Origin of the sequence: Lederbergia citri, assembly GCF_018343625.1 — a bacterium.
Taxonomy (GTDB): Bacteria; Bacillota; Bacilli; order Bacillales; family Bacillaceae_C; genus Lederbergia; species Lederbergia citri.
In genome coordinates this window covers 1-57,671 of the sequence record NZ_JAGYPG010000002.1, presented here as the reverse complement: position 1 = coordinate 57,671, position 57,671 = coordinate 1, and the positions used below count along the sequence as shown (strand labels likewise).

Sequence of the window (57,671 nt, the reverse complement as noted above, 5' to 3'; positions counted from 1 at the left end):
AAGAATAAGAGAATATAAAAAATTAATTTTCTTATAGAGAGAAATCCAACAAAAGGAGAACATTAATGGAAGAGTATTATTGGGATACCAAAATGGAATACCTAAAAACAACTAGAGACTTATATTATAATGATGACTATTTAGAGTTTTTAGTAAAGTACGTTTGGAGGCTATCTCAACCTGTACATATTATTGATTTTGGTTGTGGATATGGATATTTGGGACTTAAATTATTACCTCTATTACCAACCGGTTCGAAATATACAGGAATAGATAAAGGACAACAACTTATTAATCAGGGGAGAGAGCTTTTTCACAATCTAAAATATGAAGCTGAACTCTTTGTAGCTGATTTATATGAGATAGATATAGAGCGTAAGTATGACATTGCAGTATGCCACGCTTTTCTTTTACATATGTCAGATCCCAAAAGAATGCTTCAAAAAATGATTGATTCTGTTGTGAACGAAGGCAAAATAATTTGTTTTGAACCACACTGGATTTCAAATATGTCATCATACTATGTTAATAGGTATGAACAAACTCATATTATTAAACTTGGCATTCTTCAAAAACTATTTGAAGATGATGGAAAACAGAATGGAAAAGATGGGAATATAGGAGCTAAAATACCATTATATCTAACAGAATTGGGTGTGGAGAACATTGAGTGCAGAATTAGTGACAAAGTAAATTTCCTCAATCCGAATATGGATCAAATCGATAAACAAAAACTGTATTTTTCTTTAAAAGAAGAAGGTTTAGGTGAAGAACCCGCTAATAAAGAAGCGTTTATTGAAGGTTTAAAAAACCGAGGGGTAACATCGAAGGATGCACAGGCACAGTATGAAGCAGAGCTACTTTTTTCACAAGTATTTAACATTGATTCCTCTTTAGTATACGCTCCTAGTATGAAAGTTACCTTTGGAGAGATAAAAAATTGTAATCAATCTTAAATTCTAAGCTTATTCAACTCTTAGAAGGTGCGATAACGAAGTACAGTCGCTTTTTGTAAATATTAGAAACGTACAAGGAGTGTGTTTAATGAAAAGAGTAGATGTAGTATATTCACTTATTTATGATGAAACACAAGAAAAAGTTTTAATGGTTAAAAATACTAAATATGATAATTGGTCTTTACCAGGTGGAGCTGTTGAATCAGGAGAAACTCTATCACAAGCAGCAATACGCGAAGCTAAAGAAGAAACTGGTTTAACTATTGAGATTGATCATATCATTAGCGTAAATGAAGCTTTTATGATGAATGATGACAATCATGCCCTTTTTATAACATTCAAAGCAAGGATACTAAGTGGTGAAATTTCAATACAAGATACTGAAACAATTTCAGAAGTAAGATGGGTAAGTTTAAAAACAGCTGATGAAATGATGCCATATCATAAAAATGGTATTAAATATTTGCTAGATAAATCAGTCCCGTATGCATTCCAAGGAGTGGTAGGTTAATAAATCTTTATTTGTATAACTATTTATAAATGAGTGTCAGGGCTCTGTGATTATGTGAAGGGAACTTCCGGCCAATTGTGAAAAATGAACTTAAAGTAACGTGCAGGATAGTTGAAGAAGAATTTACCATAATACTAATAAAAAAGGGGAAAAGAGAATGAAAGCTTTAAAAAGATTAAGAGATGATTACGTTATTTGGCATGCCAATAATATTAATTTTCCCGAATTTGATTCAAGCAATGTAGTAAGAAAAAAAGTTATCTTTTCCGGGAGAGTTCAAAAAGTAGGATTCCGTTTGGAATTATTTACCCTTGCTCAAAGATTGGAATTCATGGGATGGGTGAAAAATTTAGAAGATGGAAGTGTAGAAGCAGAACTGCAAGGGGAAGAATCGAAAGTAGATTTTCTAATAAAATCCATGAAGTCTTTGAAACGTGCAACTGTAAAGAAATGTGAAGTCATAAACATTCCTATTAGTAGGAATAGGGAAGATTTTATAATAGTAGGATAAGAGATTTCCTTAGGGTCTGTCCTATTAAACTAATCATGAAATCGTAACCATATGACCACATATATAAAAAGTTCAACCAGAAAAATCTGGCTAAACTTATATTACAAAAAGGGTGTAAAAGTTATTTCGATGAATAAGTAACTATTGTGGTTTAATTAATACTTCCAAAAACTTGCAGTGGATTTTCCGTGAAAGGGGAAAGTCCACTGATATTTTTATATTAAATAAAAGAAATACATAAACAATAAAAAATTAATTTCCATTTTTTCTTAATTGCTTAGATGTATCGCAATTACAAATCGTCTTTTTCTAGAAGGAATGGCATGATGGCTCCAATCGCTGCTTGTTTTCTTGATGTGTTTCTTTAAAAAAGCTTGATAGGCAACTGTTTCAAACCACGAATGATAAGACTTTGTCGCCATTCTAATTCATTCAGTTCAGCTGCAAGGCTAAGACTTGGGTATTCTTCCAGCAAAACACGTATGGCTATTTCGCCTTCAAGCCGGGCAAGTGGGGCGCCTAGGCAATAGTGGATGCCTTTTCCAAACGCAAGATGAGGACTTTTTTCCCTTGTAATGTTGAAGGTACTGGGATCCGCAAACGCCGCTGGATCATGATCCGCCGATGCAAGAGAAACAATGACATGGTCCCCTTTCTCAACCTGCTGCCCCATAAACGTAAAGGACTCTTTCGCCCAACGGTCTGTACTGAACTCAACTGGACCATTAAAACGTAGCAATTCTTCAATGGCTTGTGCCACAAGGGAATGGTCTTCTTTTAGCAACGCAAGTTGGTCTTGATGTGTAAGCAGCGCCAGTAAACCATTGGCAATTAGATTCACAGTCGTTTCATGTCCGGCCACTATGAGAAGCATAACGACTCCATACAATTCGCTTACAGTTAAACGGTCCCCTCCTTCCTCTGCCTGAATTAAATCAGACAGCAAATCTTCTTTAGGAGACACACGCTTTTTTTCAATCACTTTCTCCAGATAAGCCATAAATTCCATCATAGCCTCATCATATCTAGGATTATCGCTTATCTCCACTATTACATTGGACCAGCGCTGGAAATCAAGACGATCTTCAGACGGGATGCCAAGCAATTCACAGATGACTCTAATTGGAATCGGAAACGCGTATTCTTCAATAAAGTCAACCGTTTCTTTGTTTCTCATAAGCCATGCTTGTTCTCTTGCAATTTCCTCAATACGCCCTCTTAACCTCGCAATCCTTTTAGGCGTAAAGCCACTTTGTACAAGGCTGCGCAGGCGGCGATGGTCAGGAGGGTCAACAAAAAGCATGCTTTGACTTATTGGCGGAAGATTTTCGTCTGTCACTTCGTCAGGGAAGACTGTCCGCATATCTTTTATAAACCTCTGATCTTTTAACACGGCTACCGCTGCTTCATACGTAAAAGCCATCCATGTATGATGTTGTCCTTCGTTAAACAGCTTCACTTTTGCAAAAGGTTGGTGTGGTCGGATTTTATTATAATAATCATAAGGATTTTGGTGAAACTCCTGCGAAAACAAATCAAGCGATTTAATATCCATGCGTGTTGTTCTCCCTTTCTATCCTAAGTCTTTTTAATCATATATTCGCGTTTAAACATCCTTTTCCTGCAACCATGGCAGCAAATACTAGTGTTAATTGTATTCCTTGTTTAAAAACTAATTCCTGGGAATCTGTTAATGTCTTAGACTGAATACAAACGCTCACATACCTCGTTGCTTGCCTCGCCTGACAACAGGCTGTTTAAAGGTTGCTTTATTTCCGAGTGATCCCTTTTTAACTTTTCGATAAAGGACCTTCAATACTTGAAACGCACTTTTGCATCATTTATATTAATCTTTACTCTTACGGGGCTCAATTTTTTGAAAGTATCATTAATTGAATAATTGTTTTCAAGTTTTTTGTACGGTTTCCGTTAGTTCGGCATATCCTTATTTTGCTAAAGGGGGCTTTACTCCAATATGGAATAAAGCATTTTTTTGCTGAAATTCTTATTGAACGAACGGGCAGTTAATTTAATAAGCAGGTATTTATTTAAAAGAGAAGAATAATTGTATATAACAAATTTCCTATAATTTATGATTTTTCTGGTAGATATTTCTATCGGATCCAGTGGAGTGATAATCGTGAAAAACAACCAAATAACAAAGGCAGCTACTGAGCAAATAGTATCCGCTATAAAAACACGGCTGAAAGGACGAACCAATCCTTTGGTGGTGTCCCTAGATGGAGGGAGTGGTGCAGGAAAATCTACGTTGGCTGCTGAAGTTGCTTCACACTTAGGAGCAACTGTCATTCAGTGTGATGATTTCTTCGCAGCAACTATCACTGACGATGAATGGGACACCTATACATCAGAGCTGAAGTGTCGCAGGTGTATCGACTGGCAGCGTATGCGTACTGAGGCGTTGTTACCACTTATAGCAGGTGAGAACGCTCAATATCACCCTTTCTCCTTTTCTTCTGAAAATGGCTTGTCATTGTCCTTTGTAACGAAAGAGCCCTCAATGGTAATTATTCTTGACGGAATTTATAGCTCGCTACCTGAACTATCTGATGTAGTCGATTTTAAGGTACTAGTGGATGTGTTACCCGATGTTCGCCGTTATAGACATAATGTAAGAGAAGGTAATGACGATATGGATTGGCATCTGCGATGGGACTCTGCAGAGGATTACTATTTCTCAGTCTTGTGTCCACCAACATCATTTGATTTAATAGTGGTCAACGAGTAGTGCATAGTTTGGTAACATCGATTGTTGTATCAAATCCTTATAATGAAACTTTTGACGATTATAAAGTTTAATCCTTATTGAAGTATCGGAGCGTTAATCGAAGATGAAGTAAGTTCAAAAGAGACACAGCGAACATGTTGGATAATATGAAAAAAACTATTTAATGTAATGTTAAGTATAAGTTTCGTGTTTTACTTATTTTTATTAATTGTTCTATTATTCTTGGGTTTTAGAAGTTATATCTGGACTGATTTGTCATTAATAGAATATATCAAAAGGTCTTCAAATTTAGTCCCATTTAAAACAATAATTATATATGTTAAACCGATTTCGGAAGGTAGTATGAATATGGATATACGAATTAAAAACCTGTTTGGAAATGCTTTTATGTTTTTACCAATGGGTATCTATCTGCCTTACTTTATAAGTAAAATAAACAAAATAAGTGTATTTTCATTCACAATGGTAATATTGTTATTTGTTATTGAAGGAATACAATTAGTTACGAGAAGAGGAAGTTTTGATATTGATGACTTCATTCTTAATTTGTTTGGGGCTTTGATTGGTTTTTCAATTTGGAAGATGAATTCTAATCAAAAGTTAATAATTAGGGATTCAGTTCAATCCTGTTAGTTTGTGAAGAATTGTGCTTAGACAAACGAGTGCTAGAGTAAAATAAAAGCATAGTAGTATTAGTAACGCTTGGATTTAAGCCCAAGCGCTGATAGGTGTGGTATTAGTTTGTTATTTGCTTTTTCAAATGTTTGAACAATAAACATACTGTTAAAGATTATCTGTATTAATTCTTGGGGTTTCTGGTTCAAGAGCCGCTGCTGCCCTAGCGTTATCATTATGCCGATCGTTTTTGTATCTATCTAATTTACTGTATCTTTCCATGTATTTTGAAGTTTTCTTTTTGTCAGCCACCTTATCACCTCCTATGGATAATATGTCCAACTTTACCTTGAAAATAAAAATGGTTGAAGGAAATTAATATTTCTTAACTATTATCAAATCAAACCTTGAACGACGATAGAAGAATATATCTTGATGGTAGCTCCCTCGCTTATTGAGTAAATGTCAGGTAGGTTGAAGAAGGAATTTGTTTGTTATTTCTTGAATTTCTAACTTAATCGAAAAAATTAAAGAAATTAGAGAAGGGAGCATGTTTATTATGATGATAAAAGGTTTCGGAGGAATATTCTGGAGAACTAAGAATCTTGATGTTATAAAAAAATGGTACAGTGAAGTGTTGAAGATTGAACTTGAAAATTGGAATGGGACTATTATTAAACCCCATTCAGGAAATGAAACTATCTTTTCTTTCTTTACTGAAGATGACCCTTACTTCCCAACAGAACAGCAAGTGATGTTAAATTTCCAAGTTGATAATCTAAACGAGACTATTACGCACCTTGAACAAATTGGTGTACCTCTAGTAAAGGAAAAAGAGATTAGTGAATTTGGTAAGTTTATTTGGATTAAAGATCCTGAAGGTAGACTGGTTGAGCTATGGGAGAAATAAAGGGTTGAAATATTCATATTTTGTTGAATAAACAGGTGCTTAAGCGAAACAAGGAGTTGTAGCTGCGGCTCCTTTTCTTGTTCCACTAACGGACGGTAAGGTAAATAAGACGGGAGGGAAATGTTTGGAGAAGAAAGAAAGTGTTTATGTTGCTAATCAAGGTAACAAGTTGTTTTCCGCCTTTACTGACTACTCATTAGGATTTTTTATAAGTTTTGTTCTTGGGTTTATGTGGTCGAAGGTTTATCAAACATGGGCCATTGTTTATAGAGATAGTCAATATGACAATAATCAAACAACTTCATGGATGACAGATTCTCCACCTACTTGGATAACTGCAACTGAAAGTCCTAATTCTTTTTCAACGTCTGTAATAATTTTTTTTATCATAGTAGGTATCATATTTACCTTTTGTCTCAGAAAAAGATTTAATTGTACAACCAGATAAGTATTTACTCTTCCATTGCAGATGATGCTATGGAGGCAACCATAACTTGGAATGGAGAATCAGAAACCTTCAATTTGAAAAATAAATAGATATATTCGACTAATGGAGCGTTAATTGAAGAAGGATTAACGCTTTTTTTGTTAAAGTTATTAAGCTCAGCAGGTTAGCTGAGCAAGCTTTCTCTATATGCGATTATAAGTCAATAGGGGGTGTAAAGGATGCGTGAACCTAAACCATACTGGAGAGAAGTTCCACAAGAGCTTCGTGAACAAATTGTTGAAATAGTTGGAAGTCCAATACGCAGGGCAACTCGAGTATTTGGAGGCTATGGACCCAGTGCAACCTTTAGAATCTTTTTAGAAGACGGTAAAACCATCTTTGCCAAAGGTGCTGGGAAAGGGTCTATTTCGGGAAACTGGGACGCTATACCGAATGAAGAATTTGTGTATCAGAATATAAATGCTATACAGTCTATATCGCCAAGTTACTTCGGGTCAGTAAGCGTTGACGGTTGGCACTTATTATTACTCGAAGATTTGGGAGGAACAAAGAAGGTCCCGCCTTGGTCTGAAAAGCTTGGGATGCAAGCAGTTAGAGATATAGCTTCCTTTCACCTACGTGGTATTTCTGAGGGTACGAAGGTTGAGATATTAGACGGCGATGGTATAGCAGACAATTGGAACACTATTAAAAACAATCATGACGAATGGAATTGTTTTCTTGAATTGTTTCAAGAGGATCGAGTGGAAGCTGAGTCATGGCTTGATTCAGTCATTGATGTTCTAATGATGGCGGAAAAAGAACTTCTGCTTCGTGACCAACCTTGGGGCTTAATCCATACAGATATAAGGTCAGATAACTTGCGTTTCAGAAACGGCAATTTGGTCTTGTTTGATTGGGCGCTAGTCCGCAGAGGACCATTGATGTTTGATGTGGGGTTTTTCTTCCCGAGTGTTGAGGGCGAGGGTGGACCATTAGCCGAAAGTCTCCTTTCTGAGTATCTGAAGGTAATGAAGGATGGGGGGATATCGTTTCCTTCATATTCCGCAAAGTGTGTGGCTGCTTCGACAGCAGGTTTTTTCGCATCCCGAGCTGGTAAGCCGGTGATACCTCCACTTCCAAGACTTCGGCAGGTTCAGCGCCTTCAACTGGGACCAGCACTACGTTGGGCATGTTCTGTCCTAGAATTACCCACACCTCCAAAATTGAATTTCAATTTGTAATAGGGGTATTGATCTTATTTGAATGGGGAGGTATTAAATTATGTCCTTGAATTTAGAAACTGAACGTTTTCGTTAAATCCTTAGGATATTCATTTAATAAAGGAATTATAGAATTATTCAACGAATGGGCAGTTTAATTAAGATATTTTGCATATAAGGTGGGAGTACATATGAAGGAGGACTATCAATTTATAAAGGAAAACCAATAATTGAGCGTAGTTCTTCTTCAGTTGTAAGCATTTAAACGATCGGGGTTATGGGAAACTAATTTTTGGATGGATAAAGCATCCTTACCTTCCGCGTCTAAAATATTATTTGAACACACTAAACCCTAATACAAGTATTGATTCTATTCAGGAAAGATTGGAAGAAAGTTACTCTAAAAGACTATATTAAGCTAAGGAGATGAATACGGAAGCAGTAGTTCTTGATCCCAATGGAACTTTATTAAATTCATATAAAAAATTAGTATTTTAGATATAAAATGAATTGAATCAATGTTTAATCTCTTATTCTAGTAATTATAGCCTCCATGAGCTGTCAAATATTTACTGTCCGAAGAGATCTGATCTAGGGCAAAAAAGGTTTATTATAATGGAGCTTTTATGAATAACGCAGGAAATATGACACTGGTACCGAATTATTCATTATACTCAGAACAATAAGTGCAGAAAGGATTATTTTGATACTTGTTGGTATCAATTTCACTTGATCAGTTTATGAATAGTTCCTTTACAGACAATCCGGAGGTGCATAGTGAAAGAATCAGTGATTAAGTTTTATGATGACCTTTCAGAAGATTACCACCTTATTTATTCCGATTGGGACTGTGCCATCGATCGTCAAAGTACGATTTTGAACCAGTTGATAAAAGATAATTTACCTCATTTAAATAACAGGCCAATCTCACTTCTAGACTGCTCTTGTGGTATAGGTACACAAGCGATAGGATTAGCAAAAAAGGGGTATATAGTTACAGCAACGGACTTAAGCCCTGCTTCAATTAAGAGGGCCGAACGAGAGTCTGAGTCACGTGGGGTCAAAATTACCTTTGGCGTTGCTGATTTTCGTTCCTTGAAGGAGGATGTATCCGGAGAATTTGATGTTGTTATATCAGTTGATAATGCCATTCCCCACCTTCAATCAGACGAAGATCTACAATTAGCAGGCAAGAATATGTATTCAAAATTACTTCAAGATGGCTTATTGGTCATTTCGATAAGGGACTACGACGCGATCTTACACGATAAACCTCGCGCCACTCATCCAAGTGTCTTTGATAACGGGAAACGGATAACTTTTCAAGTGTGGGATTGGCCTGATGACTCAAAAACATATACTGTAAATCAATTTATGATTCAAGACATTAACAATCGGTGGGAGACAAAACATTTTTTAGCAAATTATCGTGCTCTTAAACGACAAGAGCTTAGCACAATTCTAATTTCCTGTGGATTCACTGATGTCATGTGGCACATGCCTGAAGAATCAGGCTTTTATCAGCCGATTGTTACTGCGCGTAAACTGTGAATATAAAAAAACTTGCAATCCCTTATTTATAAAGGTTTTGCAAGTTTTTTTGTATGGAGAATAGCGGGTTCGAACCGCTGACCTCTACACTGCCAGTACAAAGAAATGGGGAAATCTAAGTAAATTTAATACAATTCAGTAAAATAAGTATTGGTAAATCAATGTTTTAGTAATTTCCGTACTTTTATATTCAAAACAATAAATTATCTATGTGGTCAAAATGAGGTCAATTAAAAAAGTAAAAAAATTGATTTAGTCAGATAAGTGTGAAGTAATTAATGTATATCCAAGTTGAAAAAAAGAGGCTTGAGTTTTAAGGTTCTAATTTATAGAAAACCTAATAAAAAGGTTTGATCTAAGTTCTATTTGTTAAGGTATTCTTTTAATGCAATCCTGTCAGATTGTTGAGTAGCTCTTTTTTATATCAATTTATATTTTAGAAGAGGAAGTGAAAGAATGTACTTAAACTAGAAGGCTTCGGTCATACTCTCCAAGGAAATTCATAACGGTCGCTTCTGTGTAAGGAAACTACTGTATTCAAGTGGAGGTTTTCAACCTCTGCTTTTTCTCGTTATTCTGGCCATTACTAATTATTAACGTACGTGATCACTGTACCGGGAACAATGCCAATTGCCCGTTGGCATTGTTCCCGGTGCAGCGAGAGTCGGGAGGCAGACATACTTAAAGCGAGGAGACGAGATACGTGAAGAAGCTACACATCGAGCCGGTAAAAAATAACGGCACAGAAGTGGTGCAAAACCACAGGAATTGGACGAACTACTGAACATCTACCACCGAAAGTTATTAAAGGAAACCACATCTTTACCCCGATAAGCAAAATCAGAGCTACTTCAAGTGTTAACAAACGGAGCCCTCTATTAAACATTACGTTTTTTGGTATAAATCGGATGGATGTAAAAGTGGACACATTTTCTATTGCAGAAGCAAGTGATCAAAAATAAGCCTCTAGGCTTGCTTTCGTGTTTTGAATTTTTAAAAGGTAGACGAGCTCTTTCATGAATACGCTAAGGAACGTCTCAATGCCTGCGTTATCGTAGCAGTTCCCTTTGCGAACTCATTCTACTCTTTCATCTTGTATTTACGCAGCAGCCACGTTTAAAGAGCATTTTCCTTGGCAAAACTATATTCAACATAATCAATTTAAATAATCCTGAGGAGTGACAGTCGTCCATGGGTTCCATAAGTAATAACCTTGGAAAAAATGAAGCCTATCTTAGAGAACAATTCCTTAATTGCTCGGACATTATATTCCGTTCTTTCATTATGAAGGATGAAAGCAAACTTTTACTCATTTATATCGATGGCATGGTACGATTGCAGAGCATTGAGGATAATGTGCTGAAGCCCCTTATTTTCAATGGTTTGCCGCAAGGAATCGATAAGATCGAGTCGCTCGCCGAAATGTTCAGATGCGAATGGCTTCCGCTGACGAATGTGAAGACGGAGGAAACTTTGGAGGGACTGATCAATCATATCCTGCAGGGAAGCTTGGGAATCTTGGTTGACGGCAATGTTTCTTCACTCATCACTCAGGTTCAGGACTATGAGATGAGAAGCATCGAGGAGCCGCAGAAGGAATCGGCTTTGCGCGGCTCCAAAGAAGGTTTTGTCGAAAATATTCGCACAAATACATCCTTAATAAGGCGCAGGATCATCCATCCGAATCTGAAGATGGAATCGTTTAAGATTGGTAAATACACTCAGACCGAAGTAGTCCTTGCCTATATGCAAGGCGTGGCGGATGAGCGGGTGTTATTGGAAGTACGAACAAAGCTCAACAAAATTGATTTGGACGGCGTGATCGATTCCGCATATATCGAAGAATGGATCGAGAATAGCTCATTCTCGATCTTTTCGCAAATTCAAAATACCGAACGCCCGGATATTGCAGTTGCTTCATTATTAGAGGGAAAAGTTGCCCTCATCACCAACGGAACTCCTTTTGCCCTCATTCTTCCCATAACGCTCTGGTCGGGACTTCAATCGGCAGACGATTACTTCGAGAGGTTTGTATTCGCCCTTCTAACGCGGTGGATTCGGTATGTTATGGCTTTCATTTCACTTGCCTTTCCTGCTATTTATGTCGCGCTTTCGACTTTCCATCCGGAGATGATCCCGACCAATCTTATGATCGGCATTGCGACGGCGAGAGAAAGCTCCCCGTTCCCAACCGTTGTTGAAGTATTCCTCATGATGTTTATTTTTGACGGGCTACAGGAGGCTGGCGTCCATCTTCCGAACCAGCTCGGCCCAGTTGTAAGCATCATCGGTGCGCTCGTTATTGGTCAAGCGGCTGTGGAGGCAGGTATTATATCCACACCAATCATTATCGTCATTTCTTTGACCGGCGTCGCTGCATATACGATCCCAAGATACAGCCTCATGCTTCCCTTTCGCTTGATCCGATATCTTTTACTGTTCTGGAGCGGCTTTCTTGGTTTCGTTGGCTTTACATTCGGCGTTATCGTCTTGCTGATCCACCTAGTCATGCTTGAATCTTTCGGAACACCTTACTTAAGCCCTGTTGCCCCGTTCGATGGTGTACGCATTAAAGACTTGATCATCAGGTACCCATTCTGGGTCAGAAACGGGCAAAAAAAGAAAGGACGCGACTGAAATGATTCGACGGATGCTTCTGATAAGCTTCTTCTTCATTATTATTCTGACTGCCCCTGGCTGTGGGGATATTGTCGAGCCCAACCAATTGGCGTTCGTCCTGGGCTCGGCCATTGATATTGTCGACAGCGGAGAGATTGAAGTAAGCCATCAGATCGTAACCCCCATTCAGAAGAACGGACCGTTCAAGGGAAGCTCTGAAAATTCGAAAAGCTTCTTCATTATATCGGCCAAGGGGAGAAGTGTATTCGAAGCCACTCAGAAAATCCAAAAGAAGCTTTCTAGAAGAGTGCTGACCAGTCATCGTACCCTGATCGCCATTAGCGAGGATTACTTCAATAAGAACGACGTCAGCAATATATTCGACAAACTGAACAGGGACCCTGCTAACAATCAACGGGATATTACGGTCATGATTAAAGGCAATGCTAAAGAATTCCTTATGATCGGACACCCCATGGAGCATCTATCCAGCATCGGCACGGGAAAAGAACTGCTAATCAACGGGTTGAACTCCTTTTCTACACGGCAATTCATCATCGACAGTATCACGGATGGGGTCAGGCCTCTGGTGCCGACCATCCGGATTGAAAATAAAAAACTGAGCATCGATGAGGAAACTCCGATTGCCAGAATTTCCGGCTTTTCCGTATTGAACAAACAACTTAAAATCGCCGGGGTTTTAAACAATACGGAAGGCGCCGGAGCGGTCTGGATGGCGGGAAAAGGAACTTATCAAGGGATAACCGTTCCATGGAAAGACGGCAAGAGCACCTTATCGTTCAGATTTACTAATCTTAGGCGACAAATTCATTCCGAAACCGAAACCCAGAACATTCCCGGACAAGTTTTATTAACCGTCAAAGCTCAGGCTTATCTCCTTGAAAATACAACATCGCTCGATATGTCCGAGGTAGATCATATGATTGCGGTCAAGCAGCACGTCAATAAGAAAATTCAAAAGGACTTGCAGAAGACGGTAGATAAAGTTCAGGAATGGGGACCTGATGTATTTGGTATCGGAGAGCACTTTCATCGCAAACATCCATACTGGTGGAAGTCGCAAAAGGACGATTGGGATGAAAAATTCAAAAAAATCGATGTCACCGTCAAGGCAGATATAGAATTAATGTCAGTTGGAACAAGCGGCAGGCAGTTAAAATAAAGGATGTGAAATACAAGCATGAAGATAAGCGGTTATCAAATGTTCTGGCTTGTCAGCCTCTCCTCTATGATCGTGATTTCCTATTTGCCCATCCATTTAGCCGCGGAGCAATCGCGTCAGGACTGCTGGATCTCCATTCTGCTCGGAGGCATGATCATGCTGGCCATAACATGGATGATGTTACGGGTATGCATGCAAAATAAAGACAAAACGTTGATTGGGTTCCTGAAAGACTTGCTTGGCACCGTAATCGGCAAAATCATCGTTATTGTTTATTTTCTGCTTTGGTTCATGCAAATGATTACGACAGCTAAAATATCTGTCGAGTTTGTAAATCTGGTTATGCTTCAAAACACACCGATGATCATTATCCTGCTTTGTCTGTTGTTTATCGTTACATATGCCGTATATAGAGGGGGAATTACGGCCATCAGTCGATGTTCGGAGATTATTGGGCCCATTTTTGTCGTCATATTATTCGTACAGCTCTTTCTGAATCCACAAGATATGGATTTCAACCGAATTCTGCCCATCTATGCCGACTCGGGCTGGTTTTCTATTCTAAAAGGCACCTTTTATTCGTTCAACTACTTGTTAGATCCTTCAATCATTTTGATACTTTTCTTTTTTGCCGAGAACAAACGAACGGCTTCGCGCGCGATCTTATGGGGAACGTCGCTTGCCATTTTATGGGGGGTATTGAGCACACTTGTGCTTCTGTTCATAACCGGGCCCAAAATGGCCGCTGAATTGATAGTTCCTGTATACTCTCTGACAAAGTTTGTATCTATCCTCAATTTCATTCAAAATATCGACGCTTTTTACGTCCCCCTTTGGTACTTTGGCGCGTTTATTAAACTGTCTGTCTGTTTGTTTATCATTAGTTACGGAATATCCGAGTGGACAGGATTCAAAAACTGGAAGCTTATTGCTTGCATAACAACGATCGTATCGATAGGTTTTGTAATTTTTGGAACACACAATATTTGGTTCTTACATACGCAAAAGAACATGTTTATGATTGGACTTTTTTACCCCTTCCTCTATATTGTTGTTCCACTGACCTTATGGATGCTGGGCAGTATACGGCTGCGCCGCAAAGCGTCAAGTGTCGACTAGGATTAGGTGCTGAGCAGTGAATGCAGTTTGCGCCGAAACCGGCACTGAGAACGAGGCAGAGGCTGACGTTTTCATTTAATTGGAACATTAATAGAACCAATATTGCAATCGCATCCCAATTAGCATTCAAACAGCTTATTTTGATCGCTATATAGCTATGAATTGGCGGCTAGGGCTGATATTGCCCTAACGGTTAATCGCTTGTTAACACCATATAAGAAATATCCCCCAGCAAGAAATACAAAATCGTCGAATGATACACTTACCAATGTCTCCAATCTAATATTATGGCCAAAGCAATGAAAAGCATTTGATGTGACCGATTTCATTACAATTTAAGTGCGTTATAGTAGTTCTCAAATCAATCTGTATGTATGCATGCTTTTCATATTGTGTCTTTAAAGACCTAGCTCGCCATTACTCGCTGCCCATAAGCGACTCCGTTTGATGTATGGGAATAGCGTTATTTAATCAAGCCTACCGGGAAGTTCGCTGCTTGGTCATGCAAAAAAAATCCCCCTCGGAAGGATTTTTTTTGCATGACCAAGCAGCAATCCTCGAAGCCTTTGCCATGGTCGTACAAACGATGTCCTCTTTATTATCAGGTCTGAATTCATGCTCTTCCACATACAGTGCTTGTATATCAATAACCCCAAAAATTACCATAACATCGTGAGATAAGGATGACTGTGATAAATCGCCTTAAAAGGTCCGAGTAAAAACCGCCGCTTACTTGAATATGAGTTCTTTTTTGTCTATCAAATGTCAGTCGGGACCCTGTTCCGTGTCCATTATCTGCGTTCTAACGCCTCCCGAAACCAAAGAACTCCCTCTTCATGTATATCCTTTATTTTAAATTTTATCGTTTCATTTAATGATGCGATTGTTTTACTCTTAAGGTATTCTTTCATTTTTTTTTCAGCTTCCAACATAATCACATTAATTGTACAAGGTGAACAACTTATAGATTTAGGCACTTCTTTTCCTTCAAGCAAGATGCAATTTTCTCTTATTTGTGTGCACTGGAAAAATGACTGTGATCCTTCGATCGCTTCTATTACATCCCAAAAATTAATCTCGCTCGGACGTTTTGCTAATTCATACCCACCCTTTACACCAGGCATGGAACGTACGATACCAGACTTCTTTAATTTCGTAAAAATCTTTGATAAATATGTTTCAGAAACTCCTTGAAATGTTGCCAGTTCTTTAGTTCTAATTGTCGTTCCAGAAGGAAGATCAACAAAATAGGTTAGGCAATGAAGAGCATATTCTACTCCAACACTGAATTGCAAAAAAATAACCCCCTTAATTCAGATAACATTTATCTGGATTAAACATTATACTACGCTTTATATACCATGTCAAGCACGATGCAGAGTGATTGCCTCCCAAGAAGAAAGTGAATAGAGTTGTAAATTCTATTACCAATAGCTTGCACTCTTGGTCCAGACCTTCTATTACAACATATTAAAATCAGATTGATTATATCCGTCAAACTTCATTGTTAAATTCTCCTCATCATAGTTTATTGTGAATTACTTAGGTTTAAACGATACCAAGTATAATTTGAAAAATTTTTAATGTCGAACAATTTATTAGTATCCAATACTTAAAAATATTATATGAAACCGTATTAAACTAGGAAGCTATATTCCATTAAAGAAATATTGCACTCTTTATAGAAAGGAGATTAAAATGTCGAGCTTGTATTTTTATTGAATACTTGACATGTATAAACAATAAAGAATATAATTCAGATAACAATTATCTATAATTGTTTCTAGTTGTTAAAAATTAAGATTTATAATCCTTTCAATAACCAACATATCTCCAAAAATAATAGTTAGTGTTGGGAACAATACCTTCTTTTATATTAGATATAAAATACAAAAGCGAGTGAGGGATTAAATAATAAAAATAAATTCGTTCGAATGAAAAAATTGGGATTAAAGTAATTATGCTTGTATAATTAAAAATTTTTGCGTTTAATTACGGATAATTGTTATCTATAATATATTTTATTTTAAATAAAAAGGATGAATTTGAATGAAACAAAATGATTCAAGCTATGTAGTTTAAAGTTTAGATTCGGTTTCACGATAATGTAATCTATAGAATTATACAGAACATCTGCAGCACTAATAAAAAAAGAAAGGAAGGTAAATAAATGTATGTAAATTCCAGAAATGCTATTGTTGACTATAAAAAGCAATTTGATGTAATTGAAAATGAGTTTAAGACATTTCAAATTCTTAGTGAGGAAGGTAAAGTAATTAATCAAGAAGCTTTGCCAGAACTTTCAGATGAGCAGTTAAAAGAATTAATGAAGCGTATGGTTTTTACACGTACATTGGATCAACGGTGTGTCTCCTTAAACCGCCAAGGTCGATTAGGCTTTTATGCACCTACAGCAGGTCAAGAAGCTTCTCAATTAGCTTCCCAATTTGCTCTGGAGAAAGAAGATTTTATATTACCTGGATATCGAGATGTTCCACAAATTATTTGGCACGGTTTACCACTCTACCAAGCTTTTCTATTCTCTCGGGGACATTTCCATGGTAACCAAGTACCGGAAGATGTGAATTGCTTACCACCACAAATTATTATTGGTGCTCAATACATTCAAGCAGCTGGTGTAGCACTAGGTTTGAAAAAAAGAGGTGCAAAGTCTGTTGTTATTACTTATACAGGTGATGGAGGCGCATCTCAAGGAGATTTCTATGAAGGAATTAACTTTGCAGGCGCATTTAAGGCACCAGCAATTTTTATTGTTCAAAATAACCGTTATGCGATTTCGACTCCAGTTGAAAAGCAATCTGCCGTAGCTACCATTGCACAAAAATCTGTCGCAGCTGGTATTGTGGGTGTTCAAGTTGATGGGATGGATCCCCTTGCAGTATATGCGGCAGTTCGTGATGCTCGTGAGAGAGCAATCAATGGTGAAGGTCCAACATTAATTGAAACATTAACATATCGTTACGGACCCCATACGATGTCGGGGGATGATCCAACACTTTATCGAACAAAAGAAACAGATAACGAGTGGCATGCTAAAGATCCGTTAATTCGTTTCCGTGCCTTTTTAAAAGCGAAAGGTCTATGGAATGAAGAAGAGGAAGATCAAGTAGTCGAACAAGCTAAAGAAGAAATAAGAGAAGCAATTCAAAAAGTCGACCAATATCCAAAACTAAAAGTTACCGATTTAATCGGAAATATGTTTGAAAAAATGCCTGATAGCCTTAGAGAACAATATGAGATTTATAAATCAAAGGAGTCGAAATAAATGGCACAAATGAACATGATTCAAGCAATTACTGATGCGTTACGCACAGAGTTAAAAAATGATGAAAATGTTTTAGTATTCGGTGAGGATGTAGGTGTAAATGGGGGGGTATTCCGTGCAACCCAAGGTTTACAAAATGAATTCGGTGAAGAACGAGTTTTTGATACTCCTCTTGCTGAATCAGGTATTGGTGGTCTTGCAATAGGTTTAAGTTTAACAGGTTTTCGACCTATCATGGAAATTCAATTCTTTGGATTCGTTTATGAAGTAATGGATTCTATAAATGGACAAATGGCTCGCATGCGTTACCGTTCTGGTGGTCGCTGGACTGCTCCAGTAACGGCCCGTGCTCCTTTTGGTGGAGGAAATCGTACACCAGAATTTCATTCAGATAGCTTAGAAGGGATACTTGCTCAACAACCTGGTTTAAAAGTGGTTATTCCATCAACTCCATATGACGCAAAGGGTCTGTTGCTCTCAGCTATTCGTGATAACGACCCAGTTATATTCTTGGAGCATATGAAATTATATCGATCCTTTCGTCAAGAAGTACCAGAAGAAGAATACACAATTGAGATTGGTAAAGCAGATGTCAAACGAGAAGGAACAGACCTTTCGATTATTACTTATGGCGCAATGGTTCATGAGTCACTTAAAGCAGCTGAAGAGCTTGCGAAAGAAGGAATTTCCGCAGAGGTAGTTGACCTAAGAACCGTTAGTCCACTAGATATGGAAACCATTGTTACTTCTGTCGAAAAAACTGGTCGTTGTATCGTTGTTCAAGAAGCTCAGAAACAAGCAGGTGTTGGAGCGCAGGTTGTAGCAGAAATTAATGACCGAGCTATTCTAAGTTTAGAAGCACCGGTACTACGTGTGACAGCTCCTGATACAATTTATGCGTTTACGGAAGCTGAAGGCATTTGGTTACCTAACTATAAAGAAATCATTGAAAAAGCAAAAAGAGTAATGAACTTTTGAGCTGAAGATTATAAACACCAAATAAGGATTTTGAATAGTTAACAAACAAACGCGAATTAATTATGCAAACAAACAGAAGGAGTGAAACATATGAAAGAATTAACTTGCGTCGTTATCGGTGCTGGATATGCGGGGATTCATGCCGTGAAGGAGATCCGCAAACAGTTCAAAAATCTGGTAAACAAGCAACTCCTGCGGCTCGTTTTGATTAACAAACACCCCTTTCATTTGCGCAAGGTGCTGATGTTTAGACCAGCCGTCACAAATGAAGAAATCCGAGTCCCGCTTAAAAAACTGTTTCCTGACGGGGTTGAATTGATGCAAGCGACCGTTACGAAAATTGTAGCGGAAGAGAAAAAGCTGACGTACCTGAATATCGTGGGGGAGGAGCATACGATGAACTACGATATGCTCGTTGTCGCAGCGGGCAGCTTTATTCGGGAGCCTGGAATGGAACAAGGCGGGATTCCCCTGGCATCGCTGGAAAATGCGCAACAGATTCGGAATGCATGGCTTACCAATCTCGAGCGGGCCGCCCTGGAAGACAATTCGCAGGAACGCGAGCGACTGATGAGGATTGCAATTGCTGGAGCGGGCATCAGCGGAATGGAGACAGCCGCGGAGCTCGCATACTACGCCCGAAAGGATGCGAAGCGGCTGGGACTTGACCCACAGTCCTTAAAAATCGATTTGTACAATTCTCACCAACGGCTTTTTTTGGACGGTCCCGCCAAGGTAGGTAAGAAATTAGAAAACATCCTCCAAGACATTGGAATCAATGTTGTGCATGAAAAACGCGTTATCAAGGAAAAGGATGGTATATTATGGTTATCGAACAACGAAAAACGACCTGTCGGCCTATGCATATGGACGCTCGGGCTGCAACCCAATCCGATGTTGCGTGAGCTAGGTTTGCCAGTAACGTCAGAAGGGTATGCCCTCGTTGATGCCAGTTATCGGGTTGCGGACATGCCTGGTGTATACAGTATCGGCGACTGTGCCAGAATCGTGGACCCATTGAACGAGCATGTCGATGGCAAGACGTGCAAAGAAGCCATGCCTCAGGCGGCAAGACTTGCCAAAGTTATATTAGCGGATCTTGAAGGGCGGCAGGCGCCAGTGCATAAAAGCTACTTGAATTCGTTCAGCATCGGACTCGGTCCTGAGAAAGGATTAACATGGGTAAAAAAATGGGGAGTCGATTTCATCATCACGGGTAAATTGGGCTGGAAGATTAAAAAGTACACATGGGCTACAGCAAGCATGTTGAAAAAATAATCGGGATGAATCAGACTAATTTATGCATCAATTCCAGTACACGTATTGGATAAGCTACTACTGGAGCAATTGCAAACACGATATCCTAAACTTGATCTTAAATCGAAATTAATTTTAGGGGTAATTTTATGCGAAAAGTGGTTCTTGTGGGAACTGGCGCAGTTAGAACAGCTTATGCATATAGCATGATAAAGGTAATGCTATCGTGGGAAAGTTTTGTCGAATTTTGTATGCATTTTATGCATTCCGGCTGCATTCCCATTTGATGGATGCAGTTTTTTTATTCTTATGGAGGTGACAAGTGTTGAAAGATACATGGGGACTACTCCTTACCAGGCATCATGAGGCAGCTGTCAATATGGCATTGGATGAGTGTTTACTTCTCTGGCATAGTGAGGGTTTGATCCCACCTATTCTTCGATTTTATGGCTGGTCCAAGCCGACACTTTCAGTGGGACATTTTCAAAAGATAGACAGAACAATTGATTTTTCCGCAATCGATTGTTATGGTTGCGAGTTTGTCCGACGTTTAACAGGTGGAAGTGCGGTATTACATGATGACGAACTGACATACAGTGTGGTTGTTTCAGAAAAAAGGAACTATATTTCCGAATCCATCCGTGCAGCATATTTTACCTTATCAAAAGGAATCCTGTCAGGGTTTCATAACCTTGGCATTAAAGCTGACTATTCCGTTCCGGAAAGTCACTTTAAAAACGAGGGGACAGCAGTTTGTTTTGAAAAACCATCTGATTATGAAATGCTCGTGGACGGGAAAAAAATTTCTGGACATGCACAAACGAGGAAAAAAGGCGTGCTTTTACAACATGGATCGCTCCCTTTTACGATGAATACACAATTATTATTTGATTTATTTCAATTTTCTTCTGAAGAAAAGAGACAAAGACAGAGAGTCGCTTTTTCTAATAAAGCAATTACTATGAATGAGGCTTCTGAGAATAACATTACATACGAATTAGCGGTCGAGGCTTTTACACAAGGTTTTAAAGATGCATTAAATCTTGAGCTGCAACCATTTGAATTAACCGATGCACAGTGGGAAGAAGTCATCACTTTAGCTAACTCAAAGTACAAATCAGAGGAATGGAATTTTAAAAATCGAAAGAAGGTGCATGAATAATGGCAAAGCAACATGAATATTTGAGAAAGCCGGATTGGTTAAAGACAAAAATAAATACAAACGAATCTTATATTGGTTTAAAGAAATTAATGAGAAATAAAAAATTAAATACCGTATGTGAAGAGGCTCGCTGTCCAAATATTCATGAATGTTGGAGCGAACGAAGAACAGCGACTTTCATGATCCTTGGTGATACTTGTACAAGGGGATGCCGATTTTGTGCGGTAAAAACTGGGCTACCTACCGAACTTGATTTTGGAGAACCAGAGAGAGTAGCTGATTCTGTTGAAATTATGGGCCTTAAACATGTAGTTGTCACTGCAGTGGCCCGTGATGATTTGAAGGATGGCGGCGCTGGTGTTTTTGCCGAATCCGTACGTGCTATCCGACGTCGGGTTCCAGGATGCACGATTGAAATTTTACCTTCTGATATGAAAGGTGACTATGAAAGTCTCTCTGCACTTATGTCTAGTGGACCTGATATTTTTAACCATAATATTGAAACAGTGCGTCGCTTGACCCCAAGAGTGAGAGCAAAAGCTACTTATGATCGATCATTACAATTACTAAAAAGAGTGAAAGAAATTGCGCCAACAATCCCTACAAAATCTAGTATTATGGTCGGGTTAGGCGAAACGAAAGAAGAAATTATGCAAGCAATGGATGACCTCAGAGCCCATAACGTCGATATTATGACGATTGGCCAGTATTTACAACCAACAAAAAAACATCTAATGGTTGAGCGTTATTATCATCCGGACGAATTCGCGGAACTGAAGGAAATAGCGATGTCCAAAGGATTTAGTCATTGTGAAGCTGGTCCGCTTGTACGCTCTTCTTATCACGCTGATGAGCAAGTAAGCCAAGCATCTGCCCATCGTCGAATTAAGTATATGAAAGGTATCGAAGATCAAGAGAAAAAAGAAGTAGATTTTTCTTTTTAAACAATTTTGTTGAAGTTTAATGTTTAATATTAATGTTAATCGTCGATTGGATTAGTCTCTAATTGTAAACCTATTTAAGGAGGAAATTAAATTGGAACAACGAATTGATTATTACAATGTAGCACCAGAAGCACTTAAAATAATGATGGAAATGGAGAAGTATACGAAAACTACAGGTGTTGACCGTAAACTTCGTGAACTTATAAAAATTCGGGCTTCTCAAATAAATGGTTGTGCGTATTGCTTGAATATGCACACGGCAGATGCTAAAAAAATGGGAGAAACAGAACAACGTTTATATTGTATTAGTGCTTGGAGCGAGTGTACATTTTACACAGATGCAGAAAAAGTAGCTCTTGAGCTGACAGAGTACGTGACTTTAATCCCGACAAAACGTGTGCCAGATGAGCTTTATCACCGGGTACGTGAACATTATGACGAAAGACAATATGTTGACCTTATTCTAATAATCAATCAAATTAACAGTTGGAATAGAATTTCTATTGCAATGGGGAATACAGCAACAGAAAAATAATTATTCTCAACGAACATCTTATAGTGTCCGTCTCCGATTGTAGAAAAAAGCATCCAAATGAATCAGTTTGGATGCTTTTCCATTATATACTTAAATAGAGTAATTAACTTTAGCTGAATATATTCTTTCTAAGATTGTGAAATATCGTACTTAAACTATCGGGGGCGTTAATCGAAGAAGGATTAAGCGCTTTTTTTTGTTGAAGTTAATATGCTAACGGGGCGGGATAGTTTAAGAAAGATTTTAGTTTATATGCTATTTACACACCCTCATCTTACGGGCGGCATGATGTAATAATATTTTGTATTGATCATAATAGTATTAATTTTTTTAATAAAGTTTTTGTAATTTTTCAACAGCGATTCACTTTAAATTTTATCCTCCTTGGTAAGAATAGTAATAATTATTACATTAAGAAGGAGTGCATAAAATGAAAGGTTATTTAAGAAAAAGGGGTTCGAATTGGTCCTTTACTATAGATTTACCTAGAGATCCAGTTACAAATAAAAGACGTCAAAGAACTAAATCTGGTTTTAGCACGCAAAAAGATGCAAGAGTAGCAATGACTGGAGAGAAGAAAAGCAATGAATGATGCAGTAGAAGAAAATATTGTTCGAAAAAACGTAGTTTTACATACAAAAAGACCGAAAGTTAGTTCACAGTCATATATGATTACTTGGACTGAGAAAGAATGTAATATTTTATTGGATTCTATAGAAGGTGAACGATTCTACATTCTTTACTTATTAGCAATATATACAGGAATGAGAAGAGGTGAAATTCTCGGTTTAAGATGGAAGGATTGCGATTTTAGAAATAATACCATAAGTATAAGGCAAACAATCGTAGAAGTGAGTGGGAAAGCAGTGTTCGCTGCTCCAAAAAGTAAAAGTTCATCGAGAGTTATAGCCATTCCTAATTATGTGGTCGAAAGGTTATTAAAACATAAAGAGAATCAGGAAGTGGAAAAAAGCAGACTACTGAATGCATATCAGGATCATGATTTAGTTAATTGTACGATTGATGGAAAGCCTTGGATTCCAAGAAATGTTCTTCGTCAATTTTATACATTAATAAGAAATGCTGACCTAACAAAGATTAGATTTCATGATTTAAGACATACTCATGCAACATTAATGTTAAAAAACGACGTCCATCCTAAAATTGTTCAAGAGCGTTTAGGGCATGGGAATATTGCTATTACATTAAATACATACTCTCATGTTTTACCGCATTTACAAATGGATGCTGCAACTAGATTTGAAAATATGATGGGAAACTTCTTAATAGAAAAAGACAAATAAATTTATATTAATTCAAAGTAACAATAAAAATTTGTGTTTATATTGCTTGGAAAAAATGCTTATGTGGTCAAAATGTGGTCAAGACCGAAATGAACTTATAAGGAAATAAAACAAATAAGCTTGCAAACCCTTATTTAAAAAGGTATTGCAAGCTATTTGATTGATGGAGAATAGCGGGTTCGAACCGCTGACCTCTACACTGCCAGTGTAGCGCTCTCCCAGCTGAGCTAATCCCCCGACTTATTTAAGCTACATTTTCTATTATAGTAACTTTTGTAGAAAGTTCAAGGGTATTTTTTTCTGTGTGAAATTTTAGTTTATAATCTCAATGCTTTGTACGTCTTCAATTTTAGAAATGGCATAATAAACATTTGTAATTGGACGATCTGCATTGACTCTCGTTTTTAGTTCGAGAAGATGGTTTGCATTTTCTTTAAGGTCTTTTATTCGAGTGTGGGAGATGGTGATTTTATCTTCTTTTATTTTTTCTATTACTTTCTCTAAACTTTCTTGTTTACTAACTGTTATTTTTATGATTATATCTCTTTTTAACAACCTTTTTGGTCCAATTTTTATTAATGTATAAGGTATGAATTCGACACTTATTATTAATAATATAACTCCTGCAACAGCTTCAACATAAAAACCAGCACCAACAGTAATTCCGATGCCTGCTGCCCCCCAAATCATTGCTGCGGTAGTCAGTCCTGAAATATGATCATTGCCTCTTCGTAATATGACCCCAGCTCCGAGGAAACCAATTCCCGAAACGATTTGTGCCGCTAAACGGAGAGGGTCCATCTGGATTCTAACATTATCGCTACCTGGAAAAATATATGCAGATTCTATTGATACAATAGTTAATAGACAGCTAATAATAGAGATGACTAAACTTGTTTTAAGTCCAAGTGGCTTTCTTTTTAATTCGCGTTCCAAACCAATAATTAACCCTAATATGGCGGAAATACCAAGTTTTAGAAGTAATTCCAAATCTAAATAATCCAAACTCCAAATTCCTCCCCTCTAAAGATGTATATGTATGGATTATAACTTATTACAAAGGTAAAATGTTTTACAGAAAGCTTGTCGCAAAACAAATTGAACTTAATATTAAGGAGAAACATATGGATAAACCTAAAATAAACCCTTATTTTGCGTTGATTATAGGGGTTTTGTCAGTATCGACATCCGCTATTTTTGTAAAATTATCTTCTGCTGATGCAGCAGTAATTGCTTTTTATCGATTATTTTTTAGCGTTTTAATCATGATACCTATATTCTTTCCTAAATATATAAAAGAACTTTTCTACATGAATACGAAAGAATGGATATTCTCCATTGTCGCTGGAATATTTTTAGCCTTCCATTTTATTTTGTGGTTTGAATCATTGAATTACACAACTGTCGCTAGTTCAACGGTATTGGTTACGCTCCAGCCATTATTCGCTTTTATTGGCACATTTTTATTATTTAATGAAAAGTTTTCTGCAAAAGCGATTCTCTGTGCCATTATTGCCATCATTGGAAGTGTCATTATTAGCTGGGGTGATTTTAAAATAAGCGGTTCCGCATTATATGGTGATTTTTTAGCATTGGCTGCATGTGCGTTCATTACTGCTTATTTACTGTTTGGACAAGAAGTCAGGAAGCGTATTTCACTCGTTGCCTATACTTTTACCGTTTATTTAATAAGCTCCATCGTCTTATTCATTTATGTACTGCTAACAGGATCTAGTTTATATCCTTATCCGCCGGCGGATTGGATGTATTTTTTATCGCTGGCTATACTTCCTACTTTATTAGGACATACCCTTTTTAACTGGTCTTTAAAATGGTTAAGCACATCTACGATATCTATGGCAATTTTATTTGAGCCGGTTGGTGCAGCAATTTTAGCAGTTATGATTTTGAATGAATTGATTCTCTGGAGTCAAATAATAGGTGGATCGATCATTATAGTCAGTGTTACTTTATTCCTTGCATATGAGAAAAGGTCCAAGGCTGTTCAGAGTTTAGAGCCACAATAGAAAATAAGATAACCGTGTAAAAATGTACACGGTTGTGGTGTATTATCGTGTTAAGCACAATTTTAAATAAACAAGTATGTAAGTCCCGAAAAAACAAATGCCATAATGGAAGAGAAAATAAAAGTTCCACCATAAACTTTCTCTTCCGAATTTGAAATCCTCAATGCCTCTATGTAGGAGTATGCAAACAAATAAACAGTCATAATGATAGCAATAAATAATGCGATTTTAGTTAGCATCATGAATTTCACCTTCTTAATAAAAATAGAACTGATATAATATATGAGGATAATTATTAAAATATGATGGATTCTCTTAAACAGTTTCTCATCTAAGACAAAAGAATTACTCGAAAAATAAAGAAAAAAATACAACTTGCACGCCAATAATTTCAGGATTTATACTTGATGTGTAACAATATCGTCACATTTCACCAAAAAATATTTTTTCCTTTGGACGATTATAACTATTTGTTTGATAGAGAGAGACTAGCAAATGGACAGTAAGGGGGTGGGGGATTGAGGGTAAGTAACCTCTTTAACTATTTTAGCACGATTAAAAATAAGATTTTTTCGGTAACATTGCTGCTTCTATTTTTATTTACTTTATCAGGCATTATTCTGTTTTATAATTTTTCCAAGATGTATGAAGAAAGAATTTATGACGAATCTGCCGAAAGTCTTCTATTATCTTCCACTGCATTAGATGAAGAATTAAAAAAAGTAGAAAAGCTATCATTCCAAATTAGCACTGATAGCATTATCCAAAGATATTTACGAACGATTAAAGTAAACTATTGGGATTATCATGCCTATAAAACAAGGATGATGCTTACAGATCGGTTAGTATATTACACGAATTTGGAAAGGTATATTACATCTGTTCAAATCTTAGATTATCACATGGAAAATTATGTTGGTGGATATGATCCTGCTTTTCACGGTGATTTTTCGAATTATTCGAAAGACATCTTTCAATTACATGGAGGAAATGTGTGGGAAAGCTTGGAACAGAATACGCTGCTTTCAGGGCGCCAAATTCGTAGGACTGAAAATTTACAATTAGATCATTTAGGATTACTTGGCATTACGATAGATATGAAAAGTATGTTGAATCAAGTATTAAATCTTCCACAAGAACGGAGTATTGTCATTACAAAAGGGAAAGATGTCCTTTATAAAGATGATTTTTTTGAAAGCGATATCACAAATGTTGTTGACCAAGATAAGAAAAGACAGGAGCGTGGATTTCTCATTCATGAAATGCAAGGGAAAAAGTATTTTATAACCTTCCACTTATCATCCTCATCTGGCTTAACTTATTATAATATTGTTCCTTACGATAATATTGCTGAAAAAACGAAAATATTTACTCACATCATGACGCTTTTTATAGTACTTATGATTGGATTAACAGTCTTTGTTAGCAGAAGAGCAGCCCAAGCAATTTCAAAGCCGATAGAAGAGTTAACGGAGAAAATGAAACAAGTACAAAATGGTAAATTTGAAGATTTATATTTTGAAACGGATCATTATCAAAAAGATGAAATTGGGCAGATGCAAAAAAACTTTGCTTTGATGTTGGAAGAGATTAAAGGACTTATAAAAGAAAATTATCAAAAACAACTAATTATAAAAGAAACTCAATATAAGGCGCTTCAAGCACAAATCAATCCGCACTTTTTATACAACACATTAGATTCGATCAACTGGTTGGCCCGGATGAATAAACAGGACAAAATTTCAAGCTTGGCTGAAGCGTTAGGAAATATGATGCGCAATATTATAAGTAAAAAAGCGCCACTTATTACAATAGAGGAAGAATTTGATATTGTTCATCATTATATTACGATACAGAAATATCGTTATGAAAATAGATTGCATTTTAGCGTCTTTGGATTAGAAGACATAAAAAAATGCAGTATTCCAAAGCTGACGATTCAGCCGATCATTGAAAATGCGATTCAACATGGGTTAGAGGAAATCGTTTCTGAATGTGATATTGTCATCCATTGTGAAATTGATGAAGATCTTTTGCATATTATTGTAAACGATAATGGGCCCGGTATGGATGAAGAAACGATTGAAACGATATTTGAAGGTAGAATAAAGTCGAAAGGCTCTGGAATTGGTCTTTATAATATTAATGAAAGAATAAAGTTGATGTTTGGCGATGATTACGGGATTCACATCGAAAGTAAAAAAGGTGAAGGGACAACGGTTACTGTCACATTACCTTTTATGGCGAGGTGAGAAAATGTATAAAGTTTTATTGGTAGATGACGAGATAAATATTTTAAGAGGCATAGCGATGCTTGTTGATTGGGAAAAATGTGGGACAAGCCTTGTTGCAGAGGCACACCATGGTCAAATGGCGCTTGATTATTTCGATAAAGATATTCCTGACATCGTCGTTACTGACATTAAGATGCCAGGAATGAATGGAATTGAGATGATTAAGCAAATCCATGAAACCCATCCACATGTAAAATTCATTATTCTCTCAGGTTATGATGAATTTGAATTTGCCAAAACGGCAATGGCTTATAGTGTTAAACATTATCTCTTGAAACCGAGTAATGAGAACAAAATTGAACAAGCTCTTTGTGAAGTTGTTGATGAATTGAATGAAGAGAAACAAAAAGAGCAGTTCATAGTGTCGATAAATCATAAACTTGAACATATCATGCCAAAAGCAAAAGAGCAGTTTTTAAAAGAATTAATTACGAATAAAAAGTATGGATTGCAGGAGTGGGAATATTATAGAAAGATATTCGATTTTGATCAATCAAATATCCGTTTGCGGTTACTTGTATTAACAATTGAACGAGAACATGAATATGAGCATATTTTTGCTTTAAAGGAAACCGTAGTCGATAATCTGGAAAAAAACCATTCCGTATTATTAGAAACCACAATAGGCGAACGAATTGTGATTCTAACTGAAGAAGTCGAAGTGGATACATTGATCAAGTTATTAAAAGAGGTACAACAAATTTTCTCAAACGTGTATCAACTTACTTTTACAGGAGCGATAAGCAATGTTGGTAAAATACAGGATATACGTAATTTGTACAAAGAAGCGATGGATTATTTATCAAAACGGTTCTATTTAGGAGAAGGCAGCATTATTGCGAAAAATGGATTGGACATGGCAGTAAATTCAGAAACGAGCTTTCAATATGATCATGATGAATTGATATTATCGATTAGAAGCGGGGATCTTGTTACTGTTCGACAATATGTAGATGAGTTTTTCTTGCATCTTCAAAAAAATAGATATGACGAAAGTATCGTGAAATCTCATAGTCTTGAATTATTGATGGCGATTACAAGACAAGGCAAAAAGGAATACATGGACGCATTATATAAACAGATCATTACGTTTACTCAGTTACGTACTATAGAGAAGGTTCGAGAATTTATTGCCAGTGTAGCGGAGGAAGTTACTCAGGTTCATTATATCGATACGAAACATGTCCAGAGCTCTATCATTCAAAAAATACTTGAATATATAGATGAACATTTAGACGAAGAGGAATTAACGTTATCTAAAATTGCAAATGAGATCGTTTACATGAATTCCGATTATTTAGGCAAGCTGTTTAAGAAAGAAATAGGTGAAAAGTTCTCACTTTATTTAATGAAACGGCGCATCAATCGTGCTATTGAGATATTTGAGCAGACAGACGAATTTAAAATGTTTGAGGTAGCAGAGGAAGTTGGGTTTGGAAATAATCCTCGATACTTTAGCCAAGTGTTTAAAAAACAGACTGGATTTACACCAACTGAATATATAAACCACCATGGACACGGCATAGCTAATGGATGAGGAGGGAAGATGCAAAGTCTTCCCTTTTTTTATCTTTTTAGCCTTATATAAAGTTGGGAGGCATGGTGATCTCGTAGCCGCAAAGGAAAAGCGTAGTCCCTGGAGCGGAATTCAACAGTTTAACAAATTATATGGAAAAAGACGTCTATTTTTTAAACAATGACGTCTGAAATTTTTATTTTTCCTAATGCTTCAATACTATATATTTACATGTAGAAAGAGTAAACGCTTTCAAAGGAAAAGATGAGGGGGAAAATGATGAAAAAGTTTTGGTTCTCTATGTTAGCGCTTGCGTTATCCATTATTCTAACTGCTTGTTCTGGTGGATCACAACAAGGATCTGCGGATAACAATAACAACGCTAAAGCAAATGATGGAAATAAATCAGAGGAAAAATCAGGTAAGGATGAACAAGTAACGTTAAGGATGTCTTGGTGGGGATCCCAAGGGCGCCATGATATGACTCTGAAAATTATCGAGCTCTATGAGCAGCAAAATCCTAATGTGAAAATTGAACCTGAATTTACAGGATTTGATGGGTATTTTGAAAGAATGGCCGCTCAAGCTGCGGGTAATAACTTACCAGATATTATGCAACAAAACTTTGGAGAATATTTAAACCTCTACGCTGAACAAGGATTATTAGCTGATTTAAAACCTTTCGTTGAAAGCGGTGCCATTAATGTTGCTGGAGTAAGCGACACGATTATGGATTCAGGAGTTAAGGGTGGAAAGCTATTAGGAATTCCTACAGGGACGAACGCTCTTACAGCTTTGTATGATCCTGCTATGATGGAAGAAGCTGGCGTGGAAATGAAGAATGACTGGACTTGGGAAGATTTTGATAATATTGTGCGTACTGTAAAAGATAAAACTGGAAAATTTGGCGCTCGTCTACCAGAGCCGAAAAATATTTTTGAATATTATTTAAGAGAGCAAGGGTTTAAATTGTTTAACGAAGATGGAACAGGTCTAGGATATGACGATGATAAGTTATTAGTGGATTACTTCACAAGAAACTTAAAGCTATATGAAGAAGGGGCCATGCCTGGTTATGATGTTATTCAACAAGTACAAGGTCCTGAAGATGAGCTGATTGTTCACGGAAAAGCAGCCATTGACTGGAGATGGTCCAACCAAGTTGGAGTTGTAACAGATGCCTCTGGAAGAGAACTTAATTTAAATCTCTTACCCGGAGCTAATAACGCAAAAGGTATGTATTTGAAACCAGCTATGTTCTGGTCAATTGCTGAAAACTCTAAGAAGAAAGAGGAAGCTGCTAAATTTATAGACTTCTTCACAAATACTATTGAAGTCTTCAATATAGGTGGAACAGATCGCGGTATTCCGATTAAAGAAGAAATTCGAAATGCAATGTCCGCTGATTTAAGCGATGTTGATAAAAAAGTATTCGAGTACATTGAATACGTTACAGATCACAGTTCACCAATTGATTCCAACTTCCCTGCAACAGCTTCTGAAGTATTAAATGAACTAGCTAATATAGATGAAATGGTTATGTACAAAAAGTTGTCACCAGAAGAAGGAGCAGCTGAGTTTAGAAAAGAAGCAGAAGCTATTTTGAAACGTTAAATTAATGCTGAAAAGAAAACAGGTCCTGTGTTCATGAAAATGACCAGGACCCTTTATATCAGATTACATTATAGAAAGGGTGAGGGGAGTGGCATTAGATAAGTCCGAAATTGCACCCGCGACTCCAATAAAAACAGTTAGCAGACGAAAATTAAAATCCGATCATGAAGAGGGAATAGGCTATCTATTTATCTCGCCTTTTATAATAGGATTAATTGGCTTGACCTTGTATCCTATTCTTTATTCTTTATATCTATCTTTTACTGACTATACAATGGGTGGTCAGGCAAATTGGATTGGTTTAGGAAACTATGAAAGAATGTTCACTGCTGATAAAAATTGGAAGACTTCTCTAAACGTAACTTTTATGTATGCTGCTACAGCTGTTCCAATACGTCTAGTGTTCGCTCTTGCCGTTGCCGTTGTTTTAAATAAAGTAGTCGAGGCAGCTGGTATATACAGAACACTATTATATTTACCTTCTGTTGTAGGAGGCAGTATTGGGATTGCGATTATGTGGAAGCAATTATTTGGTCTTGAAGGTGCACTAAATTCTATTTTGGCTGTGCTTGGCTTACCTACTCATTCTTGGTTAGGAGATCCAGATACAGCGATTTGGACGTTAGTTGCACTATATGGATGGCAATTTGGTTCTTCCATGCTCATTTTCCTAGCAGGATTAAGGAATATCCCACAAACGTATTATGAGGCTTCTAGTGTGGATGGGGCGAAACCTTGGCAGCAATTTTTTAGGATTACAATTCCGTTGTTGACACCGGTTATTTTGTTCAATACTGTCATGCAAACAATTCAAGGGTTTATGGCCTTTACACCAAGCTTTATCGTAACGAATGGCGGACCAATGAACAGTACATTACTTTATGTTTTATATATGTATAGAAGAGCATTTGAATTCTTTGATATGGGTTATGCTTCAGCTATGGCGTGGGTGATGCTCATCATTATCGCATTTTTCACTGCACTTATATTCAAAAGCTCAGACAAATGGGTACATTACAGTGATTAATAAGGAAAGGAGCCTATTACAATGAAAATAAGCACAAAAAAGAAAATAAACAAAATCCTTCTACATGTGGGGCTCATTATTTTTTCCGCAATGATGTTGTATCCTCTTGCCTGGATGACCATGAGTTCATTTAAGGAGAGCTCTACTGTCTTTGTTGATGCGCATAAACTTATTCCAACAGTTTGGGATTTTTCGAATTTTAAAGAAGGTTGGAAAGGATTTGGAGGCATCACATTCACTACTTTCTTTAAAAACTCATTTATTATCACCTTTATAGCAACAATAGGTAGTATTATATCCTCTACCTTTATCGCCTACGGATTTTCCAGGATTAAATTCACTGGAAAAAAGTTTTGGTTTGTCCTAATGATGTTAACGATGATGTTGCCGTATGAAATGGTCATGATACCACAATATATTATGTTTAATAGTTTTGGCTGGGTTGATACGTACCTGCCACTTATTTTACCGACCTTTTTCGGCGTACCATTTTTCATTTTCTTGATTATGCAATTCATTAGAACGATACCTACTGAACTAGATCAAGCAGCTCGAATCGATGGATGTAATTCCATTTCTATATTCTTTAGAATTATTGTACCTTTAGTCGTTCCTGCCATGATGACGGCTGCAATCTTCTCTTTCTATTGGCGTTGGGACGATTTTATGGGGCCATTGCTCTATTTGTCGACACCAGATAAATACCCTATTTCTCTAGCATTAAAGTTATTCTCTGATCCAAATGCGGTTACAAACTGGGGAGCAATGTTTGCGATGACGACGGTAAGTATTCTTCCTGTCTTTATTATCTTCTTTATCTTCCAAAGATATATTGTAGAAGGTATCAGTACGAGTGGATTGAAATCGTAAGAAAAGCGGAAGGCGCTTGAACAGGGGCGACTAGTAAATGTTTTGAGAAAAAAACGTACGTTTTTTGACTATTATTGACTCAAGATATTTCACCTCGAGCCCCTAGCGCATGGAGCTATACAATATGAAAAAGGATGGTACATGAACGATGATAAGTGTTAAGCACCAAACTCTTACAAGTCCTCTTCAATGGGCAGAGGAAGCTTGTAAATCTTTGATGAAAACATACAAACCAGATCAGCTTCCGCCTGCGAATAGATGGCACTACCATCAAGGAGTCTTTTTAGTCAGTATGCAGGAGCTATATGAGCAAATTGGCGATGAAGCTTACTATGAATATAGTAAAGCGTACGTAGACCATCTGGTTGATGAAGAGGGGAATTTCCTTTTTAATCGAAGTGAATTAGATGCGATTCAAGCAGGTTTGCTTCTCTTTTCCCTTCATCGTAGAACTGGAGACACACGCTATAAAAAAGCCGCTGATAAGCTAATTTCGATGTTTCCAACCTTCAATACGACAAAAGAGGGTGGATTTTGGCATAAAGATCGCTACCCTTATCAAATGTGGCTTGACGGGTTGTATATGGGTGGAGTCTTCGCGATGAATTATGAAAGGGAATTTGGTGGAGAAGGACTTTTGGAAATGGTTCTATACCAAGAAAAGCTGATGAGAAAGTACACCCAAGATACAGAAACAGGATTGTTTTATCATGCTTGGGATGAAAGTAAAAAACAGCGATGGGCAGATCCAGAAACTGGCCGTGCACCGGAGTTTTGGGGACGTGCGATTGGATGGTATGGGATTACGTTTAATGAGATTTTGCATTTCTTACCAGAGAATGATCCACGGCGTACTGAATTGATAGAATCCTTGGAGTTCCTGATAGAAGGATTAATTCGTTTCCAGGATGACGAAACGGGACTATGGCATCAAGTCGTTGATAAAGGGGAACAGCCTGATAATTGGCTTGAAACATCATGTTCTAGCTTATTTATTTACACGATAGCACGTGCCATGAATGATGGACATATTGGTCACCAGTATAGAAATCATGTCATAAAAGCTTTCCGCGGGTTGCTTCGAAAAATGAAATTCACAGAAGACGGCCGCTTTGTCATGCCGGATATTTGCATTGGGACAGGTGTTGGCGACTATAAGCACTATATTGAGCGCGAAAAATGTCAAAATGACTTGCATGGAGTAGGTTCCTTTGTCCTTGCTTGTATTCAAATGCAACGTTTATTGCCCAATTTGATTTAATAGCTAAGAAGATTCGGAGTGAAAGTTATGCAAATGAACCGATTGCTATTAGGCATTTATAATCTATGTAAATGGATTACGTACTTCTTTTACCTTAATGCTTTATGGGTTGTGTTTACATTATTAGGTGGTATTGTCTTAGGAGCGATGCCAAGTACAATCGCGTTGTATTCTATTGCGAGGAAAACCGCGATGGGCGAGGAAGATATACCACTTGTTAAGACGTTCTGGAAGGTTTATCGGTCAGAGTTTTTGCGTGCCAATGGATTAGGGTATTTATTGCTTTTAAGCGGCTATTTAATCTACTTTAATTTAACTTTTTTTAGAAGTTTTGAAGGTACGATCTATTCAATTATGAGTTTTATCATGCTACTAATGGCAATCGTTTTTATCATGATGATAATGTATATTTTTCCTGTATACGTTCACTATCAATTAAAGTTAATTCAGTATGTGAAACAAGCTTTATTGATTGCGTTTTTACATCCTTTTAACTTGATTAGCATGCTGATTACTGGTGTGGCAACCTATTATTTTTTAATATTCCTGCCAGGTTTTATTCCGTTATTTGCAGTGAGTCTCCTCGTTCATTTTAATATGTGGCTCGTTCACCAATCATTTCTTTCAATTGAGAGGATAAAAATGAAAAAGGGTATTACTGGTGTGGTATCTTAACCAACATTATATAGTTTTAAGAAAGAGCCTCGTTTAAACAGAGGATCACAAAAATATAACAACATTGTAAATTTTGATAATAGAGGTGGATTGCATCATGAAAAAAAGATATGCCATCTGTGGTGTAAGTAATCGTGCAATTGGGCTTTTTGTCGGTCCAATTGTTAATACGTTTTCAACAACGAGTGAAATTGTTGCACTTCTCGATATTGATAATCGGAGATTTGAAGTTTGTAAATTAGCACATCCAGAAGTAGCGAATGTATCAGAATACCATTCAAATGATTTTGAGCAAATGGTCAATGAAACGAAACCAGATGCGATTATTGTAGCGAGTAGGGACGATACACATGTTGACTATGTTCTTAAGGCATTGGCATTAGATTTAGACGTGATAGTTGAAAAACCTATGGCAACAACGGGTGTAGATTGCCGAAGAATACTAGAGGCGGAAGCGAAAAGTAAAGGAAAAGTGACCGTCACTTTTAATTATCGCTACGGTCCTATTCATACTAAAATTAAGGAACTAATATTAGAAGGTAAAATCGGGAAAGTAACGTCTATTGATTTAAATTGGTATATCGACACGTATCATGGTTCCAGTTACTTCCAACGCTGGAATCGAAAGCGTGAATATTCAGGTGGACTATCCATTCATAAAAGCTCTCACCATTTCGATCTCGTAAACTGGTGGATTGATCAAAAACCTGTGGAAGTGTTTGCTTTTGGAGATCTGTTTTATTACGGGGCAGAAGGTCCATTAAATCCAAAAAAACTCGACGGCAGATTTTGTGGGACGTGTTCAGAACAACTAAACTGCGAGTATTATAAAAGATGGAATTCCAGAAGTGCCTCTACAGTCGTTGAAGATGATCATTTAGGAACTGTAAAAGTTGGAAGGATAAATGGAAACTACACGGGATACCGACCTGATCAATGTATTTTTGATTCAGAGATTAATATAGAAGATGTCTATTCTGCAACAGTACGATATGATGGTGGAGCACTTTTAAGTTATTCCGTTAATTTCTCATTACCATATGAAGGATATCGATTAGCCATTAACGGTACGAAAGGAAGAATTGAGACGAAAGAATTCCATGCTCCACAAAGAACACCTTTCCCAACAACTGATCAAACAATTGATTATTACCCACTCTTTGGATCTAAAGAAAATATTCATGTCGTTTTAAAAGAGGGTGGACATGGTGGGGCGGATCCTATCTTGTTGGAGGATTTGTTTTTAGGAGTGGATTCGACAAGACCGTATAAAATATTGTCTGGAGCAATTGATGGTGCTTATGCAGTGGCAACTGGGGAAGCCGTATGGCGGTCTGTAAAAGAAAATCGCCCTATTCGTATTGAAGAAGTATTGGCTGAGGAAAGGAAAGTTCCAATGCAATCTTGACGTTAATGTTTGCAGCAGCAAGAAGGGAATATTGGAGGGTACTATTCAAAATAAATTAACATACAAGCATTTGAGTGCAGGGGTAGTTCTTTATAACGTAATTCAAGTAAGTTGGGAACGTCCCTTTTCGCTAATGAAGCAATATGGCAGCTTAGTTTAAAAGTGAAATGAGGGATGTTGGTTGTTACAAAGCACAAATGGTTTTTTACAACGATGGATGCCGTATTTAACACCTGTATGTGTTGTACTCGGAGTGACCGTTTTTTCATCATTAAGTTCCGTATCTTTTATCGTAAAATGGGTGTTTGCTTTTATCAGTTTTGCAAGTTGTATTGGGTTGGATGTTAAAGAATTACGCGCCACTTTAACGAAGCCGCTTCCAGTCATTGTGGGTATGTTGATTATTCAAGGTATTCTTCCAATTATCGCTTTTGGTGTGGGGCAAGCTTTATTTAATGAGGATCCTTTTATCATTATTGGGTTTGTTTTAGCTTTTACAATTCCGACGGGTGTCGTTACTTTAATGTGGGTATCCATATATGGCGGGAATCGTGCAGTGACATTGGCGATTATTTTAGTGAATACGCTTTTATCTCCATTACTTGTGCCGTTTACATTGAATATTCTAGTCGGAGCACAGGTTGAAATGGATACTGCCGGGCTTATGATGGGTCTATTGATTATGGTAGTAATTCCGTCTTTACTCGGATTATTGGCTAATCAATTATTAAAATCTCAGCATACATCCATTCTTTCTTCGACGTTGGCACCTTTTTCTAAGATGGCCATTTTATTAGTTATTCTTATCAATAGTGCAGTAGTAGCTCCATTTTTTAAACAGATGGACGGAAAAACCATTATTTTAGCGATCATTGTATTTTTGATGGCTTGCTTTGCCTACGTGATAGGATTTGTAATTGCTAAAATATGCAAATGGGATGACCAAGTCGCTATTAGCTTGATGTATAATAGTGGAATGCGAAATACAGGGGTAGGAGCTTCGTTGGCGGTTACTTATTTTCCAGCTGCAGTTGCGTTTCCCACTGTGACAGCCGTTTTATTCCAACAATTTTTAGCCTCAATGGCTGGGAAAATCATTTCAAGTTATGTTGCTAAAAGACAGCAGAAGACAGTTCTTTTAAAAGGGAATAAAGTGATGATGAGAAAACAAAAAACCTTTTAAAGAATTCATGTATTCTTTAAAAGGTTTAGCATTATTTTTTAATCGTAGCGCAAGATTTGCGAATATTTAATTCCGGAGTCATTTTACGAATGCTTGGATGAAGATTTTTATTTTCAATCAGTTCGATAATAGAACGAACAATTTCAGCTGCTAATTTGTCGACAGGAACCCCAATACTTGTTAAAGGGATTTCCATATTTGCCATTTGGGGGATGTTATCATAACTGATGATAGAAATATCATTTGGAATCTGCAGCTTTTTTTCCTTGATTCCGCGAATGATTCCACCGCTAATATCATAGCTCCCTCCAACAATTGCTGTCGGATGATTAGAATTTTCGAGTAGCTTGCTTACGGCGTTATATCCGTCATACCAATCAAGACCTTTTGTATCTATTAAGAAATGGGGGGCGATCGATAAGCCAAAATGCTTCATCGCTTTTTTAAAACCTTTTAATTTTTCCATCTGCATCCGATCACTGTTGGAAAAATCACCGATATAAGCTATCTTTGTATGTCCTAAATCAGAATATAAATAGTTTACTGCTTCTAACATTGCTTGCTCATGGTTAGGGTCCACGATTGGAAAATACTTATTTACTTTATCAGCAACGCCGTATACAAGTAGAGGTCTAGTCGTCGGTTCAATAAGGATATCGATATTTTCATCAAATAAAATGACTCCGTCTACTTGAAAGCGTTTAAAGGCTTCAAGTGAAGCGGGGATTGGCTCTACGGATAGAATCATGGAGTATGGTGTTTTTCTAATTTCATTGCTAATATTCGTCACTAAAGTGGAGAGAACGACCCTTTCAATCGTTGGCCATATTAAACCGATAATTTTAGTTTGCTTGGAAACAAGTCTTTGGGCTGCAAAATTCGGTTCGTATCCCATTTCCTTTGCCACTTTGAGTATACGATTTTTTGTAGTAGGTTTGACTAATGGACTATCATTTAACGCTTTGGAAACTGTGGAATAACTAACTCCAGCTATTTTTGCAATATCTTTAATCGTTACACTCATACTTTTCACCTAAAATCATGTTTTATATTTGATTTACTTTATTTAATTTAACATAGAATAACAACGTTTTCATTAATTTGTTTGTAACCTTTAATAAAAATGAAATAATAATCAAGAATTGCTCTATCTACATATTCATTGTGATAATCAATTATTTTTGAACGGTGGGTAAATTATTTGATTGGTTAGTAGAAAAGCTTACTGGTGATTTTTTATAGAAAAGAAATAATTAGATAGGGGAAAACGGTGAACGGTGTATTATTTTTTATTTTAGGATGTCAATCGTGGCAAAACGAGTTTCAAGTTATAGAGTAATGCCGTGCAAAAGTTCGAATCGTAGCTGAAGCAATGCCAAACACTGGAGAAATGCTGCTCAAGAGTACGAATCGCAGCAGAACCGGTGGCAAATACCAGAGTAGTGCGGCGCAAGAATCAGAATCGCCGCATAACTGCGACAAAAAAGCTGATAGTGCTGTGATTGGAATAATCCTGAAAAAATGAATTGGAGATGATTTTATGCGTAAACGATATGTGCTGATCGGAACGGGCGGAAGAGCTGAATTTTTCTACGGTGCGATGGCAAGAGATTATCGCGATACGTGTGAGCTAGTCGCATTTTGTGATATCAATCAGATAAGAATGGATTATGCTAATCAGCTGTTAGAGGAGAAATACGATCACCCAAGAATTCCTACATATAAATCAGATCTATTTGAGGAAATGATTCAAAACGAAAAGGCTGATATTGTCATTGTTATGACCATGGACCGGACACATCATAAATATATAATAAAAGCGTTGGAACTCGGTTGTGACGTCATTACAGAAAAGCCGATGACGGTTGATGCAGAGAAAACGCAGCAAATTATCGATGCAATTAAACGGACTGGCAATAAAGTAAGGGTTACTTTTAATTATCGTTACGCTCCACATAATACGAAAATTCGTGAAATCATTAGAGATGGTGTCATTGGTGAAGTTTTCTCGGTTAATTTTGAATGGGCGTTAGATACGCAGCATGGTGCGGATTACTTTCGAAGATGGCATCGTAATAAAAATAATAGCGGCGGATTATTAGTTCATAAATCAACTCACCATTTTGATTTAGTCAATTTTTGGTTAAATACTCAGCCGGACACTGTTTATGCTGCAGGCGGGTTGCGCTTTTATGGCAGGGAAAATGCAGAAACACGGGGAGTTACACAATTTTATCAGCGAGCGCATGGAATCGAATATGCTAAAAATGATCCTTTCGCGATTAGTCTGGAAGATAATCTACATTTAAAAGCGATGTATTTAGATGCGGAAAAAGAAGATGGATATCAGCGAGATCAAAGTGTTTTCGGAGATGGAATAAGTATTGAGGATACATTGGCTGTAGTCGTTCAATATAAAAATAAAGCGATTATGAATTATTCGTTAAATGCGTATCTACCTTGGGAAGGATTTATTATTACTTTTAATGGCAGTAAAGGAAGAATGGAAGTTCAAGTCCGCGAGCAGTCGTATATCAACTCAGGTGGTAAGAAGAGTGACGAGGGAAAACTGGAAGAAAAATCGATTCGCATCTTACCTATGTTCGGAGAGCCTTATGAAGTGGAAATCGTCGAAGGCGAAGGAGGTCACGGTGGAGGAGATCCATTATTATTAGACGATCTATTCGGAACGCCGAAAGAGGACGAATTTCATCGCGCAGCATCTCACGTTGACGGAGCCATATCCATTTTGACAGGAATTGCTGGAAATCTCTCATTAAAAACTGGACAAGCAGTAAAAGTAGATGATTTAGTAGAATTTTAATTTTGTAGGGAACAAAATAGGCAGACTGAAAAAACGGAATAAAAGGTCTGCCTATTTAATCAAAAACAGGATGTTTATGATTATTATTTTTGTAATATTGGGAAAAGTAGTTCTTTTTACCTAATTTGTAATAGGTTTTTATAGTTAAGTATATAAGTTGGAGGGATATCAATGAAGAAATGTAAAAAGCTTTTATCGTTATTTATGGTATTTCTATTGTTAATACCACATTTTCATCTCAACGTGAAGGCTGAAAGTGAGTGGACTTTCCGTGCATTCGGTTCAAACACAAACAAAACAAATAATCCTGAGCCGATTATTCAGGACGATGGAGCTATACAAATCAAAGCGTTGGGTGGAAAAATTTCCAGTACCGTAGATGGATTATCGTTCTATTATCAAGCATTGCCGGCAAACGCTAATTTTGAATTGCGGGCAACAGCAAAAGCGGAAAGCTTTGGAGCGAATAATCAAGTTTCATTCGGTTTGATGCTTCGTGACGAAGTTGGTGAGCATTGGAGCTCAAGTGGGCATGAATCTAACTATGTAGCAGTGGGTGCAATAGATCAAGAAATTAAAGGATTTTATAAACAAGAAGTTCAAACGAAATTACCGCCTTTTGATCCAACCATTCCATCAGCCGGAGATGAATATGATTTCAGTATTAAAAAATCTGGTGATACATATGTTGTGTCTGTAAATGGAGAAGTGAGTAAGCCGTTTACATTGGATAATATATTTCAAGACGAATTTTACGCAGGAATTTATGCAGCAAGGGATACGATTGTCACCTTCCATAATGTATCTTTAGATGTGGATAATCGAATAGTAAAAAGCTTGAACGTTGATTCAAGCAAGATGAAAACAGAATATTTGCAAGGGGAAGAATTGGACTTAACAGGACTGCAAGTTTCGGCTGAATATTTAGATGGTACTACGGAAATGTTAGATGAAACTGATTATATTGTGACTGGATTTGATAGCAGTACAATGGGGCCGAATACAATTACGATTCATTACAACGGTATTACTGCCCAATTAGAGCTGACAATCGTAAGTTTAAAAGTAACGAATTTGTTTATTAAATATCTTCCGGCAAAAACGGATTACTATATAGGTGACTATCTTGATTCAGAAGGTTTAGTTGTCATGGCGGAATACAACGATGGATATCAGGTGGCTAAGCTTGAAAAAGATCAATATGAAGTTTCAGTTGCTGGAGAAAAAGTTAGCGAAGAAGGCTATGCTTTTAAAACGGCAGGTACTATTCCTGTAAGTATCATTTCAACAGAAACGCCGGATCAAACAACTTCTTTTAAAGTAAACGTAAATAATGCCGAGTTAACAAATCTGGAAGTTCGCAAAGCTCCAGCAAAAATGAAATATTTCCTTGGTGAAGAATTAAATCTTACTGGGATGAACGTTTACGCCCATTATAATGACGGTTCAGAAGTCCGCCTAATGAAGAATGAATACAAGGTCAGCGGATTTGATTCCGAATCTATTGGTGAAAATGAACTCACCGTTTCTCATAAAGGAAAAACAACTACCTTTTCGGTTGAAGTCATTGAAAAAGAAATAAGCGGCTTAGAGGTAACAGATTACCCAAAAACAACATATTTAGTAGGCGAGGAATTTGATACTTCTGGATTAGTGGTTTCTAAAGTGTACACAAATTCAGAAAGAGTGCCTCTAGAAGAAACTGATTATATATTGGATACGTCACAATTTAATTCAAAATCAACAGGAACATATACGATATCTATTGTTCCAGCAGACGATACTTTGAAGTCAATTTCTTTCCAAGTTACAGTAAGAGAGGAAAACATTCCTGAATGGAAGCAAATTCGTTTTGGACAATCTTCCTCCAATGCACGCAACTATATTGAAAAATTGGAAGATGGAGCGATTAAGCTCGTCGCTGAGGAAGGAGGAGGAAAGGTTACTGGGGACCATGATGGAATTACGTTTTACTATACAGAATTAGATGCAAAGGAAGATAATTTTGTTCTATCCGGAGATATAAAAGTCATTGAGTACGCAAAAACTCCTTATGACGGCCAAGAATCTTTTGGAATTATGGCTCGTGATGCTATTGGTCCGGCAAATGATTCTGGGGTATTTGCTTCAAATATTGCAGCTATCGGTGGTTTTAGTGGTGGAACAAGGGAAGATAACGGTACTCAATTATTTGTTCGCACCGGAGTTTTAAATTCTGATGGGGAAGGAAGCCAGGGGATTCAAAAAAGAATGCTAAAAAATGAGCGGCCCAATGCTTCGAATACCGCAGAAAACTATCGCTTAACATTAGCTAAGACGAATAGCGGGTTTATTGGAAAACTGAATAACGAAGCGGAAGAAATAATTTTTGAACCAGATATATTAGACGTTCAAGATGGCAAAATGTATATCGGATTTTTCACAGCGCGACTCGCAACGATTGAGGTTCGTAATATTGAGTTCTCTGTAACGTCAGCAAAGACGGATCCACCAAGAGTATTGCCACCTTCAGAACCAATAATGCCAGAAATTGAAATTTTATCACTCGATAAAACATCAGATACGAAATATTCATTCATGGTAAGAGCGAATGTGGGTGGAACGATAATCATAAAAGAAAATCAAAAAATGGTTGCAGAGAATACGGAAATTAAATCCGGTCAAATTCTTGAACTCATGACTGAATTACCTGCCAATAAAAATACGAATTTCAGTATTACCTTCCTACCTGACGATACACAATTGTTAACAGATTACAGTAAAATCATACGAAATTTTACGGTCGTTAATAAAACTTTTAAAGAAGATGGGGATATTTACATCGAGCCGAATGGAACTGCAAGTGGAGATGGATCGAAAGAACATCCGCTTGATTTAGATACAGCGATTGATTTTGTTATGAAGGGTCAAAAAATTATCGTTCAAGAGGGGCATTATGTGCGCAAATCACCTCTAGAAATTAAAAAATATAATGACGGCACAAAAGAAGATATGAAATATTTAATAGCCGATCCAGATGCTAAAACAAGGCCTTTAATAGATTTTGATAAAAAATCAGAGGGAGTCATTCATAACGGCAGCTACTGGCATGTCGAAGGAATTGATTTTGCCCGTTCAGCAGGAAATACAAAAGGATATACAATTGGCGGCAGCCATAATGAAATTGTAAACATCAGTACGTTTGAAAATGGCGACACTGGTCTACAAATAAGCAGAACGGATGACGATCCTGATAAATCAAAATGGCCTTCTCATAATTTGATTATAAATTCCATCTCTTTTGATAATCGCGACCCATCAGAAAATAATGCCGATGGATTTGCCGCTAAGTTAACGTCTGGAGAAGGCAATATTTTTAGAGGTACAATCGCATTTAATAATATTGATGACGGTTGGGATTTATATACAAAAGTTGGAACTGGAGCTATTGGTGCAGTGACGATTGAAAATAGTATTGCATTTAATAATGGTAGATTGTCCAATGGCTACGAAGGCAGCGGGGATAAAAATGGATTTAAACTTGGTGGAGAAGGGATCCATGTTCCGCACGTGATTAGAAATAGCATCGCATTTGGAAATGGAGCTTATGGTTTTACAAGCAATAGTAATCCAGGGGTCATTGCTGAGAACAATATTAGCTTTAATAATGATGGAGCGAATCTAAGTTTTACAACGTATAACCATATTCCAACAGATTTTACGATTGATGGTTTTGCTTCCATTAGAACATCTGGAAAAGTGAAAGATAGCTATCCACAAGCGTCCATTTCAGATAAAAACTATTTCTTCAACGGAACGGAGTCCATAAATGGAGAAGGGGAAATTCTTCCTACAGCCATTCTTGATAGTTTGAACCAGATTTTCAACTATGACGAAGAAGGGAATATCGTTTCCGTTAAGCGGGATGTTAATGGAAATATTCAGTGGGGAGATTTATGGGATACGTTTGAACGTGTCATCGAACCAAAAGTTAATTTAGAAAAATTAATTAAAGAAGCAAATTCGATTAAAAATAAGGGAATGTATACAGGCACCTCTTATGCAGCTTTACAAAAGGCTATCAATAATGCTGAAAAAGCAATTAAAAAAATAAAGGCAAAAGAAGATTTAAGAGTGGAAATAAATAAACTTCAAGCAGCTATTGATGATTTAGAAAAGAGAAAATAAGAAGTGTACTTAGAAGCTAGAAGACAAGGAAGCTTGTTTTCTAGCTTGAAATTTTTATGGTTTTTAAAAAAATCACACGTTGCGTAAACAAGTTAAATGGTCTATCATAGAAATAACAACGTTGTTATTTTTGATGAGTTTAATTATGATAACGCTTTATTTTTAAAAAATTCTTCTGAAAATACAACAATCAAAAAGGGTGATAAATATGGAAAAATTAAAGTCCGTAATCGAACAGTTAGAACAAGGAAAAGTAGTGTCTAATACTGAAAATGTAAAGGTTTATGAAAAGTCATTTAAAGATCATGAGCATGTCCGATTATTAATGGTAAAAACAAATGGCAACAGATACATTGTTACTGTCGGTGAAGGGACTCTTTTTGATGAATTGCAAGGTAAGAATATAGGGAATGGAAAGGTTTGCCCATTAAGCCATGAAAATCGTCTCGTCCTAAATCGCTATTTCGATTTTACTGTCCCACGTGCATTCGGAACAAAAATAGCAACAATGGGATTGGGGGATCGTCTAGGTATTGCATCACCAGGCCATATTGAAACAATTAAAGGTCATAATGTGAAACCAATTCTTGCCCAACAAAGTATCCGCGAATTATCTTTAACGAATCGTACGATGAACGATATGCTTGATGCAGCAGCGTTTGCTGTTTTTCAAGAAGGATATGAAGGTGGTTATGGAGCGGATGGCGACCACATTAAGCAAGAAAGTGACATCAAAATAGCACTGGAACTTGGAATCTCGATGTTGACACTAGATTGCTCAGATTATATTCCAACAGGAATTGATGCAAAGTCTTTAGAGGAAGTGCGGACTGAGTTTGAAAAGCTACCACAAGATATTCAGGAATATTACAACGAAAGATATTTAAATCAAATATTTGACGTAAATATACTATCGCTTTCTTTTGATGAAGAAACACTAATTAAATATGTTCTAGAGTATAACGAAGCGCTTAACTATATGGTTTATGTTTATAATGAGTATATCAGTAAACTGGATCGTAACTTTGATTTTGAAATTTCCATTGATGAAACAGAAACAGTGACATCTCCAATGGCACATTTCTTTGTTGCGAATGAATTAACATCAAAAGGAGTAAAGGTGAACAGTCTAGCTCCACGATTCTGCGGGGAATTCCAAAAAGGAATCGATTATATAGGAGACGTTGAGCAATTCGAACGTGAATTAAGTGAGCATGCACTGATTGCTGAGTATTTTGGTTATAAGCTAAGCATCCATTCAGGAAGTGATAAATTTAAAGTGTTCCCAATCATTGCAAAATATACTAAAGGTGTCGTCCACGTAAAAACAGCTGGTACAAACTGGCTTGAAGCAGTAAGAGTTATCGCAAAAACGAATCCTGATTTGTATAGAAGGATGCATGCGTTTGCATTAGAAAATTTAGATGTGGCCTTGAAATACTATCATATAACTCCTGACATGGATACTATCGTTCCTCTTGATTCCGTTTCAGATGACAATCTAGCAGACTATATGAATAATGATGCTGCTCGTCAAGTTCTTCATGTCACATATGGATTGATTTTAACTGCTAAAGATGAAAACGGAGCACCATTGTTTAAAGATGAATTCTTTAAAACACTTGATGACAATGAGGATGAATATACAAGAGCGTTAGTGCTTCATATTGGAAAACATTTAGAAACTTTGGGACTTTAAAAAGGATGAACTGAAACAACTGGATATTCCATTTGGCGGGGAGTTCATAATGCTGAACAACTGAAAGGGGCAACTGCTGGATGGAGTTACTTTTCATATTAAAAGATATCATTTTACCTGTATTCATTTTAATGGGAATAGGTTTTTTCATTCAAAGAAAATTAAGCTTAAATATTCAAACCTTAGCTAGATTAAATATTTACTTTCTTGTCCCGGGGTTTATCTTTGCAAAGCTATATAGTACACATTTCTCTGCTAAACTATTTTTAAATGTATTGTTATTTTTTATCGTATATGTTGCCATTCTATATGTGATTTCTTATTTCATTGGCAAAGCAATCGGTCTTGAGAAAGCGAAAAATACGACTTTTACGAATAGTGTCATGTTTTTTAACTCTGGCAATTATGGAGTTCCAGTGAATGATCTAGTATTTAAAAGTGATCCATTTGCAATGTCCATTCAAGTCATCATGCTAACAATGCAAAATATTTTCGTATTTTCATATGGAATATTTTCTTTGCAAGCAGTAAATACAGGAAAATTAAAAGCGATGTTGAATTATTTTAAAATGCCGGTGTTATATGCAATGGTATTCGGGATTAGTTTAAATATGCTGGATATAGCTATTCCTTCATTTATATTTGTTCCGGCCAATTATATTGCTGATGGGATGGTTGCCCTTGCACTATTTACATTAGGTGCACAAGTTGCTGAAATTAAATTTACTTCTGGACTTTCCAAAGTTTATTGCAGTTTGTTGCTTCGCCTAATCATCGGCCCAGCGATTGCACTAGGCATCATATTTCTTTTTGGAATGAAAGGAGTTATTGCCCAAGCCTTGTTTATTGCTTCAGCGATGCCGACATCTGTTAATAGTGCGGTCATTGCGGAGGAGTATAATAACCACCCGCATTTTGCAGCACAAATCGTATTATTTTCAACATTTAGCAGCGCGATTACGGTTACATTTATCATCTATTTATCAAAGATATTTTTTGCATGATTTTGTAATAAACAATTTACGATGAACAAAGCCTTTAAAATAAAGAGAGGAGGAAAATGAATATGGATGATTTACTTGCAAAAAAGAATCGCAAATTAGGAAATATTTTAAAAGACATGGGACGAGTGTTAGTCGCTTTTTCTGGTGGTGTGGATAGTGCCCTTCTTCTAAAGCATGCTCAGCAAGAGCTAGGCAATCAAGTTCTAGCAGTTGTTGTCCATTCCGAATTATTCCGAAAAGAAGAATTTGAAGGGGCAGTAAAACTTGCTGAAAAGATGGGGGTAGACGTCTATCAAACAGAAATAAAAGAATTAAATAACCCACTCATCGTCGCCAATAATCCGGATAGCTGGTATTACAGTAAGAAAATGCTCTATTCTCATTTAAAAGAATTGGCGGAGGAACGTAACTATCCATATGTGTTGGATGGGATGATTATGGACGATATGGAGGATTTCCGTCCTGGATTGAAAGCTAGAACGGAAGAAGGGGTTCGAAGTGTTCTTCAAGAGGCGGGGCTTTACAAGCATGAAGTTCGTGAACTCGCTCAACAATTTTCTGTTCCTGTCTGGAATAAACCAGCTTCCTGTAGTTTAGCATCTAGAATACCTTATGGGATAAAGTTGGATCAACGAAAAATCGACCAAGTAAATAAAGCGGAACTATTTATATTATCACTTGGAATATCTACCGTCCGTGTACGCCATCATGGTAGAGTTGCTCGTATTGAAGTGAGACCGGAAGAAATAGCGCAGATACTTGAACATAATGAATTAATTCATTTGGAACTTACTTCACTAGGATTTTCCTATGTATCGATAGATTTACTTGGATATCGTACAGGAAGCATGAACGAAGTACTACCGGATGATTCTAAAGCAGAGTATTCAAATGTCGTTTCATAATAAAAATTAGAGCATTTCAATAAAAATTAAATTCCATATAGAATGCCCCGATTCCTCTAAATGAAAGGATGTCAAATACATGAAAACTTTTATAACAGATGATTTTCTACTATATAATGAAACAGCAAAAGAGCTTTTCCATAATACGGCAAAAGATTTGCCAATCATTGACTACCATAATCATTTAAAACAAGATGAGATTTTAGAAGATAAAAATTTTGATAATATTGCAGATATTTGGCTTGGTGGAGATCATTATAAATGGCGTGCCATGCGCGCAAATGGAATTCATGAGGATTATATTACAGGAAATAAAAGCGGTTACGAAAAGTTTTTAAAATGGGCTGAAACGGTTCCGAATACGTTGGGTAACCCTTTATACCATTGGACTCATTTGGAATTATTAAGATATTTTGATATCAATGAATTATTAAATGAAAAATCCGCTCCGGCAATTTGGGAAGAAGCGAATAGAAAACTAGCTACTCCTGAACTGTCCGTCCGTTCTATCTTGAAAAAAGATAAAGTTGAGTTTGTTGGAACGACTGATGATCCAACAGATAATTTAGAAAGTCACCGAGCATTGAAAGAAGAAGGTTTTGAAGTGACAGTTTCCCCGTCATTCCGTCCTGATAAAGGTTTGTTTATTGAACGGGAAACCTTTTTGCCTTGGGTGGAAAAATTAGGGGAAGTGACAAATTCATCGATTGAAGATTATGATGCGTTTTTGGACGCATTTTCTAAAAGGGTAGATTATTTCGCTGAGCATGGTTGTAAAAGTTCCGATCATGGTATTGATGTGATGTTTTATAAAGAAGCTTCCAAACAAGAAGTTGATGAAATCTTTAAGAAACGCTTGAATGGTGAAAATGTATTAGATGAAGAAGCTGAAAAATTTAAGACATATACTTTACTCGTGCTTGGAGAATTGTATGCTGAAAAAGGCTGGGCGATGCAGCTACATTTAGGTGCACTTCGCAATAATAATCAGCCCATGTTTGCTAAACTTGGTCCAGATACTGGCTTTGATTCAATTGGTGATTTATTGATTGCCAATAAATTGGCTAGTTTCCTTGATTCATTAGAGCAAAAAGATAAACTGCCAAAAACCATTTTATATAGTTTAAATGCGAAAGATTGGGATGTACTTGCTTCGATGGCGGGGAACTATCAAAGTTCTGAAGTGCCAGGAAAAGTACAGTTTGGAACTGCGTGGTGGTATAACGATACAATCGATGGTATGGAAGACCAAATGAAGACACTCGCAAATATCGGTTTAATAAGTAATTTTATTGGAATGCTTACCGATTCACGAAGCTTTTTATCATTTCCAAGACACGAATATTTCAGAAGAATTTTATGTAACTTACTAGGAAGTTGGGTAGAAGAAGGAAAAGCTCCTAAAGATATAACTCTTCTAGAAAAATACGTACGCAATATTTGCTATGAAAACGCCAAGCGTTACTTTGGATTAGAAAAATAACTGTAAGGGCTACTTCTTCCTGGATAGCCAAAAGATGTTCCAGTAAAGGGTAGCCCATATCAACATTCAAGTTTAGAAACCAAAAAGATGGGAGTGAAAAAATTGGGTATATTAGAGGAATTGCTAAAAGACATTCCGCTTCCAAAGATGGTAAAAGTCAGACAGAATTTTGACGCTACTAAGATTGAAGATTTTGAAGCGGCATTAAGTGCTGAATTGAATCAAGAAAAAATCCGGTCTACCGTTAAACCAGGCATGGAGATTGCTATTGCTGTTGGGAGTCGGGGTGTCGATCGAATAGTAGATATGACTGCATTAACGGTAAAATTTTTAAAAGAATTAGGCGCAAAGCCATTTATTGTTCCAAGTATGGGAAGTCATGGAGGTGCGACTGCAGAGGGGCAAAAAGCGGTTCTTGAACATTTGGGTGTTACAGAAGAAGCGGTCAATGCAGAAATCCGTTCTTCGATGGAAGTAATCAAAGTTGGGGAATTGCCGAATGGTCTTCCTGTTTATGTAGATAAAATTGCTTCAAAGGCGGACGGTATCGTTGTCTTAAACCGAGTTAAACCTCATACAGCTTTTCGCGGGCCAGTTGAAAGTGGAGTTATGAAGATGATTAGTATCGGACTAGGAAAACAAAAAGGGGCCGAAGCGTGTCATCAATTAGGCTTTAAATATATGGCCGAGCACGTTCCGGCAATGGCGAAAATGATTATGGCAAAAATGCCGATCTTATTTGCGGTGGCTTCAGTTGAAAACGCCTTTGACAAAGTGGCAAAAGTATCTGTTATGACTCCTGATGAAATTGAAGAAAAAGAAATAGAGTTGCAAAAATTAGCAAAGCAACTGTTGCCAAAGCTCTTTTTTGACCAAATTGATTTGCTCGTCATCGATGAAATCGGTAAAAACATTAGTGGAGACGGGATGGATCCTAACATTACAGGACGCTACCCAACTCCGTATGCACATGGTGGACCAGAAGTAACAAAAATGGCTGTTTTAGATTTAACAAAAGAGACTGAAGGAAACGCGAATGGTGTAGGAACCGCAGATTTTACAACGCAAAGGCTTGTTGACAAGATGGATCGAGAAGCAACCTATGCAAATGGGTTAACCTCAACAGTCGTTGCACCTACGAAAATTGCAACTACTTTGGCAAACGATCGTCTCTGTATCAAAGCCGCCATTAAAACATGCAATATTTTTGATTTTACTAAAGTAAAACTAGTTCGTATTAAAAACACATTAGAAATAAGTGAGATTGAAGTATCGGAAAACCTTCTCGATTATGTCAAAGAGCATCCAAATTTAGAGCCTTTAACAGAATTATATGAAATGGAATTCGATGAGGAAGGAAATTACAAAGGGTAATGATGAACTGGGGGAGTAATGGTGAGTAACATATTTGATTTGACAGGAAAAGTAGCAGTAGCTGTCGGTGGAAATAGTGTGCTCGGCAGCTCGATTGCTAAAGGCTTTGCAGAACACGGCGCAAAACTTGCCATTGTCGGGAGAAATTTAGAGAAAGCAGAAGCTGTAACAAAGGAAATTATTGAAAACGGCGGACTCGCTAAATCTTTTTACGGGGATGTTAGTTCTAGAGAATCAATCGAAAAGCTTGCAAAAGAAATTGAAGCGTGGTCAGGTGGATGGGATATTTTATTAAATGCCCCTGGGAAAAACAGTTCCACTCCTTTCTTTGAAATAGAAATGGAAGAGTGGGACGATATAATGGATGTAAATTTAAAAGGGCTTGTTTTTACAACGCAAATTTTTACAAAGCGGATGGTCGAACAAAGCAGAAAAGGAAGTATCATTAATATTTCCTCTGTATCTTCGACAACCCCTTTATCTAAAGTTTTCACTTATTCAGCATCAAAAGCTGGGGTTAATAGTGTAACTCAGTTTTTAGCAAGAGAATTTGCTCCTTATGGGATTCGCGTAAATGCAATAATCCCTGGATTTTTTCCAGCCGAACAAAATCGAAAAATTTTAAGTGAAGAACGTATTGCATCAATTATGGGCCACACCCCGATGAATCGTTTTGGTAATCCAGAAGAGCTTCAAGGGGCCGCTATATACTTAGCATCGGATAAAGCATCTGGTTTTGTTACGGGCACCTTCATTCGTGTAGATGGCGGATTCGGTTGTATGACAATTTAAGATTATGTTTTTATATAAAAGGCTATGGATCAGTCCGCAGCCTTTTTACTATGTTTAGTGCGTTTTGGAGGTAAAAATGAAACATCACATGCTCTTTAGCCATCTTTATATTTTTTATTCAGCTGTTTTTCTTATTCATATGATCAATATTTTTATAGAGAGCGAAAGAATCAATTACATCATCGGCATATTGGCGATCTTGATGCTCATCGTGTCGTTTTCTCGGGCAACAAGATTATTTAAAATTCTAGGGGCCGCATTTTTATTGGTTGGAAGCTATTTATTTTTTTATACCGGAAAGCACATTGGTGACATACCCAATTTATTGACGTCTAACATATCACTTTTAACTCTACTTTGTATGCTGCCTTGGATGAGTAGTGTTGTTTGGAGCGGAAGGTTTGATAAAAGTTTAAATGCAATAATGAAATACAATGTGATAGATCTAGGCAAATTATATGTACGAAGTTCGGCAACGACCTTGTCTTTAGGCGCATTTCTAAATTTATCTGCTATTTCGATTACACAAGATGTGCTGAAAGAAAACTTAGCTAAAACGGAATCATCCCTAAGAAATTCATTTATGACGATGTCAACGTTAAGGAGCTTTTCCCTTGCGGTATTATGGAGTCCATTAGAAATTTTACTGGCAGTCTCAATTTTCGTGACAGGCGTAAATTATGTTTCATTGCTCCCTTGGTTATTAGTTATCGCAGCTATAACATTTACTCTCGATAATTTATGGGGAAGAATTTATTTTAAAAAGCATCCTTATGAAATAGAGAAAAAAATGGAGATAAATAAAAAAGAGTTGATAAAAAGGTTTTTCCATCTAACTGTTGCTCTAGGGACATTTTTATTATTAGTCATTTTATGCGGAAATATATTAAAGATTAATTTCATTTTATCTGTTACTTTGTTAATTTTTCCTTTTTCTTTTATATGGTCTGTCTTGCTAAAGAGGGTACGCACCTTTTGGATTATCGGTTGGAATACTTGGAAACAGAAAACGAATAATATGCAGAACTTTATTGTTTTATTTATTTCTCTTTCCTTTTTCTCTTATAGTTTAAGTAATACAACCTTTCTTGACGTTATTCAAAAGCCGATTTTATATGTCGCCGACTATCCATTGCTCATCTTTTTCGTCATTCAATTTCTTTTTATTTTTTTGAGCATGTTTGGAATTCACCCTATTGCGATCATCGGGATTTTAACAGGATTAATTACGACATTAATCGACTTGTTTAATCCTCTAAGTCTTGCTATCGTGATCGTAACAAGTGCAATGGCCACATTAACTGTTAGTACCTATGGGTTAATCGTGACATTAACTGCAATTAATACGAAGCAAAGTCCTTACAAAATTACATTGGTTAATATGCCATATGCCTTTATGTTTGGGGGAATTGGCTCTATCATTGCTTATTTTCTACTATGAGATTCAAATAAAACTGTAGTTGGTGAAGAACCTTCTGCAGTTTTATTGAAATCATACATGAAAGCTTCAACTCTTGTAATCTACTATATAGTTATATATAATGAAAGCGTATACCAGAGATAGAAAAATATATTTCCAACTGGAATTTTGGGGGTGTAAAATGAATAAGCTCCATACTATTAATAAAATAATTGACTGTGGAATCGTCGCTGTTGTAAGAGCAGACTCAAAGGAAGAAGCTATAAAGATTTCAGAAGCTTGTGTAAAAGGTGGAATAAGTGGAATTGAAATCACTTTTACTGTGCAAGGTGCTGCTGAGATCATTGAGGAACTCTCTATTTTTTACAAGAAAAATAACAACGTTGTTATTGGGGCTGGGACGGTACTTGATGCTGTCACAGCGAGAATTGCCATTTTGGCAGGAGCCAAATATATTGTAAGTCCAAGCTTTGATATTGCAACAGCAAAATTATGTAATTTATATCAAATCCCTTATATGCCAGGCTGTATGACAATCACCGAAATGAAAACGGCGTTGGAATATGGTGTAGACATTATAAAGCTTTTTCCAGGAAATGCTTTCGGTCCTGATTTTGTTAAAGCTGTAAAAGCTCCGCTGCCTCAAGCGAATCTTATGCCAACTGGTGGAGTAAGCATGGAAAATATTGACCAATGGATCAAAAATGGTTGTGTTGCAGTCGGAGTTGGAGGTAATTTAGTCGCTCCTGCCAAAACAGGTGATTTTGATTTGATTACGAAGTATGCAGAGGAATATGTAAACAAAGTTAAACAAGCTAGAGAGGCATAATCATGGAAAAATTGTGACGTTTGGAGAGATTCTACTTCGCTTCTTAACAATATACTGTGAACGGGATGCAGGACACCAAACAATTTAATGTTCATTATGGCGGAGCAGAAGCAAATGTAGGGGTTTCTCTCGCAAATTTTGGCTACGACGTCTATATGGTCAGTAAAGTTCCTGATAACCAGCTAGGCAAAAAAGCTGAAAAGTATATGAAATCATTTGGAGTGAATACAGATTTCCTTTTAAGAGGCGGAGAAAGATTAGGCTCGTATTATTTGGAAACGGCGATGCGAACCATTTTACAGTCGATGAAATTTCTATGTTTGCTGACCAAGAATCAGGAAAAATTATTCGCTAAAACTGTTAGGAGGATTATGAAATGGCTATGGAGATGGAAACACGTTACGCAAATCATCCAGAAGAAATTAAACGATACAATACGGATGAGTTAAGAAGTCATTTTTTAGTAGAAAAATTATTCGAACCAGGAAAAGTTTTACTTACTTATACACATCATGACCGTATGATTTTCGGTGGAGTGACTCCTGCGGAAAACGAATTGACGATAAAGTTAGATAAAGAACTTGGAGTTGAATACTTCTTAGAGCGCCGTGAGTTAGGCATTATCAATATTGGCGCTGCCGGAACCGTAATTCTTGATGGTGAGGAATATAATATGGTGAACCATGACGGATTATACGTTGGAAGAGGGACGAAGGAAATTTTATTCCGTTCTGAAAATCAAAATAATCCAGCAAAATTTTATGTAGTATCTACACCAGCTCATCACACGTATCCAACTGTAAAAATAGGCATTGACCAAATTAAGCCACTTGAATTAGGTGAGCCGAAAACATTAAATGAACGAAAAATTAATCAATACATTCATCCAAATAATTGCCAGAGCTGCCAATTACAAATGGGATTGACCCAACTACAACCAGGAAGTGTTTGGAATACAATGCCTTGCCATACTCATGAACGTCGTATGGAAGTATATTTATATTTCGATATGGAACCAGAAACGCGTGTGTTCCATTTTATGGGAGAGCCAAATGAAACGAGACACTTAGTCATGAAAAATGAACAGGCAACTATTTCGCCAAGCTGGTCTATACATACTGGAACAGCAACAAGTAACTATACGTTCATTTGGGCGATGTGCGGCGAGAATATCACTTATGATGATATGGACTTCGTTGAAATGGATCAGCTTAGATAATGAAAGATTAATGGTAGGGGGACACTATTCATGGCGCTTGAGCTAAATGATTTTTCACTTGATTTATTTTCATTAGATGGAAAAGTTGCGATCGTTACAGGTGCAAATACCGGATTAGGTCAAGGCTTTGCCGTTGGCCTTGCGAAAGCAGGAGCCGATCTATTTCTTGTAACGCGTGGCGATAATTATCATGAAACAAAAGAATTGGTTGAAAACGCGGGCCGTAGAGCTGTAGTATTTCAAGCTGATTTAGCCGATAGATCGAATATTAAAGAAATCGTTGCGAAATGTATGGAAGTTTTCGGGAAGATCGATATTTTAGTAAATAACGCAGGAACGATTCGTAGATCGCCAATTCTTGAATTTAAAGAAGAAGACTGGGATGCAGTTATGAACGTAAACTTAGATGCTGCCTATTTTTTAAGTCAAGAAGTGGCAAAGGTAATGGCAGAACAAAGAAGTGGGAAAATTATCAATATCGCTTCCATGCTCTCCTTCCAAGGCGGAAAATTCATCCCACCATATACCGCAAGTAAGCACGGCATTGCAGGGTTAACTAAAGCGTTCGCAAATGAATTGGCGGAATATGGAATACAAATAAATGCAATTGCACCGGGGTATGTGGAAACAAACAATACTGCACCGATTCGCGCAGACGAAAAGAGGAGTGCAGAAATTTTAGGAAGAATTCCTGCGGGACAATGGGCAAAACCAGCTGACTTAATGGGAGCTGTCGTATTTTTAGCAAGCCGAGCATCTGACTATGTCAATGGCCATGTTCTTGCCGTGGATGGCGGTTGGTTAGCAAGATAGAATTTTAATTGCTTTTGAAACAACGGAAAGCCGTATCACATTTTGTAGTGATACGGCTTTTTCAAAAAATAGATGTTTAACCTGAGTGACAATATGATTGAAAAATGGAAGTGGGGAAATAGATGGAACTTAATTTAGGAATAAGGGCACATGACATTGAGAACCTTCCTTTAGAAAAACTACCTAAAAAAATTTCTGGAAAGGGATTGTCTGCTGTTCAGCTAGCACTAGGAAAATCTTTTAATGATTTCAGCACGGCTACCGGTAGTTTAAGTCCTGGATATGCACGCCATATTGGCCAATCATTTCGAAGAGAAAATGTGGATATTGCTATCCTTGGATGCTATATAAACATGATTCACCCCGATAAAACTGAAAGACGAAAAGTGTTAGACCGTTTTAAGGAACATATTCGTTTCGCGAGAGATTTTGGTTGCAGTATTGTAGGCACGGAAACTGGGTGTGTAAATGCAAAAATGGGATATACCGTTGACAATTTTGCAGAAAGGCCTTTTCTTGATGTCCTTGAAAGTGTACGTGAATTGGTAGAAGAAGCAGAAAAATGGGGAGTAATTGTTGGCATTGAGGGAGGAATCAATCATCCAGTTTATTCCCCAAAATTAATGAGAAGACTTTTGGACAATATAGATTCAAACAATTTACAAGTTATTTTCGATCCGGCCAACTTCATGAGCATGGATAATTATGAAAAACAAGAAGAAGTGATTGAAGAGGCGTTCGTATTGTTTGGTGATCGGATGGTTGCTATGCATGCTAAAGATTTTGTAATAGAAGATAGTTGGATAAAGATGGTTCCGGTTGGTACCGGCTTGTTGAACTATGATGTAGTTTTTAAGCATCTTAAAAGAAGAAAACCATTTATTAATGTATTATTAGAAAATACAAGGGAACCTTATATCGATAACAGTATTGAGTTTTTGCGAGAAAAATATCAATTAGCTTAAGTAAATTCTTTCCCTTCCCATATTCTTGTCTCATTCTATTAATATAACTGTGAGCATGGAAATCTATTATTTACAGGTATGTAATCTGCTGCAAAAAAAGAATAAAACTTTTTTTGAAAAAGTATTGTGTAAATTATATACCTGTGTTATATTAGTAAACGTCCGAAAAACAAGGACAATTAATTAAAACTTATGAAGTCAAAAATCACATAAAAAAAGTGGTTGACTACTAAGAAATTAAATGTTATGATGTGAAAGTCGCTATTTTAATTAATGGTAGATTTCGATCTTTGAAAACTGAACGAAACGAACGTTAAATAATTATTATTGCAAGACCAGCAAATGAGCTAACAAACTACTTTTATGAGAGTTTGATCCTGGCTCAGGACGAACGCTGGCGGCGTGCCTAATACATGCAAGTCGAGCGGACCTGAGGGAGCTTGCTCCCAAAGGTTAGCGGCG

49 protein-coding genes, 1 tRNA gene and 1 rRNA gene are annotated in these 57,671 nt (G+C 36.9%); 44 read left to right on the top strand and 7 right to left on the bottom strand.

What is annotated here, in order from left to right; genetic code table 11:
* The first annotated feature begins 65 nt into the window (after window positions 1-65).
* The 3 genes from KHA97_RS08890 to KHA97_RS08880 all read left to right on the top strand — a co-directional run bounded on the left by KHA97_RS08890 (window position 66) and on the right by KHA97_RS08880 (window position 1,978).
* Complete coding sequence (locus KHA97_RS08890; protein WP_213124408.1) at window positions 66-956, top strand: class I SAM-dependent methyltransferase; 891 nt, start codon at window positions 66-68, stop codon at window positions 954-956.
* Between the two features lie 88 nt (window positions 957-1,044).
* Window positions 1,045-1,467, top strand: coding sequence for an NUDIX hydrolase (locus KHA97_RS08885; RefSeq protein ID WP_213124407.1), 423 nt, complete (start codon window positions 1,045-1,047; stop codon window positions 1,465-1,467).
* Between the two features lie 157 nt (window positions 1,468-1,624).
* Window positions 1,625-1,978, top strand: coding sequence for an acylphosphatase (locus KHA97_RS08880; RefSeq protein ID WP_213124406.1), 354 nt, complete (start codon window positions 1,625-1,627; stop codon window positions 1,976-1,978).
* Between the two features lie 364 nt (window positions 1,979-2,342).
* Here KHA97_RS08880 and KHA97_RS08875 read toward each other — a convergent pair whose 3' ends face one another.
* Entirely contained in the window at window positions 2,343-3,533 is a 1,191-nt protein-coding gene (locus KHA97_RS08875) for a cytochrome P450 family protein (protein ID WP_213124405.1), read from the bottom strand.
* A 585-nt stretch (window positions 3,534-4,118) separates the two neighbouring features.
* Here KHA97_RS08875 and KHA97_RS08870 point away from each other — a divergent pair.
* Window positions 4,119-4,727 carry a uridine kinase family protein gene (locus tag KHA97_RS08870; protein WP_213124404.1) on the top strand — a complete coding sequence of 203 codons (609 nt, stop codon included), beginning with the start codon at window positions 4,119-4,121 and terminating at the stop codon, window positions 4,725-4,727.
* Window positions 4,728-4,895: 168 nt separating this feature from the next.
* Complete coding sequence (locus tag KHA97_RS08865; protein WP_213124403.1) at window positions 4,896-5,360, top strand: VanZ family protein; 465 nt, start codon at window positions 4,896-4,898, stop codon at window positions 5,358-5,360.
* Window positions 5,361-5,510: 150 nt separating this feature from the next.
* Here the strand turns inward: KHA97_RS08865 and KHA97_RS08860 are convergent, their stop codons facing one another.
* Entirely contained in the window at window positions 5,511-5,654 is a 144-nt protein-coding gene (locus tag KHA97_RS08860; RefSeq protein WP_213124402.1) for a hypothetical protein, read from the bottom strand.
* Between the two features lie 250 nt (window positions 5,655-5,904).
* Here KHA97_RS08860 and KHA97_RS08855 point away from each other — a divergent pair, with 250 nt between their 5' ends.
* The 6 genes from KHA97_RS08855 to KHA97_RS08830 all read left to right on the top strand — a co-directional run bounded on the left by KHA97_RS08855 (window position 5,905) and on the right by KHA97_RS08830 (window position 14,374).
* Window positions 5,905-6,252, top strand: coding sequence for a VOC family protein (locus KHA97_RS08855; protein ID WP_213125711.1), 348 nt, complete (start codon window positions 5,905-5,907; stop codon window positions 6,250-6,252).
* A gap of 666 nt (window positions 6,253-6,918) precedes the next feature.
* Window positions 6,919-7,923, top strand: a complete 1,005-nt coding sequence (locus tag KHA97_RS08850; protein ID WP_213124401.1) for a phosphotransferase — start codon at window positions 6,919-6,921, stop codon at window positions 7,921-7,923.
* Window positions 7,924-8,679: 756 nt separating this feature from the next.
* Window positions 8,680-9,453: a class I SAM-dependent methyltransferase gene (locus KHA97_RS08845; RefSeq protein ID WP_213124400.1), complete on the top strand. Its 774-nt coding sequence runs from the start codon at window positions 8,680-8,682 to the stop codon at window positions 9,451-9,453.
* 1,191 nt (window positions 9,454-10,644) lie between these two features.
* Entirely contained in the window at window positions 10,645-12,090 is a 1,446-nt protein-coding gene (locus KHA97_RS08840) for a spore germination protein (protein ID WP_213124399.1), read from the top strand.
* Window position 12,091: 1 nt separating this feature from the next.
* Window positions 12,092-13,255 carry a Ger(x)C family spore germination protein gene (locus KHA97_RS08835; RefSeq protein ID WP_213124398.1) on the top strand — a complete coding sequence of 388 codons (1,164 nt, stop codon included), beginning with the start codon at window positions 12,092-12,094 and terminating at the stop codon, window positions 13,253-13,255.
* A gap of 18 nt (window positions 13,256-13,273) precedes the next feature.
* Window positions 13,274-14,374, top strand: a complete 1,101-nt coding sequence (locus KHA97_RS08830) for a GerAB/ArcD/ProY family transporter (RefSeq protein ID WP_213124397.1) — start codon at window positions 13,274-13,276, stop codon at window positions 14,372-14,374.
* Between the two features lie 791 nt (window positions 14,375-15,165).
* Here the strand turns inward: KHA97_RS08830 and KHA97_RS08825 are convergent.
* Window positions 15,166-15,669 (bottom strand): RrF2 family transcriptional regulator, encoded by a 504-nt coding sequence (locus KHA97_RS08825; RefSeq protein WP_213124396.1) that lies wholly within the window; start codon window positions 15,667-15,669, stop codon window positions 15,166-15,168.
* Window positions 15,670-16,544: 875 nt separating this feature from the next.
* Between KHA97_RS08825 and pdhA the strand changes: the two genes are divergently transcribed.
* The 8 genes from pdhA (at window position 16,545) to KHA97_RS08785 (ending at window position 23,840) form a co-directional block, all read left to right on the top strand.
* Window positions 16,545-17,660, top strand: coding sequence for a pyruvate dehydrogenase (acetyl-transferring) E1 component subunit alpha (gene pdhA / locus KHA97_RS08820; RefSeq protein ID WP_213124395.1), 1,116 nt, complete (start codon window positions 16,545-16,547; stop codon window positions 17,658-17,660).
* A complete protein-coding gene (locus KHA97_RS08815) occupies window positions 17,661-18,638 on the top strand; it encodes an alpha-ketoacid dehydrogenase subunit beta (protein WP_213124394.1) in 978 nt (325 codons plus the stop codon).
* Between the two features lie 90 nt (window positions 18,639-18,728).
* On the top strand, window positions 18,729-19,916 hold the full coding sequence (locus KHA97_RS08810) for an NAD(P)/FAD-dependent oxidoreductase (protein WP_213124393.1): 1,188 nt from the start codon (window positions 18,729-18,731) through the stop codon (window positions 19,914-19,916).
* 304 nt (window positions 19,917-20,220) lie between these two features.
* Window positions 20,221-21,057, top strand: a complete 837-nt coding sequence (locus tag KHA97_RS08805) for a lipoate--protein ligase family protein (protein ID WP_407658030.1) — start codon at window positions 20,221-20,223, stop codon at window positions 21,055-21,057.
* Window positions 21,057-22,001: a lipoyl synthase gene (gene lipA / locus KHA97_RS08800; RefSeq protein ID WP_213124392.1), complete on the top strand. Its 945-nt coding sequence runs from the start codon at window positions 21,057-21,059 to the stop codon at window positions 21,999-22,001. Before KHA97_RS08805 ends, lipA begins: the two co-directional genes overlap by 1 nt.
* A gap of 91 nt (window positions 22,002-22,092) precedes the next feature.
* The gene (locus KHA97_RS08795) at window positions 22,093-22,536 is read left to right on the top strand and encodes a carboxymuconolactone decarboxylase family protein (RefSeq protein WP_213124391.1); all 444 of its coding nucleotides are present in this window, start codon (window positions 22,093-22,095) and stop codon (window positions 22,534-22,536) included.
* Between the two features lie 430 nt (window positions 22,537-22,966).
* On the top strand, window positions 22,967-23,128 hold the full coding sequence (locus tag KHA97_RS08790) for an Arm DNA-binding domain-containing protein (protein WP_213124390.1): 162 nt from the start codon (window positions 22,967-22,969) through the stop codon (window positions 23,126-23,128).
* A complete protein-coding gene (locus tag KHA97_RS08785) occupies window positions 23,121-23,840 on the top strand; it encodes a site-specific integrase (RefSeq protein ID WP_213124389.1) in 720 nt (239 codons plus the stop codon). Before KHA97_RS08790 ends, KHA97_RS08785 begins: the two co-directional genes overlap by 8 nt.
* A 164-nt stretch (window positions 23,841-24,004) precedes the next feature.
* Here the strand turns inward: KHA97_RS08785 and KHA97_RS08780 are convergent.
* Window positions 24,005-24,077 (bottom strand) — tRNA-Ala (locus tag KHA97_RS08780).
* A 75-nt stretch (window positions 24,078-24,152) separates the two neighbouring features.
* Complete coding sequence (locus KHA97_RS08775) at window positions 24,153-24,845, bottom strand: MgtC/SapB family protein (RefSeq protein WP_213124388.1); 693 nt, start codon at window positions 24,843-24,845, stop codon at window positions 24,153-24,155.
* 119 nt (window positions 24,846-24,964) lie between these two features.
* Here KHA97_RS08775 and KHA97_RS08770 point away from each other — a divergent pair, with 119 nt between their 5' ends.
* Entirely contained in the window at window positions 24,965-25,867 is a 903-nt protein-coding gene (locus KHA97_RS08770) for a DMT family transporter (protein WP_213124387.1), read from the top strand.
* 62 nt (window positions 25,868-25,929) lie between these two features.
* On the opposite strand, the gene KHA97_RS08765 is transcribed toward KHA97_RS08770, so the two are convergent.
* Window positions 25,930-26,109, bottom strand: a complete 180-nt coding sequence (locus KHA97_RS08765; RefSeq protein ID WP_213125822.1) for a hypothetical protein — start codon at window positions 26,107-26,109, stop codon at window positions 25,930-25,932.
* 276 nt (window positions 26,110-26,385) lie between these two features.
* Here KHA97_RS08765 and KHA97_RS08760 point away from each other — a divergent pair, with 276 nt between their 5' ends.
* The 9 genes from KHA97_RS08760 (at window position 26,386) to KHA97_RS08720 (ending at window position 37,715) form a co-directional block, all read left to right on the top strand.
* A complete protein-coding gene (locus KHA97_RS08760) occupies window positions 26,386-28,119 on the top strand; it encodes a sensor histidine kinase (protein WP_213124386.1) in 1,734 nt (577 codons plus the stop codon).
* A 4-nt stretch (window positions 28,120-28,123) separates the two neighbouring features.
* The gene (locus KHA97_RS08755) at window positions 28,124-29,698 is read left to right on the top strand and encodes a response regulator transcription factor (protein WP_213124385.1); all 1,575 of its coding nucleotides are present in this window, start codon (window positions 28,124-28,126) and stop codon (window positions 29,696-29,698) included.
* A 258-nt stretch (window positions 29,699-29,956) separates the two neighbouring features.
* Complete coding sequence (locus tag KHA97_RS08750; RefSeq protein ID WP_213124384.1) at window positions 29,957-31,291, top strand: ABC transporter substrate-binding protein; 1,335 nt, start codon at window positions 29,957-29,959, stop codon at window positions 31,289-31,291.
* 127 nt (window positions 31,292-31,418) lie between these two features.
* A complete protein-coding gene (locus tag KHA97_RS08745; RefSeq protein WP_213125709.1) occupies window positions 31,419-32,318 on the top strand; it encodes a carbohydrate ABC transporter permease in 900 nt (299 codons plus the stop codon).
* A 21-nt stretch (window positions 32,319-32,339) separates the two neighbouring features.
* Window positions 32,340-33,188, top strand: coding sequence for a carbohydrate ABC transporter permease (locus KHA97_RS08740; RefSeq protein WP_213124383.1), 849 nt, complete (start codon window positions 32,340-32,342; stop codon window positions 33,186-33,188).
* A 148-nt stretch (window positions 33,189-33,336) separates the two neighbouring features.
* Window positions 33,337-34,449, top strand: a complete 1,113-nt coding sequence (locus KHA97_RS08735) for a glycoside hydrolase family 88/105 protein (protein ID WP_213124382.1) — start codon at window positions 33,337-33,339, stop codon at window positions 34,447-34,449.
* Window positions 34,450-34,476: 27 nt separating this feature from the next.
* Complete coding sequence (locus KHA97_RS08730; protein WP_213124381.1) at window positions 34,477-35,124, top strand: YesL family protein; 648 nt, start codon at window positions 34,477-34,479, stop codon at window positions 35,122-35,124.
* A 97-nt stretch (window positions 35,125-35,221) separates the two neighbouring features.
* Window positions 35,222-36,532, top strand: coding sequence for a Gfo/Idh/MocA family protein (locus KHA97_RS08725; RefSeq protein ID WP_213124380.1), 1,311 nt, complete (start codon window positions 35,222-35,224; stop codon window positions 36,530-36,532).
* 181 nt (window positions 36,533-36,713) lie between these two features.
* Window positions 36,714-37,715, top strand: coding sequence for a bile acid:sodium symporter family protein (locus tag KHA97_RS08720; protein WP_213124379.1), 1,002 nt, complete (start codon window positions 36,714-36,716; stop codon window positions 37,713-37,715).
* Between the two features lie 31 nt (window positions 37,716-37,746).
* Here the strand turns inward: KHA97_RS08720 and KHA97_RS08715 are convergent, their stop codons facing one another.
* The gene (locus KHA97_RS08715) at window positions 37,747-38,739 is read right to left on the bottom strand and encodes a LacI family DNA-binding transcriptional regulator (protein ID WP_213124378.1); all 993 of its coding nucleotides are present in this window, start codon (window positions 38,737-38,739) and stop codon (window positions 37,747-37,749) included.
* A 516-nt stretch (window positions 38,740-39,255) separates the two neighbouring features.
* On the opposite strand from KHA97_RS08715, the gene KHA97_RS08710 reads away from it, so the two are divergent.
* The 15 genes from KHA97_RS08710 to KHA97_RS08640 all read left to right on the top strand — a co-directional run.
* A complete protein-coding gene (locus KHA97_RS08710) occupies window positions 39,256-40,539 on the top strand; it encodes a Gfo/Idh/MocA family oxidoreductase (RefSeq protein ID WP_213124377.1) in 1,284 nt (427 codons plus the stop codon).
* 171 nt (window positions 40,540-40,710) lie between these two features.
* On the top strand, window positions 40,711-44,706 hold the full coding sequence (locus KHA97_RS08705; protein ID WP_213124376.1) for a bacterial Ig-like domain-containing protein: 3,996 nt from the start codon (window positions 40,711-40,713) through the stop codon (window positions 44,704-44,706).
* A 208-nt stretch (window positions 44,707-44,914) separates the two neighbouring features.
* The gene (locus KHA97_RS08700; RefSeq protein ID WP_213124375.1) at window positions 44,915-46,405 is read left to right on the top strand and encodes a tagaturonate epimerase family protein; all 1,491 of its coding nucleotides are present in this window, start codon (window positions 44,915-44,917) and stop codon (window positions 46,403-46,405) included.
* A gap of 80 nt (window positions 46,406-46,485) precedes the next feature.
* Window positions 46,486-47,409 (top strand): AEC family transporter, encoded by a 924-nt coding sequence (locus KHA97_RS08695; protein WP_213124374.1) that lies wholly within the window; start codon window positions 46,486-46,488, stop codon window positions 47,407-47,409.
* A gap of 62 nt (window positions 47,410-47,471) precedes the next feature.
* The gene (gene larE / locus KHA97_RS08690; RefSeq protein ID WP_213124373.1) at window positions 47,472-48,314 is read left to right on the top strand and encodes an ATP-dependent sacrificial sulfur transferase LarE; all 843 of its coding nucleotides are present in this window, start codon (window positions 47,472-47,474) and stop codon (window positions 48,312-48,314) included.
* Between the two features lie 79 nt (window positions 48,315-48,393).
* On the top strand, window positions 48,394-49,797 hold the full coding sequence (gene uxaC / locus KHA97_RS08685; RefSeq protein WP_213124372.1) for a glucuronate isomerase: 1,404 nt from the start codon (window positions 48,394-48,396) through the stop codon (window positions 49,795-49,797).
* 102 nt (window positions 49,798-49,899) lie between these two features.
* On the top strand, window positions 49,900-51,171 hold the full coding sequence (locus KHA97_RS08680) for a nickel pincer cofactor-dependent isomerase, group 22 (RefSeq protein WP_213124371.1): 1,272 nt from the start codon (window positions 49,900-49,902) through the stop codon (window positions 51,169-51,171).
* A gap of 21 nt (window positions 51,172-51,192) precedes the next feature.
* Window positions 51,193-51,963 carry an SDR family oxidoreductase gene (locus KHA97_RS08675; RefSeq protein WP_213124370.1) on the top strand — a complete coding sequence of 257 codons (771 nt, stop codon included), beginning with the start codon at window positions 51,193-51,195 and terminating at the stop codon, window positions 51,961-51,963.
* 76 nt (window positions 51,964-52,039) lie between these two features.
* Complete coding sequence (locus KHA97_RS08670; protein ID WP_213124369.1) at window positions 52,040-53,404, top strand: hypothetical protein; 1,365 nt, start codon at window positions 52,040-52,042, stop codon at window positions 53,402-53,404.
* A 160-nt stretch (window positions 53,405-53,564) separates the two neighbouring features.
* Complete coding sequence (locus KHA97_RS08665) at window positions 53,565-54,212, top strand: bifunctional 4-hydroxy-2-oxoglutarate aldolase/2-dehydro-3-deoxy-phosphogluconate aldolase (protein WP_213124368.1); 648 nt, start codon at window positions 53,565-53,567, stop codon at window positions 54,210-54,212.
* 65 nt (window positions 54,213-54,277) lie between these two features.
* Window positions 54,278-54,661 (top strand): PfkB family carbohydrate kinase, encoded by a 384-nt coding sequence (locus KHA97_RS08660; RefSeq protein ID WP_213124367.1) that lies wholly within the window; start codon window positions 54,278-54,280, stop codon window positions 54,659-54,661.
* Window positions 54,601-55,431, top strand: a complete 831-nt coding sequence (gene kduI / locus KHA97_RS08655) for a 5-dehydro-4-deoxy-D-glucuronate isomerase (RefSeq protein WP_213125708.1) — start codon at window positions 54,601-54,603, stop codon at window positions 55,429-55,431. The genes KHA97_RS08660 and kduI overlap by 61 nt, the downstream gene beginning before the upstream one ends.
* 30 nt (window positions 55,432-55,461) lie before the next feature.
* Entirely contained in the window at window positions 55,462-56,244 is a 783-nt protein-coding gene (kduD, locus tag KHA97_RS08650; RefSeq protein ID WP_213124366.1) for a 2-dehydro-3-deoxy-D-gluconate 5-dehydrogenase KduD, read from the top strand.
* A 122-nt stretch (window positions 56,245-56,366) separates the two neighbouring features.
* Window positions 56,367-57,209, top strand: a complete 843-nt coding sequence (locus KHA97_RS08645; protein ID WP_213124365.1) for a sugar phosphate isomerase/epimerase family protein — start codon at window positions 56,367-56,369, stop codon at window positions 57,207-57,209.
* A 359-nt stretch (window positions 57,210-57,568) separates the two neighbouring features.
* A 16S ribosomal RNA gene (locus KHA97_RS08640) occupies window positions 57,569-57,671 on the top strand; the annotation flags it as partial.

What these genes read in the sequence shown, in the direction of transcription:
- KHA97_RS08890 (WP_213124408.1), top strand. Translation starts at nt 66, where the DNA reads ATGGAAGAGTATTATTGGGATACCAAAATGGAATACCTAAAAACAACT.
- KHA97_RS08885 (WP_213124407.1), top strand. Translation starts at nt 1,045, where the DNA reads ATGAAAAGAGTAGATGTAGTATATTCACTTATTTATGATGAAACACAA.
- KHA97_RS08880 (WP_213124406.1), top strand. Translation starts at nt 1,625, where the DNA reads ATGAAAGCTTTAAAAAGATTAAGAGATGATTACGTTATTTGGCATGCC.
- KHA97_RS08875 (WP_213124405.1), bottom strand. Translation starts at nt 3,533, where the DNA reads ATGGATATTAAATCGCTTGATTTGTTTTCGCAGGAGTTTCACCAAAAT.
- KHA97_RS08865 (WP_213124403.1), top strand. Translation starts at nt 4,896, where the DNA reads ATGTTAAGTATAAGTTTCGTGTTTTACTTATTTTTATTAATTGTTCTA.
- KHA97_RS08855 (WP_213125711.1), top strand. Translation starts at nt 5,905, where the DNA reads ATGATAAAAGGTTTCGGAGGAATATTCTGGAGAACTAAGAATCTTGAT.
- KHA97_RS08850 (WP_213124401.1), top strand. Translation starts at nt 6,919, where the DNA reads ATGCGTGAACCTAAACCATACTGGAGAGAAGTTCCACAAGAGCTTCGT.
- KHA97_RS08840 (WP_213124399.1), top strand. Translation starts at nt 10,645, where the DNA reads ATGGGTTCCATAAGTAATAACCTTGGAAAAAATGAAGCCTATCTTAGA.
- KHA97_RS08835 (WP_213124398.1), top strand. Translation starts at nt 12,092, where the DNA reads ATGATTCGACGGATGCTTCTGATAAGCTTCTTCTTCATTATTATTCTG.
- KHA97_RS08830 (WP_213124397.1), top strand. Translation starts at nt 13,274, where the DNA reads ATGAAGATAAGCGGTTATCAAATGTTCTGGCTTGTCAGCCTCTCCTCT.
- pdhA (WP_213124395.1), top strand. Translation starts at nt 16,545, where the DNA reads ATGTATGTAAATTCCAGAAATGCTATTGTTGACTATAAAAAGCAATTT.
- KHA97_RS08815 (WP_213124394.1), top strand. Translation starts at nt 17,661, where the DNA reads ATGGCACAAATGAACATGATTCAAGCAATTACTGATGCGTTACGCACA.
- KHA97_RS08810 (WP_213124393.1), top strand. Translation starts at nt 18,729, where the DNA reads ATGAAAGAATTAACTTGCGTCGTTATCGGTGCTGGATATGCGGGGATT.
- lipA (WP_213124392.1), top strand. Translation starts at nt 21,057, where the DNA reads ATGGCAAAGCAACATGAATATTTGAGAAAGCCGGATTGGTTAAAGACA.
- KHA97_RS08790 (WP_213124390.1), top strand. Translation starts at nt 22,967, where the DNA reads ATGAAAGGTTATTTAAGAAAAAGGGGTTCGAATTGGTCCTTTACTATA.
- KHA97_RS08785 (WP_213124389.1), top strand. Translation starts at nt 23,121, where the DNA reads ATGAATGATGCAGTAGAAGAAAATATTGTTCGAAAAAACGTAGTTTTA.
- KHA97_RS08770 (WP_213124387.1), top strand. Translation starts at nt 24,965, where the DNA reads ATGGATAAACCTAAAATAAACCCTTATTTTGCGTTGATTATAGGGGTT.
- KHA97_RS08765 (WP_213125822.1), bottom strand. Translation starts at nt 26,109, where the DNA reads ATGATGCTAACTAAAATCGCATTATTTATTGCTATCATTATGACTGTT.
- KHA97_RS08755 (WP_213124385.1), top strand. Translation starts at nt 28,124, where the DNA reads ATGTATAAAGTTTTATTGGTAGATGACGAGATAAATATTTTAAGAGGC.
- KHA97_RS08750 (WP_213124384.1), top strand. Translation starts at nt 29,957, where the DNA reads ATGAAAAAGTTTTGGTTCTCTATGTTAGCGCTTGCGTTATCCATTATT.
- KHA97_RS08740 (WP_213124383.1), top strand. Translation starts at nt 32,340, where the DNA reads ATGAAAATAAGCACAAAAAAGAAAATAAACAAAATCCTTCTACATGTG.
- KHA97_RS08735 (WP_213124382.1), top strand. Translation starts at nt 33,337, where the DNA reads ATGATAAGTGTTAAGCACCAAACTCTTACAAGTCCTCTTCAATGGGCA.
- KHA97_RS08730 (WP_213124381.1), top strand. Translation starts at nt 34,477, where the DNA reads ATGCAAATGAACCGATTGCTATTAGGCATTTATAATCTATGTAAATGG.
- KHA97_RS08725 (WP_213124380.1), top strand. Translation starts at nt 35,222, where the DNA reads ATGAAAAAAAGATATGCCATCTGTGGTGTAAGTAATCGTGCAATTGGG.
- KHA97_RS08715 (WP_213124378.1), bottom strand. Translation starts at nt 38,739, where the DNA reads ATGAGTGTAACGATTAAAGATATTGCAAAAATAGCTGGAGTTAGTTAT.
- KHA97_RS08710 (WP_213124377.1), top strand. Translation starts at nt 39,256, where the DNA reads ATGCGTAAACGATATGTGCTGATCGGAACGGGCGGAAGAGCTGAATTT.
- KHA97_RS08705 (WP_213124376.1), top strand. Translation starts at nt 40,711, where the DNA reads ATGAAGAAATGTAAAAAGCTTTTATCGTTATTTATGGTATTTCTATTG.
- KHA97_RS08700 (WP_213124375.1), top strand. Translation starts at nt 44,915, where the DNA reads ATGGAAAAATTAAAGTCCGTAATCGAACAGTTAGAACAAGGAAAAGTA.
- KHA97_RS08695 (WP_213124374.1), top strand. Translation starts at nt 46,486, where the DNA reads ATGGAGTTACTTTTCATATTAAAAGATATCATTTTACCTGTATTCATT.
- larE (WP_213124373.1), top strand. Translation starts at nt 47,472, where the DNA reads ATGGATGATTTACTTGCAAAAAAGAATCGCAAATTAGGAAATATTTTA.
- uxaC (WP_213124372.1), top strand. Translation starts at nt 48,394, where the DNA reads ATGAAAACTTTTATAACAGATGATTTTCTACTATATAATGAAACAGCA.
- KHA97_RS08670 (WP_213124369.1), top strand. Translation starts at nt 52,040, where the DNA reads ATGAAACATCACATGCTCTTTAGCCATCTTTATATTTTTTATTCAGCT.
- KHA97_RS08665 (WP_213124368.1), top strand. Translation starts at nt 53,565, where the DNA reads ATGAATAAGCTCCATACTATTAATAAAATAATTGACTGTGGAATCGTC.
- KHA97_RS08660 (WP_213124367.1), top strand. Translation starts at nt 54,278, where the DNA reads ATGCAGGACACCAAACAATTTAATGTTCATTATGGCGGAGCAGAAGCA.
- kduI (WP_213125708.1), top strand. Translation starts at nt 54,601, where the DNA reads ATGGAAACACGTTACGCAAATCATCCAGAAGAAATTAAACGATACAAT.
- kduD (WP_213124366.1), top strand. Translation starts at nt 55,462, where the DNA reads ATGGCGCTTGAGCTAAATGATTTTTCACTTGATTTATTTTCATTAGAT.
- KHA97_RS08645 (WP_213124365.1), top strand. Translation starts at nt 56,367, where the DNA reads ATGGAACTTAATTTAGGAATAAGGGCACATGACATTGAGAACCTTCCT.